Origin of the sequence: Brevundimonas sp. ZS04, from assembly GCF_001956865.1 — a bacterium.
GTDB classification, from domain to species: Bacteria; Pseudomonadota; Alphaproteobacteria; order Caulobacterales; family Caulobacteraceae; genus Brevundimonas; species Brevundimonas diminuta.
Genome location: NZ_MTHE01000006.1, coordinates 167175 through 224845, shown reverse-complemented (window position 1 = coordinate 224845; position 57671 = coordinate 167175). Strand labels below are relative to the sequence as shown.

The 57671-nt window shown below is 68.4% G+C and carries 47 protein-coding genes (2 of these 47 cut by a window edge); 17 read left to right on the top strand and 30 right to left on the bottom strand.

Annotation, left to right across the window (positions count from 1 at the left end):
• From BJP32_RS10290 to BJP32_RS10265, 6 genes are all read left to right on the top strand, one after another.
• On the top strand, positions 1-337 hold the 3' portion of the coding sequence (locus tag BJP32_RS10290) for a copper chaperone PCu(A)C (RefSeq protein WP_003165558.1). It extends 158 nt beyond the left edge of the window; only the last 337 of its 495 coding nucleotides appear in the window; its start codon lies beyond the left edge, outside the window; the stop codon is at positions 335-337.
• Between the two features lie 73 nt (positions 338-410).
• Positions 411-1508, top strand: coding sequence for a redox-regulated ATPase YchF (gene ychF, locus BJP32_RS10285; protein ID WP_046651968.1), 1098 nt, complete (start codon positions 411-413; stop codon positions 1506-1508).
• A gap of 129 nt (positions 1509-1637) precedes the next feature.
• Positions 1638-2909, top strand: coding sequence for an O-acetylhomoserine aminocarboxypropyltransferase/cysteine synthase family protein (locus BJP32_RS10280; RefSeq protein ID WP_076223929.1), 1272 nt, complete (start codon positions 1638-1640; stop codon positions 2907-2909).
• A gap of 109 nt (positions 2910-3018) precedes the next feature.
• On the top strand, positions 3019-4668 hold the full coding sequence (locus BJP32_RS10275; protein ID WP_076223927.1) for a M28 family metallopeptidase: 1650 nt from the start codon (positions 3019-3021) through the stop codon (positions 4666-4668).
• Positions 4669-4773: 105 nt separating this feature from the next.
• A complete protein-coding gene (locus BJP32_RS10270; protein ID WP_076223952.1) occupies positions 4774-6378 on the top strand; it encodes a M28 family peptidase in 1605 nt (534 codons plus the stop codon).
• A gap of 55 nt (positions 6379-6433) precedes the next feature.
• Entirely contained in the window at positions 6434-6910 is a 477-nt protein-coding gene (locus BJP32_RS10265; protein ID WP_046651971.1) for a hypothetical protein, read from the top strand.
• Between the two features lie 76 nt (positions 6911-6986).
• Here the strand turns inward: BJP32_RS10265 and BJP32_RS10260 are convergent, their stop codons facing one another.
• Genes BJP32_RS10260 through petA form a run of 3 tightly spaced genes read right to left on the bottom strand, consistent with a single transcriptional unit; the run spans position 6987 to position 9738 of the window.
• Positions 6987-7862: a cytochrome c1 gene (locus BJP32_RS10260; RefSeq protein WP_003165564.1), complete on the bottom strand. Its 876-nt coding sequence runs from the start codon at positions 7860-7862 to the stop codon at positions 6987-6989.
• A gap of 5 nt (positions 7863-7867) precedes the next feature.
• Positions 7868-9166: a cytochrome b/b6 gene (locus BJP32_RS10255; RefSeq protein ID WP_003165565.1), complete on the bottom strand. Its 1299-nt coding sequence runs from the start codon at positions 9164-9166 to the stop codon at positions 7868-7870.
• Between the two features lie 17 nt (positions 9167-9183).
• Complete coding sequence (gene petA, locus BJP32_RS10250) at positions 9184-9738, bottom strand: ubiquinol-cytochrome c reductase iron-sulfur subunit (protein ID WP_040345735.1); 555 nt, start codon at positions 9736-9738, stop codon at positions 9184-9186.
• A 196-nt stretch (positions 9739-9934) separates the two neighbouring features.
• Here petA and BJP32_RS10245 point away from each other — a divergent pair, with 196 nt between their 5' ends.
• Both BJP32_RS10245 and BJP32_RS10240 read left to right on the top strand, forming a co-directional pair.
• Positions 9935-10390 carry a tRNA (cytidine(34)-2'-O)-methyltransferase gene (locus BJP32_RS10245; protein ID WP_076223926.1) on the top strand — a complete coding sequence of 152 codons (456 nt, stop codon included), beginning with the start codon at positions 9935-9937 and terminating at the stop codon, positions 10388-10390.
• Between the two features lie 71 nt (positions 10391-10461).
• Entirely contained in the window at positions 10462-11079 is a 618-nt protein-coding gene (locus tag BJP32_RS10240; RefSeq protein ID WP_088409983.1) for a DUF2726 domain-containing protein, read from the top strand.
• A 22-nt stretch (positions 11080-11101) separates the two neighbouring features.
• Here BJP32_RS10240 and BJP32_RS10235 read toward each other — a convergent pair whose 3' ends face one another.
• Positions 11102-12379: a dipeptidase gene (locus BJP32_RS10235; protein ID WP_040345738.1), complete on the bottom strand. Its 1278-nt coding sequence runs from the start codon at positions 12377-12379 to the stop codon at positions 11102-11104.
• Between the two features lie 248 nt (positions 12380-12627).
• Between BJP32_RS10235 and hemF the strand changes: the two genes are divergently transcribed.
• Positions 12628-13482, top strand: a complete 855-nt coding sequence (hemF, locus tag BJP32_RS10230) for an oxygen-dependent coproporphyrinogen oxidase (protein ID WP_369822405.1) — start codon at positions 12628-12630, stop codon at positions 13480-13482.
• Positions 13483-13491: 9 nt separating this feature from the next.
• Here the strand turns inward: hemF and BJP32_RS10225 are convergent, their stop codons facing one another.
• Positions 13492-16011, bottom strand: a complete 2520-nt coding sequence (locus tag BJP32_RS10225) for an ATP-binding protein (protein ID WP_076223924.1) — start codon at positions 16009-16011, stop codon at positions 13492-13494.
• A 77-nt stretch (positions 16012-16088) separates the two neighbouring features.
• Positions 16089-16787, bottom strand: coding sequence for a GMP synthase (locus BJP32_RS10220; RefSeq protein WP_076223946.1), 699 nt, complete (start codon positions 16785-16787; stop codon positions 16089-16091).
• A gap of 87 nt (positions 16788-16874) precedes the next feature.
• On the opposite strand from BJP32_RS10220, the gene BJP32_RS10215 reads away from it, so the two are divergent.
• Complete coding sequence (locus BJP32_RS10215) at positions 16875-17210, top strand: antibiotic biosynthesis monooxygenase (protein WP_076223922.1); 336 nt, start codon at positions 16875-16877, stop codon at positions 17208-17210.
• On the opposite strand, the gene rlmJ is transcribed toward BJP32_RS10215, so the two are convergent.
• The 4 genes from rlmJ to BJP32_RS10195 form a co-directional block, all read right to left on the bottom strand.
• A complete protein-coding gene (gene rlmJ, locus BJP32_RS10210; protein ID WP_076223920.1) occupies positions 17207-18040 on the bottom strand; it encodes a 23S rRNA (adenine(2030)-N(6))-methyltransferase RlmJ in 834 nt (277 codons plus the stop codon). The two genes, BJP32_RS10215 and rlmJ, sit on opposite strands and share 4 nt — an antisense overlap.
• A gap of 114 nt (positions 18041-18154) precedes the next feature.
• Positions 18155-19189 (bottom strand): L-threonine 3-dehydrogenase, encoded by a 1035-nt coding sequence (tdh, locus tag BJP32_RS10205; RefSeq protein ID WP_198935282.1) that lies wholly within the window; start codon positions 19187-19189, stop codon positions 18155-18157.
• 83 nt (positions 19190-19272) lie between these two features.
• Positions 19273-20478 (bottom strand): glycine C-acetyltransferase, encoded by a 1206-nt coding sequence (locus BJP32_RS10200; protein WP_076223916.1) that lies wholly within the window; start codon positions 20476-20478, stop codon positions 19273-19275.
• Between the two features lie 39 nt (positions 20479-20517).
• Positions 20518-21408 (bottom strand): DUF4232 domain-containing protein, encoded by an 891-nt coding sequence (locus BJP32_RS10195; RefSeq protein WP_076223914.1) that lies wholly within the window; start codon positions 21406-21408, stop codon positions 20518-20520.
• A gap of 141 nt (positions 21409-21549) precedes the next feature.
• On the opposite strand from BJP32_RS10195, the gene BJP32_RS10190 reads away from it, so the two are divergent.
• Together BJP32_RS10190 and BJP32_RS10185 are read left to right on the top strand one after the other, a co-directional pair.
• Entirely contained in the window at positions 21550-23667 is a 2118-nt protein-coding gene (locus tag BJP32_RS10190; protein ID WP_233126805.1) for a TonB-dependent receptor domain-containing protein, read from the top strand.
• Positions 23668-24013: 346 nt separating this feature from the next.
• Positions 24014-26761, top strand: a complete 2748-nt coding sequence (locus BJP32_RS10185) for a TonB-dependent receptor (protein WP_076223911.1) — start codon at positions 24014-24016, stop codon at positions 26759-26761.
• Positions 26762-26972: 211 nt separating this feature from the next.
• On the opposite strand, the gene mce is transcribed toward BJP32_RS10185, so the two are convergent.
• The 5 genes from mce to BJP32_RS10160 are packed head-to-tail and all read right to left on the bottom strand — an operon-like array spanning position 26973 to position 34449.
• On the bottom strand, positions 26973-27395 hold the full coding sequence (mce, locus tag BJP32_RS10180) for a methylmalonyl-CoA epimerase (RefSeq protein WP_003165579.1): 423 nt from the start codon (positions 27393-27395) through the stop codon (positions 26973-26975).
• Positions 27392-29551 (bottom strand): methylmalonyl-CoA mutase, encoded by a 2160-nt coding sequence (scpA, locus tag BJP32_RS10175; protein WP_046651982.1) that lies wholly within the window; start codon positions 29549-29551, stop codon positions 27392-27394. The genes mce and scpA overlap by 4 nt, the downstream gene beginning before the upstream one ends.
• A complete protein-coding gene (locus BJP32_RS10170; RefSeq protein ID WP_076223909.1) occupies positions 29548-30927 on the bottom strand; it encodes a methylmalonyl-CoA mutase family protein in 1380 nt (459 codons plus the stop codon). Before BJP32_RS10170 ends, scpA begins: the two co-directional genes overlap by 4 nt.
• Positions 30928-32904, bottom strand: coding sequence for an acetyl/propionyl/methylcrotonyl-CoA carboxylase subunit alpha (locus BJP32_RS10165; protein WP_076223907.1), 1977 nt, complete (start codon positions 32902-32904; stop codon positions 30928-30930).
• A 9-nt stretch (positions 32905-32913) separates the two neighbouring features.
• Positions 32914-34449 (bottom strand): acyl-CoA carboxylase subunit beta, encoded by a 1536-nt coding sequence (locus BJP32_RS10160; protein WP_003165583.1) that lies wholly within the window; start codon positions 34447-34449, stop codon positions 32914-32916.
• Positions 34450-34594: 145 nt separating this feature from the next.
• On the opposite strand from BJP32_RS10160, the gene BJP32_RS10155 reads away from it, so the two are divergent.
• Entirely contained in the window at positions 34595-36007 is a 1413-nt protein-coding gene (locus tag BJP32_RS10155) for a short-chain fatty acyl-CoA regulator family protein (RefSeq protein ID WP_076223905.1), read from the top strand.
• Positions 36008-36207: 200 nt separating this feature from the next.
• Here BJP32_RS10155 and BJP32_RS10150 read toward each other — a convergent pair whose 3' ends face one another.
• Positions 36208-37710, bottom strand: a complete 1503-nt coding sequence (locus BJP32_RS10150; RefSeq protein WP_003165585.1) for a CoA-acylating methylmalonate-semialdehyde dehydrogenase — start codon at positions 37708-37710, stop codon at positions 36208-36210.
• A 104-nt stretch (positions 37711-37814) separates the two neighbouring features.
• Here BJP32_RS10150 and BJP32_RS10145 point away from each other — a divergent pair, with 104 nt between their 5' ends.
• The 4 genes from BJP32_RS10145 (at position 37815) to BJP32_RS10130 (ending at position 43177) form a co-directional block, all read left to right on the top strand.
• Entirely contained in the window at positions 37815-38723 is a 909-nt protein-coding gene (locus BJP32_RS10145; RefSeq protein WP_076223903.1) for a LysR family transcriptional regulator, read from the top strand.
• 83 nt (positions 38724-38806) lie between these two features.
• Positions 38807-39517, top strand: coding sequence for a response regulator transcription factor (locus BJP32_RS10140; RefSeq protein ID WP_003165587.1), 711 nt, complete (start codon positions 38807-38809; stop codon positions 39515-39517).
• 20 nt (positions 39518-39537) lie between these two features.
• Positions 39538-40899, top strand: coding sequence for a FecR domain-containing protein (locus BJP32_RS10135; protein ID WP_076223901.1), 1362 nt, complete (start codon positions 39538-39540; stop codon positions 40897-40899).
• 4 nt (positions 40900-40903) lie between these two features.
• Positions 40904-43177 (top strand): CHASE2 domain-containing protein, encoded by a 2274-nt coding sequence (locus BJP32_RS10130; RefSeq protein WP_046651989.1) that lies wholly within the window; start codon positions 40904-40906, stop codon positions 43175-43177.
• A gap of 18 nt (positions 43178-43195) precedes the next feature.
• Here BJP32_RS10130 and BJP32_RS10125 read toward each other — a convergent pair whose 3' ends face one another.
• The 14 genes from BJP32_RS10125 to BJP32_RS10060 form a co-directional block, all read right to left on the bottom strand.
• Complete coding sequence (locus BJP32_RS10125; RefSeq protein ID WP_046651990.1) at positions 43196-43699, bottom strand: hypothetical protein; 504 nt, start codon at positions 43697-43699, stop codon at positions 43196-43198.
• Positions 43700-43773: 74 nt separating this feature from the next.
• Positions 43774-44241, bottom strand: a complete 468-nt coding sequence (gene gspM, locus BJP32_RS10120; protein ID WP_046651992.1) for a type II secretion system protein GspM — start codon at positions 44239-44241, stop codon at positions 43774-43776.
• Positions 44238-45341: a type II secretion system protein GspL gene (gene gspL / locus BJP32_RS17150; protein WP_046651993.1), complete on the bottom strand. Its 1104-nt coding sequence runs from the start codon at positions 45339-45341 to the stop codon at positions 44238-44240. The genes gspM and gspL overlap by 4 nt, the downstream gene beginning before the upstream one ends.
• Before the next feature lie 10 nt (positions 45342-45351).
• Positions 45352-46308 carry a type II secretion system minor pseudopilin GspK gene (gspK, locus tag BJP32_RS10110; protein ID WP_233126804.1) on the bottom strand — a complete coding sequence of 319 codons (957 nt, stop codon included), beginning with the start codon at positions 46306-46308 and terminating at the stop codon, positions 45352-45354.
• 26 nt (positions 46309-46334) lie between these two features.
• Positions 46335-46979, bottom strand: a complete 645-nt coding sequence (gene gspJ / locus BJP32_RS10105) for a type II secretion system minor pseudopilin GspJ (RefSeq protein WP_076223899.1) — start codon at positions 46977-46979, stop codon at positions 46335-46337.
• A complete protein-coding gene (gspI, locus tag BJP32_RS10100) occupies positions 46976-47341 on the bottom strand; it encodes a type II secretion system minor pseudopilin GspI (protein WP_046651996.1) in 366 nt (121 codons plus the stop codon). Before gspI ends, gspJ begins: the two co-directional genes overlap by 4 nt.
• Complete coding sequence (locus BJP32_RS10095; RefSeq protein ID WP_255370626.1) at positions 47334-47870, bottom strand: GspH/FimT family pseudopilin; 537 nt, start codon at positions 47868-47870, stop codon at positions 47334-47336. The genes gspI and BJP32_RS10095 overlap by 8 nt, the downstream gene beginning before the upstream one ends.
• Entirely contained in the window at positions 47839-48351 is a 513-nt protein-coding gene (gspG, locus tag BJP32_RS10090; protein WP_046652000.1) for a type II secretion system major pseudopilin GspG, read from the bottom strand. The genes BJP32_RS10095 and gspG overlap by 32 nt, the downstream gene beginning before the upstream one ends.
• An 11-nt stretch (positions 48352-48362) precedes the next feature.
• Positions 48363-49574, bottom strand: a complete 1212-nt coding sequence (gene gspF, locus BJP32_RS10085; protein ID WP_046652001.1) for a type II secretion system inner membrane protein GspF — start codon at positions 49572-49574, stop codon at positions 48363-48365.
• A complete protein-coding gene (gene gspE / locus BJP32_RS10080; RefSeq protein ID WP_076223897.1) occupies positions 49574-51067 on the bottom strand; it encodes a type II secretion system ATPase GspE in 1494 nt (497 codons plus the stop codon). The genes gspF and gspE overlap by 1 nt, the downstream gene beginning before the upstream one ends.
• Positions 51064-53199 (bottom strand): type II secretion system secretin GspD, encoded by a 2136-nt coding sequence (gene gspD, locus BJP32_RS10075; RefSeq protein WP_076223895.1) that lies wholly within the window; start codon positions 53197-53199, stop codon positions 51064-51066. Before gspD ends, gspE begins: the two co-directional genes overlap by 4 nt.
• A complete protein-coding gene (locus tag BJP32_RS10070) occupies positions 53196-54053 on the bottom strand; it encodes a type II secretion system protein N (RefSeq protein ID WP_076223893.1) in 858 nt (285 codons plus the stop codon). Before BJP32_RS10070 ends, gspD begins: the two co-directional genes overlap by 4 nt.
• 214 nt (positions 54054-54267) lie before the next feature.
• Complete coding sequence (locus BJP32_RS10065) at positions 54268-56961, bottom strand: TonB-dependent receptor domain-containing protein (protein WP_083673957.1); 2694 nt, start codon at positions 56959-56961, stop codon at positions 54268-54270.
• A gap of 89 nt (positions 56962-57050) precedes the next feature.
• Positions 57051-57671, bottom strand: the 3' end of a protein-coding gene (locus BJP32_RS10060) for a hypothetical protein (RefSeq protein WP_233126803.1). The gene runs 894 nt beyond the window's last position; the window shows 621 of its 1515 coding nt (coding positions 895-1515); the start codon falls outside the window, past its right edge — the gene reads right to left on this strand; it ends in the stop codon at positions 57051-57053.

The following is a 57671-nucleotide window of genomic DNA, read 5'->3' as shown; positions in this document are numbered from 1 at the left end:
CGGCGCCAAGGCCGGGGGCTGCTACCTGACCCTGACGGCAGGCTCCGACGACCGTCTGGTCAGCGTCTCGACCGCCCTGGCCCAGTCGGCCGAGGTGCATGAGATGAAGATGGAGAACGGGGTCATGAGCATGGCCCACCTGGCCGACGGCCTGCCCCTGCCCGCCGGAACCCCGGTCGAGCTGAAGCCCGGCGGCAACCACATCATGCTGATGGGCCTGCGTGATCCGCTGGTCGACGGCGGCGTCGCCTCCTTCACCCTGACGTTCGAGAAGGCCGGTCCCATCGGCGTCCACGCGGCCATCAAGCAGCCGCCGGTGGTGGATTCCGAAGAGTAGGAGGCTCTCTTGGCGGCGCGAGCCTGACAAACCGGCCCGAACCGGCTAAAGGCTCGCGCTCACGAGGAATACCATGGCCCTGAAAGTCGCGATCGTCGGCCTGCCCAACGTCGGCAAGTCCACCCTGTTCAACGCCCTGACCAAGACGGCGGCGGCCCAAGCGGCCAACTATCCGTTCTGCACCATCGAGCCGAACACCGGCGACGTGGCCGTGCCGGAGCCGCGCCTGAACGTCCTGGCCGGCATCGCCGGGTCCAAGGAGATCATCCCCTCGCGGATCACCTTCGTGGACATCGCCGGTCTGGTGCGCGGCGCATCCAAGGGCGAGGGCCTGGGCAACCAGTTCCTGGCCAACATCCGCGACTGCGACGCCATCGCCTTCGTCGCCCGCTGCTTCGTCGATGACGACATCACCCACGTCGAGAACCGCATCGACCCGATCTCGGACCTCGAGATCATCGAGACCGAGCTGATGCTGGCCGACCTCGAGAGCCTTGAGCGCCGCCGCGTCCAGATCGAGAAGCGCGCCAAGGGCGGCGACAAGGAATCCCAGCTGAACCTGAAGCTGATCGACGCCGCACTCGAGAAGCTGCGCGACGGCAAGCCCGCGCGTCTGGCCGAGGTGTCCAAGGAGGACAAGAAGGCTTGGGACATGCTGCAGCTGCTGACCGCCCTGCCCGCCCTCTATGTCGCCAACGTCGAGGAAGGCTCGGCCGACAAGGGCAATGAGCTGTCCGATCTGGTCGCCAAGCGCGCCGCCGAGGACAACGCCAACTCAGTCGTCATCTCGGCCCAGATCGAGTCGGAAATCGCCGTCCTGGACGACGAGGAGCAGAAGGAGTTCCTCGAGACCCTGGGTCTGGAAGAGCCCGGCCTGAACCGCCTGATCCGCGAGGCCTACAAGCTGCTGGGCCTGCAGACCTACTTCACCGTCGGGCCGAAGGAAGCGCGCGCCTGGACCATCCCCGTCGGCGCCACCGCGCCGCAGGCGGCGGGCGTGATCCACACCGACTTCGAAAAAGGCTTCATCCGCGGCGAGACCATCGCCTTCGACGACTATGTCGCGCTGAAAGGCGAAGCGGGCGCCAAGGAAGCGGGCAAGATGCGCGCCGAAGGCAAGGCCTACATCGTCAAGGACGGGGATGTGATGCATTTCCTGTTCAACAACTAAGACACTTCCTCAGGGCGGTTAGAAAATCTGACCGCCCTGATAGAATTACTGAAATTCCATACCCTTGCAGGTATCGCCAAAGCCCTGAATGAATCAGCCGACTGACGCTGAAAATTCTCCAGGGACGCCATGAAGTTCGATACCCTCGCCGTGCATGCGGGCTATTCGCCTGATCCGACCACCAAATCGGTTGCCGTGCCCATCTATCAGACCACCAGCTACGCCTTCGACGACACCCAGCACGGGGCGGATCTGTTCGACCTGAAGGTGGCGGGCAACATCTACACCCGCATCATGAACCCGACGTCCGACGTGCTGGAACAGCGCATCGCGGCGCTGGAGGGCGGCATTGCGGCGCTGACCGTGGCCTCGGGTCAGGCGGCGATCACCTATGCGATCCTGACCATCGCGGAGGCGGGCGACAACATTATCGCCACCTCGACCCTGTATGGCGGCACCTATAATCTGTTCGCCCACACCCTGCCCCAGTACGGCGTCACGGTGCGCTTCATCGACGCCGCCGACCCGGCCGCCATCGCCGCCCATACGGATGAGCGCACCAAGGCGGTCTTCTGCGAATCCATCGGCAACCCGCTGGGCAATGTCGTCGACTTCGGCGCCCTGGCTGACGCGGCCCACGCGCAAGGGTTGCCGCTGATCGTCGACAACACCGTGCCGACCCCCTACCTGACCCGCCCGATCGAGCACGGCGCGGACATCGTCATCCACTCCCTGACCAAATACATCGGCGGCCACGGCACCAGCATCGGCGGCGCCATCGTGGACAGCGGCAACTTCCCCTGGGCCGAGCACAAGGCGCGCTTCCGCCGCCTGAACGAGCCGGAAGTCAGTTACCACGGCGTCGTCTACACCGAGGCGCTTGGCCCGGCGGCCTTCATCGGCCGGGTGCGCACCGTCCTGCTGCGCAACACGGGCGCCGCCATCTCGCCGTTCAACAGCTTCCTGATCCTTCAGGGGCTTGAGACGCTGGCCCTGCGCATGGACCGCCACGTCGAGAACGCGACCGCCGTCGCCCAGTGGCTGAAGGCCCACCCCAAGGTGGAATGGGTCAACTACGCCGGGCTGGAAGACCATCCGTCCAACCCGCTGATCAAGAAGTATTTCGGCGGCAAGGCGTCCGGCCTTCTGACTTTCGGCGTGAAGGGCGGCCGCGAGGCGGGCGCCCGCTTCCAGGACGCGGTGAAGATCTTCACCCGTCTGGTCAACATCGGCGACGCCAAGTCGCTGGTCTGCCACCCAGCCTCGACCACCCACCGCCAGCTGTCGCCTGACGAGCTGAAGAAGGCGGGCGTGACCGAGGACACCGTGCGCCTGTCCGTCGGCATCGAACACATCGACGACCTGATCGCCGATCTGGACCAGGCGCTGGCCGCCGTCTGATTTTTCGACCTGTCCCAGCCAGGCGCCGCCGACGCGGCGCTTGGCTGTCGACTCCGCTGATCCGGCTCACTACGGTCCCGCCATCGAATTCTCCGAGGGGTGAGACTGTATGCGTATTTCATCTTCCGTCGCCGTCCTGGCTTTCGCCGCGGCCCTGGCCGGCGGCGCCGCTGCTCAGGCCCAGACCGCGCCCGCCTTCGACGCCGCGCGCATTTCCGAGGACATCCGCGTCCTGTCGGACGACAGCTTCGAGGGGCGCGGCATCGCCACCCCGGCCGAGCAGAAGGTCATCGACTACCTGAGCCGCCAGTATGCGGCCGCCGGCTTCGCGCCGGGCGGCGAGAACGGCGGCTGGACCCAGGCGGTCGGCCTGAACCGCTTCACCGTCTCCAACGTCTCGGGCCAGCTGAAGCTGGGCGACTGGAGCCAGCCGCTGACGCAGGGCCAGGAAGTCACCATGACGACCCGCCTGCCCAGCAACGGCGTCGACCTGAAGGACGCGCCGCTGGTCTTCGTCGGCTACGGCATCAGCGCGCCCGAGCGTCAGTGGAACGACTTCAAGACTGACGTGCGCGGCAAGGTGATCGTCGTCCTGGTCAACGACGCCGACTTCGAAGACCCGTCGCTGAACACCTTCGGCGGCGAGGCCATGACCTATTACGGCCGCTGGACCTACAAGTTTGAGGAAGCCGCGCGTCAGGGCGCGGCGGGCGTGCTGATCGTTCACGAGACCAAGCCCGCCTCCTACGGCTGGACCACGGTCGCCAACTCCTGGGGCGTGCCGCAGTTCGACATCGTGCGCGCCGATCCGTCGGCCGAGCGCGTGGCGATGGAAGGCTGGATCCAGCGCGATCTGGCCGTCGACCTGTTCCGCCGCGCGGGCCTCGACTTCGAGCAGGAGAAGATCAAGGCGCGCAGCCGCGACTTCCAGCCCGTCGAACTGACCGGCGCGACCCTCGACGCCCGCATGGACGTGAAGTCCGAGCGCATCGTCACCCACAACGTCGTGGCCAAGCTGGAAGGCTCGACCCATCCGGACGAGACCATCCTCTACACCGGCCACTGGGACCACATCGGCATGGGCGAGCCGGACGCCAACGGCGACCGCATCTTCAACGGCGCCATCGACAATGCCTCGGGCACGGCGGCCCTGCTGGAAATGTCGCGCCAATGGTCGGCCGGACCGCGGCCTGAGCGCACCATCGTCATGATCAGCTTCACCGGCGAAGAAAGCGGCCTGCTGGGTTCGGAATTCTACGCCGCCAACCCGCTGTATCCGCTGGAGAAGACCGTCGGCGGCTTCAACATCGACTCCTCCGCCGTCTTCGGCCGGATGAACAAGCTGGGCGTGACCGGCTACGGCCATTCCGAACTGGACGAGCCGGTGATCGCGGCGGCGGCGGTGCAGGGACGCGGCTTCGTCGGCGACGCCGGCGCCGCGGCGGGCATCTACTTCCGCTCCGACCACTTCCCGCTCGCCAAGAAGGGCGTGCCGATGGCCTATCTGTCCTCGACGGGCGAGTTCGTCGACGCGCCGATCGAGCCGCGCCTGGCGCGCGCCGCCGACTATCGCGCCAACCGCTATCACCAGGCGGCGGACGAGTGGGAGGCCGATTGGGACTACTCGGGCATGCTTCAGGATCTGGATGTCATGTTCAAGGTCGGTCAGGATCTGGCCAACAGCCGCACCTGGCCGGAATGGAAGTCCGGCTCGGAGTTCGGCCCGGAACGCGCCAAGAGCGCCGCTCAGCGCCGCTGATCCGGCCCTTCGGTCGAACATGACGAAAATGTAAGGGGCGGCCTCGCAAGGGGCCGCCCTAAGACTATGGGAAACGGCCTCGTGGGGAAGGTCGAAGGAAACGCCATGCACCATCGCTTCATTCGCGGCGTCGCCGCCGCCGCGCTGATCCTCGTCGCGGGCGCCGCCTCGGCCCAGGACTTTTCAGCCCAGCGCCTGTCCGACGACATCCGCGTCATCAGCGCCGACGACTTCCAGGGCCGCTACCCCGGCACGGAGGGCGAGAAGAAAACGCTGGATTGGCTGCAGGCCCAGTATGAGGCCATGGGGCTGGAGCCTGGCGGACCGAACGGCCAATGGCTGCAGGTCATCGACCTGAAGCGCCTGACGCCCAGGGGCGAGCCCGCGCTGGCCTTGACCGGAACGCCGTCCGGCGGCCGCGCCCTGACCGCCGGGACCGACTTCACCCTGCGAGCGATGAACGATGCGGCCGTGGGCCAGGTGATCGACGCCCCCATGGTCTTCGCAGGCTACGGCATCCATGCGCCCGAGCGAGGCTGGGACGACTACGGCGATCTGGACGTGACCGGAGCGGTCGTCCTGGTCGTGGCGGGCGAGCCCGACGGCGAACTGTTCAACGGCCCCTACGCCACCACCTACCAGTCCGCCGCCTACAAGGCTGACGAGGCCAAGCGGCGCGGCGCCGTGGCGGTTCTGACCGTCGTCGACGGCGACGCGGGCGCGGCCGCCTGGCGACGCGAGACATCGGGGGCCGGCCGCACCCGCACCCTGACGCCCGGCTCAGCCGAACTGACCCTCAGCGGCGCCGTCAACCGCGACGTCGCCGCCGAAATGGGCGTGGACCTGGCGTCGCTGAAGCCCCGCTTCGAAACCGGCGACTTCCGCGCCTTCCCGCTGGAGACGCGGATCACCGCCTCGGCCGAGGAATCGGTCGAAATCCTGCGCACCCACAACCTTCTGGCGCGCATCACCGGAACGGAACGCCCGAACGAGGTCGTCATCTATTCCGCCCACTGGGACCATGTCGGCGTCAATGAACACGCAGCGGGCGACGACAAGGTGTTCAACGGCGCCTGGGACAACGCCTCGGGCACCATCGGCGTGGTCGAGATGGCGCGCCAGCTGAAGGCCGCCCCGACGCCGAAGCGCACCCTCGTCTTCGCCCATATGGCGGCCGAGGAGATGGGCCTGCTGGGCGCCTACGCCTATGTCGCCGATCCGGTCTATCCGCTGGAGACGACGGTGGCCGACATCAACATCGACATGCTGCCCCTCAGCGGCCCGACTCGCGACGTGCCCATCTTCGGCAAGGGCCAGAACAGCCTCGAGGACGACCTTCAGGCCCTGGCCGAACAGGAGGGCCGCTACGTCTCGGACGACGGCCAGCCGGAGCAGAATTTCTACTACCGCTCCGACCACTTCCCCTTCGCCCGTGCAGGCGTGCCGGCCCTGATGCCCTGGCACGGGGTGGATTGGGTCGAGGGCGGCCGCGAGGCGGGCCTGCCGGCCTGGAAGGCCAAGTTCGGCGCCGACTATCACCGTCCGAGCGACGAGTGGTCGGCCGACTGGGATCTGCGCTCGGCGGTCGAGAACCTGACACTGCTCTATCGCCTGGGCCTGGACCTGGCCAACGGCGACGAATGGCCGAGTTGGAAGCCGACCTCCGAGTTCGGCCAGGTCCGCGACCGCAGCGCGGCGGCCCGACGTTGACGCATCAAAAGGCAAGGGCGGCAACGCCCTCGCCCGCCCGCACGTTGAGGCGGAAATGAAGCGCCCTTCGCCTCTCTTCTTCATCGTGCTGGCGCCCCTGCTGGCGGCCTGCGACCCGCCGGGACAGGTCAACCCGCCCACGGAGCCCGCCCAACCCATACAGGGGCCGGGAACCTCGGCGCCCCCGCCCCAGCGCCCGCCGGGGATGGAGCCCTTGCTGCGCGGCGCCGGCGCGACCAGCTTCGTCGGCCGATGGGCCGCCGCGGCCGGCGCCTGCGCGCAGCCAGACGATGAGGCCGCGCTCGAGATCACCACCACCGATCTGCACGGGCGCGGACTGCTCTGCGTGATCGAAACCATCAATGAGCGCGGCCAAGGCTACGACGCCCTCCTCTCCTGCCAGACGGCCGCCGGCCAGGCCGAACGCCCCGCCCGCTTCGAAGCCACCGACGACGCCTTGCGCCTGATCTGGCTGGATCGGCCTAATGAGCAGCCCCAGCGCCTGATCCGCTGCACCACCCTGGCGCGCTGACGGCACAGGACGCCGCCCACGAAAAAACCCGCCGGATCGCTCCGGCGGGTCGTTTCGTCTGCGAGGAGAAAGCGCCTTAGTGGGCGACGCCCTTCCAGATGCGGCGATAGCTGGCGTAGGTCACGCCCGCGAAGGCCAGCAGGAAGATGATGACCCCGAAGCCCATCTGCTTGCGCTCGACCATCTTCGGCTCGGATGTCCAGGCGATGAAGGCCGCGACGTCCTTCGACATCTGGTCCACGGTCGCCTCGGTGCCGTCGTCATAGGTGACCTGACCGGCGGTCAGCGGCGCCGGCATGGCGATGAAGCCGCCCGGCGGCACATGGCCCTTGCCTTCCCAGAACGGGGTCATGTCGCCCGCCATATAGGGGTTGTAGTGCTGGCCCGGCGCCATCTTCAGGCCCGCCGGCGGGGTCGAATAGCCCGACAGCAGCGAATAGATGTAGTTGGCGCCGTCGTGGCGAGCCTTGGCCATGACCGACAGGTCCGGCGGCATGGCGCCGCCGTTGGCCGCAGCGGCCGCCGTCGGGTTCGGGTAGGGGTTGGGGAAGCGGTCCGCCGTGGTGGCGTCGCGACGCAGGTCTTCACCCGTTTCCGAGTCGATGTCGGCGACCTGGATCTCCTTGGCCAGAGCCTTCACGACCGGGTTGTCGTTCGGGTTCGGATACTTCGGATTCCAGAACGGCCCGTGCTTGTCGCCCAGGTTGCGGAAGTGCACCAGATCCATGCCGTGGCACGAGGCGCAGACTTCACGATAGACCTTGTAGCCGCGCTGCAGCTGGCCCTGGTCGAAGGTGCCGAACGGACCGGCGAAGCTGAAGCCGCCGTCGCGCGGATGCTTGGCGCCCCCGGCGGCCATCGCCGGAGCGGCGATGGCGACCAGGCCGACAGCGGCCGTCACGGAGACGAGGATCTTGCGGAAGGACACGGTCTTTTTCTCGTTGCTCATCATCGCGCTCAGGCCTTCTCGGCTGCGGTCGACGGGAGCACGGGCTCCGAGATCGTCGCCGGGATCGGCAGCGGCTTCTCACGCAGGCCGATGAGAGGCATCAGCACCAGGAAGAAGACGAAGTAGTAGGCGGTGAACAGGCGGGTCAGCCACAGGTAGGAGTTCAGCTGGCCGTCGATCAGGTTGAAGCTGGGCATGCCCGGCACGACCGGCGCGTCCGGCAGCTGCGCGCCGCACCAGCCCAGGCCGAAGCAGACGAACAGGAAGATGATGAAGAAGGTCTTCATCGTCGGGCGGTAGCGCATGGAGCGCACCTTGGACGTGTCCAGCCACGGCAGGACGAACAGCACGCCGATCGCGGCGAACATGGCCACCACGCCGCCGAACTTGTCGGGGATGGCGCGCAGGATCGCGTAGAAGGGCAGCATGTACCACTCAGGCACGATGTGCGCCGGGGTCTGCAGCGGGTTGGCCGGGATGTAGTTGTCGGCGTGGCCCAGGGCGCCAGGGTTGTAGAAGACGAACACCGCGAACAGGATCAGGAACAGGATGATCGCAAAGCCGTCCTTGACCGTGAAGTACGGGTGGAAGGGCAGCGTGTCCTTGGCCTGACGGTCCTTCGGGATCAGGATGCCGACCGGGTTGTTCTGACCGGCGGCGTGCAGGGCCCACAGGTGCAGCACCACGCAGCCGGCGATGACGAACGGCAGCAGGTAGTGCAGCGAGAAGAAGCGGTTCAGCGTCGCGTTGTCGATCGCCGGGCCGCCGCGCAGCCAGACCAGGATCGGCTCGCCGACGACCGGAATGGCGCCGATCAGGTTGGTGATGACCTCAGCGCCCCAGAAGGACATCTGGCCCCACGGCAGGACGTAGCCCAGGAAGGCCGTGGCGATCATCAGGAAGAAGATGACGCAGCCGACGATCCAGATCATCTCGCGCGGCGCCTTGTAGGAGCCATAGTACAGGCCCCGCAGCATGTGCAGATAGACGGCGATGAAGAACATCGACGCGCCGTTGGCGTGCACATAACGGATCAGCCAGCCGCCGTTCACGTCGCGCATGATGCGCTCGACCGAGGCGAAGGCCATGTCGACGTGCGGGGTGTAGTGCATGGCCAGGACGATGCCGGTGATGATCTGGGTCATCAGGCAGATCGCCAGGATGCCGCCGAAGGTCCACCAGTAGTTCAGGTTCTTCGGGGTCGGCAGGTTCGCATAGTCCATGCCGAAACGGATGATCGGCAGGCGGGTGTCCATCCACCGCTCAACGGCGGTCTTCGGGACGTAAGTGGATTCGTGATCGCTCATGGTTCCTCTGTCCGTCCTCAGCCGATCTTCACGCGGGTGTCGGACACGTATTCGTAGTTCGGCACGATCAGGTTCAGCGGCGCCGGTCCCTTACGGATGCGGCCCGAGGCGTCGTAGTGCGAACCGTGGCACGGGCAGAACCAGCCGCCGTATTCACCGGCGTTGAAGGTCGGCACGCAGCCCAGGTGGGTGCACGAACCGATGACGACGAGATATTTCTCGTGGCCTTCCTTGGTGCGCTCGGCGTCGGTCTGCGGCGGGCTGCCCACGGCGCCCTCGTCGATGACCTTGGTCAGTTCGGCCGGGGTGCGATAGCGCACGAAGACCGGCTTGCCCTGCCACTTGATGACGACCTGCTGGCCTTCCTGAACCTTGGTCAGATCGAATTCGATCGACGCCAGGGCCAGGGTGTCGGCCGCCGGGTTCATCTGGTTGATCAGGGGCCACGCCACCATCACGCCGGCGCCGGCCGCAGCCGCGCCCGCCGCAATGTGGATGAAGTCGCGGCGGGTGGCGTCGCCACCCCCGTGTTGGCCGTCAGGCCCGTCAGCATTCACGACCGATTCGGCCACGCGTTTCACCTCTGCATCGCCGGTCGCCCGCCCCGGGAAGGGACGTCAACCGAATGGAACCCTATCATGCGACGGCAAACCCCTGCCCGTCCGGCCTTGGTTTCGGCTGTTCCTGACAAGTCGCGAAAGCGATTTGCGAAACAGTCGCAACAAAAGCCGCGACAAGGCCCCGCCCCGCGCGTATGAGGGCCTTAGAATGCGTCTCGCCCTTTTTCAACCTGACATCCCCCATAATGTCGGCGCCTGCATCCGTCTGAGCGCCTGTTTCGGCGTGGAATTGCACGTCATCGAGCCGACCAGCTTCAATTTCGACGATCGTGCGATGAAGCGCGCGGCGCTGGATTACGGCCCGCTGTCCCATATGACGCGCCATGCGGACTGGGACGCTTTCCAGCGCGACCGGGCGCCGGGACGGCTGGTGCTGTTCACCACGCGCGCGGCCCAACCCCTGACGGATTTTGTTTTCCGGCCCGATGACGTTCTGTTGTTCGGCAAGGAGAGCGCCGGTTCGCCCGACTACGTCCATGCGGCGGCGGATGCGCGAATCTACATCCCCATTCGCCCGGAAGCCCGGTCGCTGAACCTGTCCGTCAGCGCCGGAATCGGCCTGCATGAAGCGTTGCGGCAGATGAACGAACTGCCGACGCGTTGAGCGATTAACTAAAGCCGTTCAGTTCACGCCAACCCGCACAGGCATAACGTCGATCCGCAATAGCGGAGACCATGATGCAATCCCTGTGGCTTAAGCTTACCACGCCGGACCAACTGCCTTTATTGTTGGCGTTCGCCCTTCTCGCAGGTTTTCTGATCGGGTTGGGCGCGGCTGACGCCATGAAACGCCGCGGGCGGCGCCGAACCAAACCGTCGACGACCGCAGTCAAGGTCGTTCCCACGCCTCGAAACCCCGCCACAGATCAGCTGGCGACGGTCATGAAGGCTGAGTTTTACGCCAAACGATTGATGTCGCGACAGGAAGCGCGCGTCTTCTACGCCTTGGAGCGCGGCTTGGCCAAGCACCCGCTCGGTTGGCGCGTCATGGCCCAGGTCTCGCTCGGTGAGGTTCTGGGCTCCACGGATACGAACGCATTTCAGGCCGTGAACAGCAAGCGGGTCGACATGCTGATCATCGCCAGGGACGGTCTGCCGATCGCCGCGGTCGAATACCAGGGCTCAGGCCACTATCAAGGCACGGCCGCCGCCCGCGACGCCGTGAAACGAGAAGCTCTCCGACGTGCCGGTATCGAGTTCCTGGAAATTCGTTCCGGGCATGCTCCCGAAGAACTGGCCTTCGAAATCGACCGGCTCGTCCGGCGCAGAACGCCTGCCGACGAGCCGGCCTGATCGCCTTGTCCTAGCCTGAACCTTACTCCGGCGCGCCGTCGTTCGGCAGTTTGGCAAGGCTCGGCCGCTCGGCGCTCTTCGAGGCCGCCACGCGCTCCACCGCGCGCATGACGCGCAGCAGGTTCTCGCCCGAGATCTTGCGGATGTCGGCCTCGCTCCAGCCGCGGCGCATCAGTTCGGCCAGCAGGCGCGGATAGCCGTCCACGCCCTCCAGGCCGACCGGCAGGCTGTCCACGCCGTCATAGTCGCCGCCCAGGCCCACGTGGTCGATCCCCGCCACGTCGCGGACGTGCTGGATGTGGGCGATGACGTCCTCCATCGTCGCCTTGGGCGCCGGATTGGCGGCGTTCCAGGCGTCCATGCCCGCCTTGACCGCAGCGGGATCGCCGGGATTGAGGGCCGTCAGCCGCGTCATCTCCGCGCCGCGCGCGGCGCCCGAAGCCCGCACGGCCTCGCTGACGAAGCCCGGCACGAAGGTCACCATGACGATGCCGCCGTTGCCCGCCATCTGGCGCAGCACGGCGTCAGGCACGTTGCGCGGATGAGCCGTCACCGCCCGCGCCGAAGAGTGGGAGAAGATCACCGGCGCCTCGGACACGCGAATGGCGTCGACCATGGTGGCCTCGGATACGTGGCTGAGATCGACCATCATGCCCAGACGGTTCATCTCGCGCACCACATCTTCGCCGAAGGCGTTCAGGCCGTCCCACTTGGGCGCGTCCGTGCCGCTGTCGGCCCAGGTCGTGCTCTTGGAGTGGGTCAGCGTCATGTAGCGCGCGCCCGAATCGTAGAACTCGCGCAGCAGGCCCAGAGAGTCGTCGATCGAATAGCCGCCCTCCATGCCGATCAGGCTGGCGATCTTGCCCGCGCGGTGGATGCGGACCAGGTCGTCGGCCGTGGTGGCGATCTCGAAGGTCTCGGGATGGGCGGCGACGATGCGCTTCACCGTGTCGATCTGCTCGAAGGTGGCCTTGGCGGCGTCGACCGGCGCCATGCTGGCGGGGACATAGACCGACCAGAACTGACCGCCCACGCCCCCGGCGCGCAGACGCGGAATATCCGTATGCAGGCGCGTCGACGTTGACAGATTCGCATTCAGATCAACGCCGTGCGGATCATTCCCGAAGCCCTGACGCAGCGCCCACGGCAAATCGTTGTGCCCGTCGATCAGGGGCGTGCGCTTCAAAATCTGCATCACGCGCGCCTCTTGAGGCTGAGACGTTTGAGCCAGAACCGGTCCCGCCAGAACGGCGACGGAGGCGGCGGCCAGCAGGCTGGCGCGCAAGGCGATGCGGATCATGATTTCCCCTCTGAGCTACAGACCCGCCCGGTCGCCACACGGCGCCGCTTTACGGGCGCCGCACGCTGGCACATGCGCGCCGTCGAGGGAACCGTCCGTAGGCATCGTTTGCGTCGCGCCTTGTGATCTGGATCAAGGCCCCCTCGCCCGTGCTGCGGCATCAGGCTCGCATCCGCGCACCCCGCCGGACTGTTCAGAAAGGCCGCGTCATGGTTGAAGCCCTCATGATCCAAGCTGACCCCGCCCTGATGATTGAGCGCCGCGAGCGCGCCCGCGTCTGGTTCGAGACCCTGCGCGACAAGATCCACGCCGGTTTCGAGGCGCTGGAAGACGCCGCCCCCGCCGAACTGTTCGCCGGAGAGCCCGGCCGCTTCGTCCGCACGCCCTGGGACCGCAAGGAAGGCGGCGGCGGCGTCATGGGCATGATGAGCGGCCGCCTTTTTGAAAAGGTCGGCGTCCACTGCTCGACCGTCCACGGAACCTTCCCCGCCGACTACGCCAAGAATGTGCCTGGCGCCGAGGAAGACCCGCGCTTCTACGCCACCGGCATCAGCCTGATCTGCCACCCGGTCAGCCCGCGCGTGCCTGCCGTGCACATGAACACCCGCCTGATCTCGACGACCAAGACCTGGTTCGGCGGCGGCGGCGACCTGACTCCCGTACTGGATGCGGACCGCCGCGACGACCACCCGGACACCGTGGATTTCCACGCCGCCATGAAGGGCGCCTGCGACGCCTTCGACCCGTCCTGGCACGCCAAATACAAGCAGTGGTGCGACGAGTATTTCTTCCTGCCCCACCGCAATGAACCGCGCGGCACCGGCGGCGTCTTCTACGACCACCACGACAGCGGCGACTGGGAGAAGGACTTCGCCTTCACCCAGGCGATCGGCGAGGCCTTCCTCAAGGTCTATTGCGACATCGTCGCCCGCCGGATGCACGAGCCCTGGACCGAGGCCGAGCGCGAGGAGCAACTGATCCGTCGCGGCCGCTACGTCGAGTTCAACCTGCTCTACGACCGCGGCACCATGTTCGGGCTGAAGACCGGCGGCAACGTCGAGTCGATCCTCAGCTCCATGCCCCCCGTGGTGAAGTGGCCATAGAGCGACGGCTCAAGCCGAAACCTGATCGTTCGCCCGGTCCAGGGCCTCTGCAACGGCCCTGGTCAGGCCCGCCACGCTGAGCGGCTTGGTCAGATGGCCGTCGGCGCCCGCGCGACGGCTGGCCTCGACATGTTCGCTCATGGCGTTCGCGGTCAGCATCAGGATCGGCGTCGGCTCGGCGCCCGTGCGGCGTTCGTGAGCGCGCATCTCAGCCGTCGCGGTCAGGCCGTCCATGACCGGCATCTGCATGTCCATCAGCACCAGGTCGAAGCCTCCCTCGCGGAAGGCGGCCAGGGCTTGAGCTCCGTCCTCCACCGTCGTCAGCGCGACCCCCAGAGGCTCGAGCATGACCTCGACCACCTTGCGGTTGGCCGGGTGGTCGTCCGCCAGCAGCACGCGCGGCGCGCCTGAGCGATCCGCACGCGGCAGAGCGGCAGGCGGAACTGGAGCCGCTTCAAACTCATCCTCTGCGCCCTCGACCGGCGGCAACGGCAGATCGAACCAGAAGCGCGCGCCGCCCTGCGGCGGAGACTCGCAGTCCAACTCGCCGCCCATCAGCCGCACCAGATCATCCGAAATGGCCAGCCCCAGGCCGCTGCCGCCGAACTGACGGGTGATCGAGCCGTCCTCCTGCTGGAAGCGATGAAAGATGCGCGACTTGAACTCGGCGTCGAAGCCGATGCCCGTATCCGTGACCGTGAAGCGCACGCGTTCCCCTTCGCCCTGCACGGCCTCCAGCGTCACCGCGCCTTCCTGGGTGAATTTCAACGCATTGCTGATGAGATTGGTCAGCACCTGACGCAGCCGCACAGCATCACCGATGACTCGACGGGGCAAGGTCGGATCATAGTCCAGCCGCAGCTCGACGCCCTTGCCCAGAGCCAGCGGCGCCCACAGGGCGACCACATCGCGCGTCACCTGCTCCAGGTCAAAGGGCGCCGGGTCGATCGCCACTTGGCCCGACTCGATGCGGGCGACGTCCAGAATGTCCGACAGCAGCCGCTCCAGAGTGACCCCCGACGAACGGATGATGTCGACCAGTTCACGATCCCGCTCCGGCAGATCACGCGTCGTCAGAACCTCGGCCATGGCCACCACCCCGTTCAGGGGCGTGCGGATCTCATGGCTCATATTGGCCAGAAACTCGCTCTTGGCGCGGTTCGCCGCCTCGGCGTGAAGCTGCGCCTTCTTCAGACGCCGCGACTGTCGCCTCTGCCACAGCAGCACCAGCAGCACCGACAGGACGAAAACCAGGCTGATGGCCAGAATCCAGTTCTGACCCCGGATCACCGCCTGCTGCAGCTGGGTGTTGGCGCGTGCGGTCTCGAGCTGACGACGCCGCTCGGCCAGTTGCTGCTGCATGTCGCCCGTCACCTGATGGATGCCCGCGCTGAAGCGGCGGGACAGGTGCAGGTCGCGCTCACGCTGATACTCGCGCAAGATCTCGAACCCCTCGCGCGGCCGGCCTGAGCCGAAGAGGAGTTCAGCCTCAAGCAGGCGCTCGGTCGGATCGACCGCCCCTTCCGGCGCCAGGTCGCGCAGGCGCTCCAGATCGCGACGCGCGCCCGCCAGATCGCCCAGCCGCGCCCGCGCCACGCCGCGCGCCGGCAGAATGTCCAGCGCCAGAAAGGCCTTGCCGTCTATCAGGGCTTCGTGCGGAGCCAGACAGTCCAGCACCCCGCGCGAATCCCGTCGTGCATCGGCCACGGCTGCGCATAGAGCGGCGTCATAGGCGCTGAGGCTTTCCAGATTGGCGCGCTGGCTTAAGCGGTGGTGCGCCGCGTAATAGAGTTCTGCGTTCGGCAAATCCCCGACCTGAATCGCCATGCGCGCCAGATTATAGAGGCTGTCGAAATCAGGGCGCGGGTAATCGGGGTTGGAATCGTCGATCTCAAAACGACGAAAGGCGGCGGCGGCGCCCGCCACGTCGCTGAGCTTCATCAAGCCCATGCCCGTCATTTCCCACACGCCGGCGCGAGCGGTGGCGGCATAGGGGTCGTGAGCCGGAATCTCCGCCTCGACCGTCGTCAGCAGGCGCAGGCCTTCGCCTACCCGGTCCTGATCCATCAAGGCCAGGGCGCTCAAGCGGGCCGCATGGGCCATGACGAACCAATCGCGCGAGGTCCGGGCCGTGCGCGCCATCTCCTCTTCTACCGACAGGTCGCCCTGGTCATAGCGGATGGTCAGTGCGTTCAGTCGCGCAATGGCCAGGTAGCGCTGGTCGTTCTGGGCGCGCGCCTGCGTCTCCAGGCGCTTGTTCCAAATAGCCGCTCGCTCGAAATCGCCCTGGTTCAAAACCGTCCAGGCGACATGATACAGCCGGTTCAGCCCCTCGCGGTCACGGCGTTTCATCGCCGCCAGGCCGAAAGCTTCCAGCGCCGCGAAATCCGTACGGGAGGCGCGCTGTTCGACCGCACGCGCCAGTTCGGCGCTCTGCACCGCCTTGGCCGTGGCGGGCGCGGCGGCCGCCATCAGGGCGACCGCCATCAAGGGCGCGCGAACAAAGGTCTTGAGGCGTATGGAAGACATCCTCGCGACCCTAGTCCTGCGAAAGTTGCCTAAGACTTAGCGCCGTTCGACGACACGCGCCACGCCATGACCGCCCTTCAGGCTGACACGCCCAGATAGGCGCGAATCCAGTCGGCCAGGACGGCGCGGTCGTTCGGCTCGGCCAGGGTGGCGTGGGCCTGATCGACCAGGGCGTCGTCGATGCGTCCCCGCCGCCCCTCGGTCAGGCGCGCGGCGAAGGCCGGATCGAACTCAGGGTGGCACTGGAAGCTGATGGCGTCCTGCCCCCAGGCCAGCCCGGCATAGGGCGTGAACGCGCTGGAGATCAGCACCCGCGCATCGGCGGGCGCGGCCACGACCTGATCCTGGTGCGACACCGGAATGGCGATGGTCGCCGCCGTCGGCGTCATCCAGGCCTCATCGCTCAGCACGTCATAGCGGTGCAGGCCGACGCCCCACCCCTTGTCGGACTTCTCGACCCGGCCGCCAAAGGCGTGAGCCAGGATCTGGTGGCCGAAGCACACGCCCACCAACCGCGTCTTGCCTCGCGCCTCGCGCAGCCAGGCGGACAGCGGCTCGATCCAAGGCAGGTCTTCATAGACGCCCGCCGCCGATCCGGTGACGATCGTCCCGACGAAGGCCGACGGATCCTCGGGGAGTTCGCCCGCCTGAACGTCGAAGCGATGGGTGGTCGCGCCCTCGCCCAGCATGGCGCGGAACTGGGCGGTGTAGTCGCCGAACGCCTCGGCCAAATGGGCAGGCGGGCGACCGGTTTCGAGGATGGCGATGGCGGTCATGAAATCCACTTGATCGACGGGAGTGAAGGAAGCCTCAGCGGCCGGATTGCGGTAGAAGAAAGAACAAAGCAATGAGACGAACCGCCCATGCCTTCTTCCGCCGACGCCCAGGCCGATGCGCCGCTTGAAGACCTGGTCGTCCTGATCAATGTCTTCAAGTGCAATGCGCCCCATCAGGACGAACTGATGGAGCGTCTGGCGGATCTGGTGCGTATTCAGACCGCCCTGCCCGGCTTCGTCTCGGCCACCCTGCATCGCGGATTGAACGGTCGCGTGGCGGCCAATCACGCCGTCTGGGCCGACGCCGACGCCTGGAAGGCCATGACCCGCCATCCTCGGATCGTCGCGGCCATGGGGCCGATCCTGGCCATCGCGACCTTCGAGCCGCACCTCTATGAGCCGGGCGAGGTCATCCAGCCCTAGCCCGCGCGCCAGACCTCGGCCCGACCGCCCGCGTCGCCCAGCGCCTGAACCGTCCAGCCGCAGATTTCAGCCGCCGCCGCCTCTGCGCCCGAGGGGGCGTTGACCACCGTCATGGCGCAGCCGTTCATCTTCATCGGATTGTTCAGCGGACGCAGCCGCGCCTCGGCCACCAGCACCCGCGACAGCCCCGCCTGCTCCAGCCGCCGGATGAAGCCGTCAAAGGTCTCCAGATCCTTCAGCGGCGTCCAGATCGCCACGCAGGCCGTCGGATCGGCGCGCAACACCGCCGCCGCCGTTTCGGCCGAGCGGACATAGTCGTCGGGCCGCTCGAACGGCGGATCGATCAGCGCCAGCGGCGCCTTCAGCCCCCGCGCCGCACGCACCGCCTCCTCATAGCCGTCGCCCGCCTGCCCCACAGCGTTGGGCCAGGCCGCCAACGCCTCGCGCAACAGGGCCTCGACCGGCGGATTCAGCTCGAAGCCGCGATAGGAATCCTCAGGCCGCAAGGCCCGCGCCGTCAGCACCGGCGAGCCAGGATAGAACCGCACCCCGCCCTGCGGGTTCAGCGCCGCGACTTCCGCCGCCAGGGCCTCGATCAGCGGCGGCCGCGCCTCGGCGGTCATCAGCCGCGCCACCCCGGCCTCGGCCTCGCGCGAGCGGACGGCGTCGCCCGACAGGTCGTAGAGGCCCGCCCCCGCATGGGTGTCCAGCACGGCGACCGGGCCCAAGGCGCCGGTTCGCGCCTGCCGCTCCTTCAACAACCACAGCACCAGGGCGTGCTTGACCAGATCGGCGAAGTTTCCGGCGTGAAAGCTGTGACGATAATTCATGCCCGCTCGTCTCTCGCGGCGAGCGCGGGGTCAAGCCCGCATCCCCAGCGCTCTGATACGAAAAAGGCCCCCTGCCTTGCGGACAGGGGGCCTTGGCCTCGCTTCAGATTGCGATCAATCGGCCCAGTTCAGGACGACCTTGCCCGACTTGCCCGACTTCATGGCCTCGAAGCCCGCCTCGAAGTCCTGATACCGCATCTGGTGGGTGATCAGCGGCGTCAGGTCCAGACCGGCCTTCAGCAGGCCCAGCATCTTGCGCCAGGTGGTGAACATCTCACGCCCATAGACGCCCTTGATGGTCAGGGCCTTCAGGATGATCGCGCCCCAGTCCGTCTCCATCGGCTTGGACGGAATGCCCAGAAGGGCCATGCCGCCGCCCATGATCAGAGTGTCGACGCACTGCTTGAAGGCGACGGGCGACCCCGACATCTCCAGCGCCACATCGAAGCCGACCTTCAGGCCCAGCTCGTGCATGACGTCGCGCAGGTCTTCCTTGGTGGTGTTCACGGTGCGCACGCCCGGCGCAACCTTTTGCGCAAGTTCCAGACGGAAGTCGTTGATATCGGTCAGGACCACGGTGCGAGCGCCCGCATGGCGCGCCACGGCCGCGGCCATCATGCCGATGGGACCGGCGCCCGTGACCAGCACGTCCTCGCCCAACAGATCGAACTGCTGCGCCGTGTGCACGGCGTTGCCGAACGGGTCCAGGATCGAACCGATCTCATAGGGCACGTCGTCCGGCAGTTCGATAACGTTGAAGGCCGGGGCCACCACATATTCGGCGAAGGCGCCCTGGCGGTTCACGCCGATGCCGCGCGTGTCCGGGTCCAGGTGGAAGTGACCGGCGCGGGCCGCTTCGGAGTTCAGGTCGATGACATGCCCCTCGGCCGAGACGCGCTGGCCGACCTTGAGGCGGCGATCCACGTCCTTGCCGATGGCGACGATCTCGCCGGCGAACTCGTGGCCGGTGATCATGGGCACGGGCACGTTCTTCTGGGACCACTCGTCCCAGTTCCAGATGTGGATGTCGGTGCCGCAGACAGCGGTGCGGTGGACGCGGATCAGCACGTCCTCGTCGCCCGCGACGGGAATGGGGGCGTCGATCAGCTCCAGCCCCTCGGCCGGTTTCGTCTTGGCCAGGGCCTTCATCATGTCAGCCATGTCGTTTCCTCAAAACGCTTATTTAATTCCGTCACGGCCGGTCGTCCGGCCATGACGATACAGGCGAACGCCTATTTGATGACGCCCAGTTCCTTGCCCGCCTGGGTGAAGGCGGCGACGGCGGCGTCGATCTGTTCGAAGGTGTGGGCCGCAGACATCTGGGTGCGGATGCGGGCCTGGCCGCGCGGCACCACGGGGAAGCTGAACCCGATGACGTAGACGCCCAGCTCCAGCAGGCGCGCCGCCATGTCCTGCGCCAGCTTGGCGTCGCCCAGCATGACCGGAATGATCGGATGCTCGCCCGGCAGCAGGTCGAAGCCCGCCTCGGCCATGGCTGAACGGAACCGCGCCGCGTTGGCGAACAGCTGGGCGCGCAACTTGTCGCCCTCATCCCCAGCGGCGATGCGGATGGCCTCCAGCGACGAGCCGCAGACGGCGGGCGCCAGGGCGTTGGAGAACAGATAGGGCCGCGCCCGCTGCTTCAGCAGTTCCACCACGCTCGACCGGGCGCAGATGAAGCCGCCCATGGCGCCGCCCAGCGCCTTGCCGAAGGTGCCGGTGACGAAGTCGACCTCGACGCCGCAATGCGCAAACGAGCCCTTGCCCTTGTCGCCCAGGAAGCCGGTCGCATGGCAGTCGTCGACCATGATTAGGGCCTGATACTGGTCAGCCAGGGCGCGGATCTGGTCGATCTTGCCGATGTAGCCGTCCATCGAGAAGGCGCCGTCGGTGGCGATGATGATGTTGCGGGCCCCGCCGGCGCGCGCCTCCTTCAGCTTGGCCTCCAGATCGGCGATGTCCGAGTTGGCGAAGCGGTAACGCTGGGCCTTCGACAGGCGCACGCCGTCGATGATCGAGGCGTGGTTCAGGCTGTCCGAGACGATGGCGTCCTCGGCCCCGAACAGCGGCTCGAAGATGCCGCCGTTGGCGTCGAAGGCGGCGGCGAACAGGATGGCGTCCTCAAAGCCGAGATAGTCGGCGATGGCGCGTTCCAGTTCCTTGTGGATCTCCAGCGTGCCGCAGATGAAGCGGACCGAGGCCGTCCCCGCCCCCCATTTTTCCTGCGCCTTGATCCCGGCCTGGGTGACGCGCTCGTCGCCCGCCAGCCCCAGATAGTTGTTGGCGCAGAAGTTCAGCACGTCGCGGCCGTTGACGGAGATCACCGGCCCCTGACGCGAGGCGATGACGCGCTCGGGCTTGGTCAGCCCCTGGGCGTCGATGCCAGCCAGTTCGGCGGAAACACGGTCGTAGAAAGCCTGGTTCGTATCTTGGGTCATGTTTGCTCCGCTACGCTGAATTCGGGCAGGTTTGAACCCCTAGTCTGCGAGCTCTGAAACAGTTTGAGCCGAGGCGTCGGCGACGGGCCGCAGGGGGCTGACCTCAACCTGCCCGCCGCAGGGGGTAAAGGCCAGCGGCAGGGCGATCGCCGTCGCCGCGCCCGGCGCGGTCACGCGCACCGTCTTGGCCGAAGGACAGGTCGTCTCGCCCTTGTCTTCGTGCGGAATGACGGTCCAGGCCAGAACAAACCAGGCGGCCTGCTGCGGGCGGATTTCCACCGGCGTCGGCGCGCGGCCCTGGGCGAGATAGCTCCCCGGCGCCTGAACCGCGCGAACGCCCGTCATCAGCTTTCCTTCGCCGTCCAGCAGGCTGACGGACGGATAGCCCGTCATGGTGCAGGCGTCAGGCCCGGTGTTCCGCAGCGCCAGGGTGGTGAGACGATGACCCATGCCCGCGTCGCCGCCCTCCACCGCCAGGCGCAGGTTCTCGGCGGCGCACGGCGCGCCCGACGGCGGCGGCGCCACGGCGGCGACCGGTCGGCTGCAGCGCTCGATGATGGCGCCGCCCGCCTGATCCCCCGGCCCCCCGGTCTGGCCGATGCGGCTCAGCACGCCGCTCTCCAGTTCGCCCCGGCTGGCCGTATGCCACTCCAGCCCCTGCCCCGCGTACCGGGCGCCGCTGGCCGCAACGACGTTGGTCAGGGCGTAGTCCTTTCCTTCGTAGGACAGACGAGCAGTCTGGGCGTCGGGATAGGCGACGACGACCGTCTTGCCGCTTTCGCAGGCATAGCCGACGGCGGCTGCGCTCTGGTCCGTCGGCGGCTCGATCGGCGCGGTCGGCTCGGCCGGCTTCTCCCGAGAACATCCGGCGGCCAGCAGCCCCAATCCGGCGGTCAGGGCGATGGTCTGGAACGTGGCGGATCTGGTCATGGCGGCCCCCTTGCTGCGGCGACCCTGCTGCAACGTCGAGGGCTTGTGAAGGCTCCGCCCCGGCAAATCGTCAGGGAGCGGTTGCGTAACGATATACTATAACATATCAAGCCTCCCATCATTGTAACGGGGATGCGTGACATGCGATTTCGGACCTTCCTGCTGACCGCCGCGGGGGCGGCGGCGCTGACCAGCCTGGGCGTAGCTGCGCCCGCTTTCGCCGAAGACGTCTTACAGCGTCAGTCGCAGGGCGACCCGCATGATCACGCCCCCCGCGCCGCCGAGGCCTATGAGGTGGACGAGGTCGTGGTGCGCGCCCTGCCCCTGGGCCGCGCGGGCGACGACGTCGGCTCGCACGTCGCCCTGCTGAGCGGCGACGACCTGGTCCACCGGCGTCAGTCGACCCTGGGCGACACCCTGAACAGCATCCCCGGCGTCAACTCCGACACCTTCGGCGGCGGCGCCAGCCGCCCGGTGGTGCGCGGCCAGACCTCGCCTCGCGTCAAGGTGCTGAGCGAGGGCGCCGGCCTGATGGACGCCTCCGAAGTTTCGCCCGACCACGCGGTCAGCGGCGAGCCCCTGCTGCTGGAAGGCGTCGAGATCCTGCGCGGCCCGGCGGCCCTGCTCTACGGCGGCGGCGCCATCGGCGGCGCGGTCAACCTGCTGGACAAGAAGATCCCGACCCGCGTTCCGGCGAACGGCGGCGAGGGCGTGGCCGAATACCGTCGCGGCTCGGTTGATGACGAGGAAGCCGGCGTGGTCGGCCTGACGGTCGGCGCCGGAAACTTCGCCGTTCGCGTCGAGGCGGCCGCGCGCAAGTCGGACGACTACAAGGTTCCCGGCTGGGACGAGCCGCGTCTGGACGGCTCCTACAACGAAACCTCGACGGCGACGCTGGGCGCCTCCTGGATCGGGTCGCGCGGCTATCTGGGCGCGGCCTATACGGAACAGACCAGCCGCTACGGCCTGGCCGGTCACAGCCATGAATATGAAGACTGCCACCCGCACGGCGACCATCTGCATTGCGGCGGTCACGGCCACGACGACGATCATGGCCACGGCGACGACGATCACGGGCACGAGCATGAGGGCGACCACGACCACGCCGCCCCCGAGGTCCGTCTGAAGAGCCGTCGCGTCGACCTGCGCGGCGAACTGCGCGACCCGCTGCCGGGCATCGAGAACGTGCGTCTGCGCGCCGGTTACACCGACTATGAGCACAGCGAGCTTGAAGAAGGCGTCGTCTCGACCACCTTCACCAACAAGGGCTACGACGGCCGCATCGAGGCCCAGCACCGCGAGATCGCCGGCTTCCGCGGCGTAGTCGGCCTGCAACTGAGCAAGAGCGACTTCGCCGCCATCGGCGAGGAAAGCTTCCTGGCGCCCAGCACGACCAAGAACACCGGCCTGTTCGTGATGGAGGAATACGAAATCGGCTTGTGGCACCTGGAAGGCGCCCTGCGCCAGGAATGGCAGGAGGCCTCGGCCGTCGGCCTGCCCGACGTCGAGCACAAGCCTTTCTCCATCTCGGGCGCGGCGGTGTGGCACTTCACCCCCGGCTGGTCCGGCGCCGTGTCGCTGTCGCGTTCGCAACGCGCCCCCTCGGCCCAGGAGCTGTATGCCGACGGCGTTCACCTGGCGACCAACACCTATGAGATCGGCGACTCCAGCCTGGACGTCGAGACGGCCAATTCGATCGAGCTGACCCTGCGCAAGACCGAAGGCGCCCTGACCGGCTCGGTCAGCGCCTATCATTACGTCTATGACGACTACATCTTCGCCCGGACCCTGGATCAGCATGAGGACTTCCGCCTGATCCGTTATAGCCAGGCCGACGCCGCCTTCACCGGCATCGAGGGCGAACTGACGCAACAGTTCACCCCGTGGCTGTCGGGCACGGTGTTCGGCGATTACGTCCAGGGCGAGCTGAAGGGCGACGGCGGGAACCTGCCTCGCATCCCGGCGGCGCGGGCGGGCGTGCGCCTGGCCGCCTTCCAGGGACCGTGGTCCGGCGATGTGGAGTACAGCCGCACCTTCAAACAGACCGACATCGCCGCCTTCGAGACCGAGACGCCCGGCTACGACATGGTCAACGCCACCGTGGCCTATGACGTCGATCTGGGGCCGGTGCGCTCGCAGATCTTCCTGCGCGGGACCAATCTGCTGGACGAGACGGCTTTCAACCACGCCTCCTTCCTGGCCGAGACGGCGCCCCTGCGCGGGCGCAACCTGACGGTGGGCGTGCGCGCCCGCTTCTAGAGCGAAATCGGTTTAGTTGGACGCATGTCCAACTAAACTCAGATATTCGCTCCAGATAATTCTGGACCATTGTTCTGGGTTCAGTCGATCCGACTGAACCGAAAATGGTCTAGGTTTCTTCGCCGTTGCAAAAAACGAGGGGCGGGATCCGACGGATTCCGCCCCTTCGTCCGTTGGAGTCCTGTCGGTTCGAACAGGACTAAGCCCCGCATTACAGGAGTTTAATCCAGGAGAGCGATTGCGCCCCCTTTCGGCGCACATCGTTCTTTAATCGAGTCGATGCGATCGACGAGACAGGGCGTCGGTCGCGAGCGTGCCTGTTTTCCGGTTGCCTTTAGGACTCGACATGTCGCCAGTCGCCTTGCTGTTCGCCCTCGCCTCCCTGTCCCCTGCCGACACGGCGGCGCCCGCCGCCCCGCCGCAGTCCACGCCAGCCCAGACGGCGACCCCGGTCCCGCAGGAAGAGTTGGACGACGGCGCCTATGACCTGGGCACGCTGGAGACCGTCACCACGGCCCGACGCGGCGCGGCCCTGGGCGACTATGAGCCCGAACTGACCCTCGACGAGGAGCAGATCAAGGCCTACGGCGCCAGCAGCATTGAGGAACTGATGACCCTGCTGGAGCCGGTGACGCGCAGCTCGCGCGGCGGCTCGCCGGTTTTCCTGGTCAACGGACGGCGCATCTCAGGCTTTCGCGAAATTCGCGGCATCCCGCCCGAGGCGATCGAGCGCACCGAGATCCTGCCCGAGGAAACCGCCCTGTCCTACGGCTACAGCGCCGATCAGCGGGTCGTGAACTTCGTGCTGAAGGCCGACTTCCGCTCCGTCACCATGCAGGCCAGCGCGCGTCGTCCCGACCAGGGCGGCCGCACAATGACCGACCTGGAAAGCAACATCCTGCGCATCTCGGGCAAGCAGCGCTGGACGCTGGACCTGGAATACGAACGCGACACCCCCCTGTTCGAGACCGAGCGCAACATCACCCGCGACGGCGTTCCCTACGACCTGATGGGCAATGTCACCGCGCCCGGCGGCGGCGAGATCGACCCCGCCCTGTCGGCCCTGCTGGGCCAGAGCGTGACGACCGCCTCGGTCGGGGCGGGCGCGGCGGGCGGCGCCAGCCTGTCCGACTTCGGCGTCGGGCCGCGCACCGACGACCTGACCGCCTATCGCACCTTGTCGCCCAAGCGCGAGAACAGCTCCATCTCCGGCTCCCTGGTGCGCGACCTGAACCAGACCATGTCGATGACGCTCAGCGGCGAACTGGAGGATACATCCAGCTTCTCCTACCTGGGCCTGCCGGGCCTCAGCCTGGCCCTGCCCTCGGCCAGCCCCTATTCGCCCTTCGCCAGCGACGTGCTGCTGCACCGCTATGTCGACGCGCCCGGCGCGCTGGGACGGCAGACGGACACCCTGTCAGGCCAGTTGGGCTTCCTGGTCGACGGCTATCTGGGCGACTGGCGCTGGACGGTGAACGGCGGCTACGACCGAACCGAGACCAAGACCCGCACCGGCCGCGGCCTCAACGACGACGCCCTGCAGGCGGGCGTGACGGCGGGAACCATCGACCCGTTCGGCGATCTGGGCCAGCTGCCGACCAATCCGTTCGACACGGCGCGCTCCATTTCCAGCAAGTCCAGCCTCGAGGGCGTCATCAACGGCACGGCCTGGGAAGGCCCGGCCGGATCGCTGACCTCGACCTTCAAGGTCGGCTTCGACAGCCAGTCGCTGGACTCAGAGACCCTGCGCTTCTCCGAGGAACAGCAGGCCAGCGTCTTCTCCGAACGCTCCCTGTCGCGCGATCGGACCAGCGCCTCGGGCAACTTCAACCTGCCCATCGCCAGCCGCGACCGCGAGGTGCTGGGCGCATTGGGCGACCTGTCGGCCAATCTGAACCTGGCCTATGAAGACCTGTCCGATTTCGGCGGCCTGTCGGCCTATACGGTCGGGCTGAACTGGTCGCCGTGGGAGCCGGTCAACTTCACCGCCAGTTGGGCAGACGAACAGAAGGCCCCGTCGATGTCGCAACTGAACGACCCGACGCTGTCGACCCCGAACGTGCCGGTCTATGACTTCGCCACCGGCCAGTCGGTCAACATCGTCCGCATCGAGGGCGGCAACCCCAACCTGTCCGAGGAGACCAAGCGCGTCCTGAAGTTCGGCGTCAACCTGACCCCGCTGAAGGACAAGGATCTGCGTTTCACGGCCAACTACACCCGGACCGAGACGGAAGGCTCCATCGCCTCCTTCCCGACCATCACGCCTGAACTGGAAGCCGCACTACCCGAGCGCTTCACGCGCGACCTGGACGGCAATCTGGTGTCGATCGACGCCCGGCCGCTGAACTTCCAGAAGGCCGAGCAGCAGGAAATCCGCTGGGGCCTCAACTTCTCGACCGCCTTCGGCAAGCCGGACCCGGCGGCTATGGCCCGCATGAACGCGCGCAGCGGCGGCCAGCGCGGACCGGGCGGCGGCGCGCCGACCGTCATGCGCGTCCAGGGCGGCCCGCCTCCGGGAGGTCACAGCGCGGGCGGCGCGCCCTCTGGCGGCGGAATGCGGATGCAGTCTGGCGGCGGACGCGGTCGGGGCGGCGGCATGATGCCTGGCCAGGGGCGCTTCAACATCTCGCTCTACCACACCTATCGCATCCAGGATGAGATCACGATCCGCGACGGCCTGCCGGTGCTCGACCTGCTGGACGGCGCCGCCATCGGCGCGCGCGGCGGCCAGTCCCGCAATGAAGTCCAGCTGCAGATGGGCGCCTTCAAGAGCGGCATGGGCGGCTTCCTGAACGCCAACTGGAAAGAGTCCACGCGGATCAACGGCGGCTCGTCGCCGGACGACGACCTGAGCTTCTCGGACCTGACGACGGTGAACCTGAACCTGTTCGCCGACCTGTCGTCGAGGGAGAGCCTGGTGTCGCGCTACCCGTGGCTGAAGGGCGCCCGCGTCAGCGTCGGCGTCGAGAACATCTTCGACCAGCGCCTAAAGGTCCGCGACGGCCTTGGCGAGACGCCGCTGTCCTATCAGCCCGACTACCTCGACCCGCTGGGCCGCACGTTCCGCATCAGCTTGCGGAAGATCTTGTACTGATCGGTCGCCCACCGCCACTAACGAAGGAAGGGCGGCTTAGTCGGCCCCCTCCGCCGTCATCCTCGGACTTGATCCGAGGATCGAGGGGACCGGAGCGCTCTTCCTGTCCGCCGTCACGCAGACGGATGGCCCGATCCTCGGATCAAGTCCGAGGATGACGAAGAGCCATGATCATGAAAAAGGCCCGGTCGCGAGACCGGGCCTTTGTCTTCTAGTGATCGCCTTTCGGCGTCTCCATCAGCTCGATCAGCACCCCGCCCATCTCCTTGGGATGCAGGAACACCACCGGCGTCCCGTGCGCCCCGATGCGGGGTTCGCCCGTGCCCAGAATGGTCACGCCCTTGGCGCGCATCTCGGCGATGGCGGCGTGGATGTCGGCCACCTCGAAGCAGACGTGGTGTTGGCCGCCCTTCGGGTTCTTGGCCAGGAAGCCTGTGATCGGGCTGGTCTCGTCGAACGGCTCGATCAGTTCGATCTGGGCCGTCGGCGTGTCGATGAAGCAGACCTTCACCCCTTGGGCGGGCAGGTCGAACGGCTCGCCGATCTTCGTGGCGCCCAGAATATCGCGATACAGCTTGATCGACTCGGCGATGGAGGGCGTGGCGACGCCGACGTGGTTCAGATTGCCGATCACTTCTTCGTCTCCACAGGCGTCGGCTGGGCGTAGCCCAGGCGCTGGTTCAGCTTCTCGATCAGGTCCGCCGCCGTCTCGGCGATCACCGAGCCGGGCGGATAGACGGCCGCCGCGCCCATATCGAGCAGGGGCTGCACGTCCGACGGCGGAATAACCCCGCCGACCACCACCATGATGTCCGGGCGGCCCAGTTTCGCCAGTTCGGCGATCAGCTCAGGCGCCAACGTCAGATGCCCCGCCGCCAGCGATGAGGCGCCGACCGCATGGACGTTCTTCTCCACCGCGTCCTTGGCCGCCTCGGCAGGCGTCTGGAACAGGGAACCGGCCGTCACGTCGAAGCCGATGTCGCCGTATCCGGTGGCGACCACCTTCTGGCCCCGGTCGTGGCCGTCCTGCCCCAGCTTGGCGATCAGGATGCGAGGCGGGCCGCCGTCGTTCTCGACGAAGGCGGCGACCATTTCACGGGCGCGGGCGACCTTGGGATCGTTGCCCGCCTCCTTGGCGTAGACGCCCGAAACCGTCTTCACCGTAGCGATGTGGCGGCCGAAGGCGGCCTCCAGCGCGTCGGAGATTTCGCCCACGGTGGCCTTGGCGCGAGCCGCCCGCACGGCCAGCTCCATCAGGTTCTCATTGCCGCGCGCACCCTCGGTCAGGGCGTCGAGCGCGGCTTGCGTCGCCGCCTCGTCGCGCTCGGCCTTCAGGCGTTGCAGCTTCTCGATCTGGCGGGCGCGCACCTCGGCGTTGTCGACCTTCAGCATCGGAATGTCGTCGACCACGGGGTTCAGATATTTGTTCACGCCCACGACCGTCTGCTGGCCCGTGTCGATGCGGGCCTGCGTCTTGGCGGCGGACTCTTCGATCCGCAGCTTGGGAATGCCCGCCTCGATGGCCTTGGCCATGCCGCCGTAGGCCTCGACCTCCTCCATCAGGGCGCGGGCCTTGGTCGCCAGCTCCTGAGTCAGGCGCTCGACGTAGAAGCTGCCGCCCCACGGGTCGATGACGCGCGTCAGACCCGTCTCGGCCTGCGCCAGAATCTGGGTGTTCCGCGCGATCCGGGCCGAGAAGTCGGTCGGCAGAGCCAGAGCCTCGTCCAGCGCATTGGTGTGCAGGCTCTGCGTCTGGCCGCCCGCCGCCGCCATGCACTCGACCATGGTGCGCGGCACATTGTTGAACACGTCCTGCGCCGCCAGCGACCAGCCCGAGGTCTGGCAGTGGGTCCGCAGGGACAGCGACTTCGGATTGACGCCGCCTTCGCGCTTGACCGCCTCGGCCCACAACAGGCGGCCGGCGCGCATCTTGGCCACCTCCATGAAGTAGTTCATGCCGATGGCCCAGAAGAAGCTCAGACGCGGCGCGAAACGGTCGATCTCCATGCCCGCCGCCTTGCCTGCGCGCAGGTATTCGATGCCGTCCGACAGGGTGTAGGCCAGTTCGATGTCCGCCGAGGCCCCCGCCTCCTGCATATGATAGCCGGAGATGGAGATGGAGTTGAACTTGGGCGTTTCCTTCGCCGTCCACTCGAAGATGTCGGCGATGATCCGCATCGAAGGCGCAGGCGGATAGATGTAGGTGTTGCGGACCATGAACTCCTTCAGAATGTCGTTCTGAATGGTCCCGGTCAGCTTGGCGTGATCGACGCCCTGCTCCTCGCCCGCCACGACGTAGAGGGCCAGGATCGGCAGCACCGCCCCGTTCATCGTCATGGACACCGACATCTGGTCCAGCGGAATGCCGTCGAACAGGGTCCGCATGTCCAGAATGCTGTCGATGGCCACGCCCGCCATGCCGACGTCGCCCTTCACCCGCGGGTGGTCCGAGTCATAGCCCCGGTGGGTGGCCAGATCGAAGGCGACCGACAGGCCCTTCTGACCGGCGGCCAGGTTGCGGCGATAGAAGGCGTTGGACTCCTCGGCGGTCGAGAAGCCCGCATACTGGCGGATGGTCCAGGGCGCGCCCGCATACATGGTCGGATACGGCCCGCGCACGAAGGGGGCGAAGCCCGGCAGGCCATGGATGAAGTCCAGCCCGTCCAGCGCATCCGGACCATAAGCCGTCTCGACCGTCAGCCCCTCGGGCGTCGTCCACGCCGCGCGGTCCGGCCCGACGCCGACGGCGCCCAGATCGAGGGCGACTTTGGAGAAGTCAGGAAAACTCATTGGGCGGCCTCCTCGAAGGCGGCTGCGAAGCGGACAGGCGCCAGGGCCTCGAACGTTCCGACAGCGGCAGGCGCAGCAGGCGCAGGAGTCACCGGCGCAGGACGCACGTCCGGGTCGACGAATTTGGTGACGCCGACGATCTGGGCGGCGCCGTCCTTGAAGGCTTTTTCGGCCATGTCGCGGGCGCGAGCGATGCGGGGCTGGATCACCCCGCCTTCCAGACAGGCGATCACGCCGCCTTCGGCCTCATAGACCTGGAACTCGGCCCAGGCGGCCTCGGCCAGTTCGCGGGTGCGCGCGTCCAGATACCAGGAGCCGCTGGCCGGATCGTCCACGCGGCCAAGGTTGGATTCCTCCATGAGGATCAGCTGGGTGTTGCGCGCCTGACGTTTGGCGAAATCGTCCGGCAGGCCCGCCGCGCGGGTGAAGCCGTCCAGCACCACCGCATCGGCTCCGCCCACGGCCCCGGCGAACCCGGCGGCGGTCAGGCGCAGCATGTTCGGCCACGGATCGCGCGCCGACAGCATCCGCCGCGACGAGCGCGCCTCAATGATCGCCGGAACCTCGGCGCCGAACGCTTTGGAGACGCTGGCCCAGATCAAACGCAGGGCGCGGATCTTGGCCAGGGAATCGAAATAGGTCTGGTCCACGGCGACGCCCAGCACGACGCCCTTCAGCGCCGCCTCAACCGACAGCCCCGCTTCAAAGGCCGCCTTCACATAGGCCACGGCCGACGAGGCGGCGAAGGCCAGTTCCTGGGCGATGGAGCCGCCCGCCTCATGCGCCACGCGGCCCGAGGCCATGAACAGCGTCGCCTCAGGATAGGTCGCGGCGTGGGTCGCCGCCGCCTTGGCCGTCTCGCCCATGATCGCCGCGAAACCGCCCGGCGCCCCGCCTGCCTCGGCATAGGCCGAGATCGGATCGAGGTGGAAGGCCAGCTTGGCGCGGGGCGACCCCTTGGCGGCCGCCGACAGAGCCTCCGCCGCCTTCACGCCCTCGAACCCGGCGTCCAGCGCCACCGGCGCCAGCTCCAACGCCACCCCGTCCAGCGCGCGCGCCAACTTCGCAGCGTCCGCCGCGACCGGCCTGGCGATCAGGACGGAGGCCGCCCCGTTCTCCAGATCGGTCAGGACGGCGCGGTTCAGGACGTCGGCGTCCTCGCCCTCGTTCAGCGCCCGCACGTCCCACGCCCGGCCTTCGGAATCCGAGGGCCGGGGCGCGAACACCGGCTCGCCGCCGTTCGCCGCCCCATACAGCGGTTTCGTCGCCAGATGGTCCGCATCCAGATGGATGAGGCTCTCCAGCGGACGCTCCTTCAGCGCCTTGATAGCGGCTTCACGCCACTCCAGCGGCGTCGGGACGGCGAACTCAGTCATTTACTCGAACTCCACCAGCACGTCGTCGGCGGCGACCGGGTCGCCGGCCTTGGCCTTGACCGCCTTCACCTTGCCGTCGCGCTCGGCCTTGAGGATGTTCTGCATCTTCATGGCCTCGATGATGGCCACGGTCTCGCCGGACTTGACCTCCTGGCCCGGGGTCACGGGGATGTCGACCACCAGCCCCGGCATCGGCGACAGCACCTGCTTGGAGGTGTCCGCCGCCTGCTTCTCGGGCAGCAGGGCGTAGAGATGCGCCACGTCGGGACGCAGCACGCGCACCCGCGCCCGCGCCGCGCGGTGGCGAATGTCGAAGCCGTCGGCGGCGCGCTTCACCTCGGCGGTGAAGGCGTCGTCGTCCAGCACCGCCTTGAACAGCGACAGGCCCGGACGCCATTCGATCTCGGACAGGGAGACCTCCTCGCCGTCGATGGCGACGATCAGGTCTTCGGCCTCGTCATAGCCGACCTCGACCTCATACGCCGTCTTGTCGATCAGGACGGTCCAGTCGGTGCGCTCGCTGGGGTCGCCGTCCTGTTCGGCGATGACCTCTTTCATGGCCACGGCCGAAGCGATCAGGATTTTCACCTGCTCCGGCGTCGGCGCCAGCCCGTGGAAGCCGTCGGGGAATTCGTCCTTGATGTAGCTGGTCGCCAGCTCGCCGGACTGGAAGCGTTCCTGATCCATGACCGCCGCCAGGAAGGGCACATTGTGGCCCAGCCCCGCCAGATGCGTGTCCTCCAGCGCGCGGGCCATGCCGCGCACGGCGTCCTCGCGCGTCTCGCCCCAGGCGCACAGCTTGGCGATCATGGGATCGTAGAACATGCTGATCTCGTCGCCCTCGCGGACGCCGGAATCGTTGCGGACCGTATAGTCTCCCTGATTGCCCTCTTCCGGCTGCTCATAGCGCACCAGACGGCCGATCGACGGCAGGAAGCCGCGATAGGGGTCTTCGGCGTAGATGCGGCTCTCGATGGCCCAGCCGTTGATCGACAGGTCGTCCTGCTTGATCGCCAGCTGCTCGCCCCAGGCCGAGCGGATCATCTGCTCGACCAGATCGACGCCGGTGATCAACTCCGTCACCGGATGCTCGACCTGCAGACGGGTGTTCATCTCCAGGAAGTAGAAGCTCTTGTCCTGACCGGCGACGAACTCGACCGTGCCCGCCGAGTCATAGTTCACCGCCTTGGCCAGAGCGACGGCCTGCGCCCCCATGGCGGCGCGGGTCGCCTCGTCCAGCAGGGGCGACGGCGCCTCTTCGATGACCTTCTGGTTGCGGCGCTGGATCGAGCATTCGCGCTCGAACAGGTGGATGACGTTGCCGTGCTTATCGCCCAGCACCTGAATCTCGATGTGGCGCGGGTCGACGATGAACTTCTCGAGGAAGACGCGGTCGTCGCCGAAGGCGTTCAGCGCCTCGGCCTTCACGGCGGCGAAACCCTCGGCCATGTCGTCGTCCGAATGGGCGACGCGGATGCCCTTGCCCCCGCCCCCGGCCGAGGCCTTGATCATGACCGGATAGCCGATTTCGCGCGCGATCTTCACCGCCTCGTCCGGCGTTTCGATCAGGCCCATGTGGCCCGGCACGGTCGAGACGCCCGCCTCGGCGGCGAACTTCTTCGACGTGATCTTGTCGCCCATGGCGTCGATCGCCTCGGGGTTCGGCCCGATGAAGGCGATGCCCTCGGCCTTCAGGCGCCGCGCAAACCCTGCGTTTTCAGACAGGAAGCCGAAGCCGGGGTGCACGGCCTGCGCCCCCGTCTGCTTCACGGCGTCCACGATCTTGTCCTGGATCAGATAGGACTGCGCAGCCGGCGACGGGCCGATATGCACCGTCTCATCCGCCATCTCGCAGGCCAGCGACCCGGCGTCAGCGTCGGAGTAGACGACCACCGTCTTGATGCCCATGCGGCGGCAGGTCTTGATGACGCGAACAGCAATTTCGCCGCGGTTGGCGATCAGAATTTTATCGAACATTTCTGGGCCTTACAGCGGGATGTTGTCGTGCTTCTTCCAGGGATTTTCCTGGGTCTTGTTCTTCAGCGTCTTCAGCGCCTTGATCAGCCGACGGCGGGTGCCGTGGGGCATGATGACGTCGTCGATATAGCCGAGCCCGGCCGCCACGAAGGGGTTGGCGAAGCGTTCCTTGTATTCGGCCTCGCGCGCGGCCAGGGCCTCGGGGTCGCCGGCCTCCTTGCGGAAGATGATCTCGACCGCGCCCTTGGCGCCCATGACCGCGATCTCGGCGGTGGGCCAGGCGTAGTTGACGTCGCCGCGCAGGTGCTTGGAGCTCATGACATCATAGGCGCCGCCGTAGGCCTTGCGCGTGATGACCGTCAGCTTGGGCACGGTGGCCTCGGCATAGGCGAACAGCAGCTTGGCGCCGTGCTTGATCAGGGCGCCGTATTCCTGCTTGGTGCCCGGCATGAAGCCCGGCACGTCGACGAAGGTCACCAGCGGGATGTGGAAGGCGTCGCAGAAGCGCACGAAGCGCGCGGCCTTGCGGCTGGAGTCGATGTCCAGCACGCCCGCCAGCGTCTGGGGCTGGTTGCCAACGATGCCGACCGGCTGGCCGTCCAGACGGCCGAAACCGCAGATGATGTTCTTGGCGAAGTCGGCGCCGATCTCGAAAAAGTCGGCCTCGTCGACCGTCTTCAGGATCAGCTCCTTCATGTCATAGGGCTGGTTCGGATTGGCCGGGACCAGGGTGTCCAGCGAGGCCTCGTCGCGATCCGGCTCGTCATAGGTGTCGCGGACCGGCGGCGTCTCGCGGTTCGACAGCGGCAGGAAGCCGATCAGGCGGCGGACCTCCGACAGGGCCTCCAGATCGTTCTCGAAGGCGCCGTCGGCGACCCCCGACTTGCCCGCATGGACGCGGGCGCCGCCCAGATCCTCGTGGCTGACGACCTCGTTGGTGACGGTCTTCACCACGTCGGGGCCGGTCACATACATGTAGGAGGTGTCCTTCACCATGAAGATGAAGTCGGTGATGGCGGGCGAATAGACGTCGCCGCCCGCGCACGGCCCCATGATGACCGAAATCTGCGGGATGACGCCGCTCGCCAGCGTGTTCTGCAGGAAAATGTCGGCGTAACCGGCCAGGCTCTCCACCCCTTCCTGAATACGCGCGCCGCCGGCGTCGAACAGGCCGATGATCGGCGCGCCCGCCGTCAGGGCCATCTTCTGGATCTTGACGATCTTGGCCGCGTGGGCGCCCGACAGCGAACCGCCGAACACCGTAAAGTCCTTCGAGAAGACATAGACCAGGCGGCCGTTGATCGTGCCGCGCCCGGTGACGACGCCGTCACCGGGGATGCGCTGCTCGGCCATGCCGAAGTCGTGGCTGCGGTGCTCCACGAACATGTCGGTCTCTTCGAAGGAGCCTTCGTCCAGCAGGACGCCGATGCGTTCGCGGGCGGTCAGCTTGCCCTTGGCGTGCTGGCTGGCGATGCGCTTCGCGCCCCCGCCCAGCTTGGCGGCGGCGCGACGGCGCTCGAGTTCCTCGAGGATGGCCTGGCTCATGGTTGGAGCGACTCCCTGACTTCGTTCAGGGTCCAACAAGCCGCTTCATCGCAAAAAGGCAATCGCAACTTTGCAAAAGGCCTCCAAGTGCGTAAGCCTGCCAAGGCAGACAGGCGTTTTTGCAAAGTTGCAATGCCCGACCATCATGGCTGAAAAACTCTACCTCGGGACCAAGGTCCGCAAGCTGCGCGAGGCGCGCGGCTGGACGCTGGAGCAGTGCGCCGGGCGGCTGGCGCTGTCGCCGTCCTATCTGTCGCAGATCGAGACCAACCAGCGCCCGGCCACGGCGCGGGTGCTGATCGCCCTGACGCGCGCCTTCGACGTGGACGCCAGCCTGTTCGATCTGGACGGCGACGCCCGCCTGATCGCCGACCTGCGCGAGGCGACCACCGACGTCGCGGGCCACGCCGAGGCGCCGACGGCGGGCGAGCTTAAGCAGGCGGCCATGAACGCGCCCCGGCTGGCGCGGCAATTCCTGGCCCTGCATCAGGACTATCGCCGTCTGGACGAGCGGCTGAAGACGCTGAACGAGACGCTGGGCCGCGACGAACACGCCGCCGACGCCGCCCCCGCCCTGCCCTATGAGGCGGTGCGCGACTTCTTCCACTATCGCGACAACTACATCGACGCCCTGGATCGCGCGGCCGAGGATCTGGCCACACGACTGAACCTCGGCGACGGCGTCCATCCGGAGCGTGAGCTTGAGGCCGCCCTCAACGACCTGTGCGGGGTGCGCGTCGCCACCGGTCAGGGGCGCGGCGCCATGCGGCGTTTCGATCCCGGCGCACGCATCCTCTATGTCGACGCCAGCCTGCCGGGCGCCACCCGCGCCTTCCAGATGGCGCACCAGCTGGTTCGGCTGCGCTTTGAAGACCTGATCGAGCACGAACTGGACCGCGCCGCCTTCGACATTCCCGCCGCGCGCGACGTATGCCGGGTCGGTCTGGCCAACTATGCGGCAGGGGCGCTGCTGCTGCCCTATCGCGCTTTTCTGGAAGCGGCGCGAGCGTTGCGGCACGACGTGGACCGCCTGCGCAACCGCTTCCACGTCAGCTTCGAACAGGCCTGCCACCGGTTGAGCACGCTACAGAGGCCCGGCTGGCGCGGCGTGCCCTTCTACTTCGCGCGGGTGGACATGGCCGGGAACATCACCAAGCGGCACAGCGCCACGCGCTTCCAGTTCGCCCGTTTCGGCGGCGCCTGCCCGTTATGGAACGTCCATGAGGCGTTCAGCGCCCCGGACCGCATTCTGGTCAATCTGTCGGAGATGCCCGACGGCGCCCGCTACGTCTGCATCGCCAAGAGCGTGTCCAAGCCGGGCGGCTCGTTTCTGGAGCCTGACCGGCGCTATGCGCTGGGGCTGGGGTGCGAGATCGAGCACGCGGCGCAGCTGGTCTATGCAGAGGGTCTGGACCTGAACGGCCCGCCGACGCGCATGGGGGTCAACTGCCGCATCTGCGAGAGGACGGACTGCACGCAACGGGCGTTTCCGCCGATCGACCGCACGCTGGCCGTGCCGGAGAATGAGCGGGGCGTGATCCCGTACGTTCTCAGCTAGCCCTTCTCGCTCACTGTAATCCTTACTCCCGATGGGAGAAGGTGCCCCGAAGGGGCGGATGAGGGTTCCCGGCCTCAGTCGGCGCAAGCCGTATCGCAACGGCTGCCGCCGACTGACAGCTTGAACCCTCACCCTTTCGCCTTAGCGGATCGCTTCGCTCTCCGAGGCTCAAGCCCTCTCCCATTGGGAGAGGGTCAGGATCAGCCCATCGTCGGGATGACGAAGCTCGAGTCCGCATGCTCCAGATCGCTATCCGGCCAGCGCGCCGTCACGGTCTTGGTCTTGGTCCAGAAGCGGACGCCTTCCATGCCGTGCTGGTTGATGTCGCCGAAGGCCGAACGCTTCCAGCCGCCGAACGAGTGATAGGCCACCGGCACCGGGATCGGCACGTTGATGCCCACCATGCCGACGTTGACGCGGGCGGCGAAGTCGCGGGCCGCGCGGCCGTTCTGGGTGAAGATGGCGACGCCGTTGCCGTACTGGTGCTTGCTCGGCAGGCTCAGGGCCTCTTCGAAGCTGGCGGCGCGCATGATCTGCAGCACCGGGCCGAAGATCTCTTCCTTGTAGGATTCCATCTCGGGCTTCACGTGGTCGAACAGCGACGGGCCGATGAAGAAGCCCTTCTCGTGGCCCTGCAGGCTGAACTCGCGGCCGTCGACGACCAGTTCGGCGCCTTCTTCCACGCCCTTGTTGATCCAGCCCAGAACCTTGTCCTTGTGGGTCTGGGTGACGACCGGGCCGTAGTGGGCCTCGGCGTCGGTCGAGACGCCGACGCGCAGGTTCGGGATTTCCGAGACCAGACGCTCGCGCAGTTCATCGGCGGTGCGCTGACCGACCGGCACCACGACCGGCAGGGCCATGCAGCGCTCGCCGGCCGAGCCGTAGGCCGCGCCGGTCAGATCCTTGATGACCTGATCCATGTCGGCGTCAGGCAGGACGATGCCGTGGTTCTTGGCGCCGCCCATGGCTTGAACGCGCTTGCCGTGGGCCGCGCCCTTCTGGAACACATAGTGGGCGATGTCCGACGAGCCGACGAAGCTCACGGCATGGATCAGCGGGTGTTCGAGGATGGAGTCGACCGCCACCTTGTCGCCGTGGACGACGTTCAGCACGCCCTTGGGCGCGCCCGCCTCCATCATCAGCTCGCCCAGACGCACCGGCAGGGACGGATCACGCTCGGACGGCTTCAGGATGAAGGTGTTGCCCGCGGCGATGGCCACGCCGAACATCCACATCGGGATCATGCCGGGGAAGTTGAACGGGGTGATGCCCGCCACCACGCCCAGCGGCTGGCGCATGGAATAGACGTCGATGCCCGGACCGGCGCCATAGGTGTATTCGCCCTTCGAGGCGTGCGGGATGCCGCAGGCGAACTCGATCACTTCCAGACCGCGCTGGATGTCGCCCTTGGAGTCGGCGATGACCTTGCCGTGCTCGCTGGACAGCAGTTCGGCCAGTTCGTTCATGTTCGCCTCGACCAGGCGCTTGAACTCGAACATGACGCGGGCGCGACGCTGCGGGTTGGTCGAGGACCAGCCTTCGAAGGCGGCCTGCGCCGACTGGACCGCACGGTCCAGTTCCGACGGCGTCGCCAGTTGGACGCGGGCCTGAACCTCGCCGGTGTTGGGGTTGAAGACGTCGCCGAAGCGGCCCGACGCCCCATCAAAAGCCGCACCGTCGATGAAGTGGCGAATATCGCGCATTGAACGTCTCTCCCGATGATTATGGTTCTTCGTGAGCCTGCCCTAGCAGAGCGGGCCGGTCAGGCCCATTGCAATCTTGCAGGTGATGATGTGCATATTTGCATATGTTCGACTGGGATGATCTGAGGGTGTTTCTGGCCGCCGCGCGCGCCGGGTCGCTGGCCACGGCGGCGCAGCGGCTGGGCGTCGATGCGGCCACGGTCGGACGGCGCGTGGCGCGGCTGGAGACGGCGCTGAAGTCCACCCTGCTGGTGCGCTCGGCCGCCGGACTGCACCTGACGGCCACGGGCGCCCAGCTGCTGGAGCGGGCGCTGGACGCTGAAAGCGCGATGGAGGCCGCCGGGCGCGTCACCCAGCCCGACCTGATCGCCGGCGCCGTGCGGATCAGCGCCTCGGAAGGCTTCGGCGGGGCGGTGCTGGCCCCCGCCCTGCCCGGCCTGCTGGCGGCGCATCCGGGGCTGAACGTCGAACTGGCGGCCAGCTCCGGCTTCCTGTCGCCCAGCCGCCGCGAGGTGGACATGGCCATCACCCTCAGCCCCGCCGCCGGGCCGCGCCTGATCGTCGAGCCGCTGACCACCTATCAACTGGCGCTCTACGCCGCGCCGGAATACCTGGAACGCCACGGCGCGCCCGACACCATCGACGACCTGCACCGCGTCGACATGGTCGGATACGTCGACGACCTGATCTATGCGCCCGAGTTGCATTATCTGGACGAGATCCGCCCGCACCTTCGCCCGCGACTAGCCTCTTCCTCCATCCGCGCCCAACGGGACATGGTGGCGGCGGGCGGCGGCATCGGCGTCCTGCCCTGCTTTCTGGCGGAGGGACTGACGCGCGTTCTAGCGGACGCTGTGCTGATCGAGAGGCGCTTCTGGCTCAGCACCCACCGCGAGGTCCACGGCACGGCGCGGCTGAAAACGGTCCGGCGCTGGATCAAGGCCCTGTGTCAGGATCAGGTCAGCCGCCTCGCCCCCTTGCCCGCGACCACGCCGAGACGCGCCGAGGGGTGACCATATTTTACATTTTACATTGCTCTAAAGCCGAGCATCCGGGGCTATGACTCCAGCGTTCTCCTCGGAGCTGCGTAACAAGTATGAAGATCGCGATATTAGATGACGATCCCGTCCAATTGGAGTTCGTCTCCGAGGTCGTCCAAGACGCCGGGTATCGCGCCACTCTGTTTTCGCGCGGCCAGGCGCTGATCTCCGCCCTGCGCAAGGACACCTTCGACATGCTGATCGTCGACTGGAACCTGCCGGACCGTTCGGGTCTGGAGGTGCTGGCCTGGGCGCGCACCAATCTGAAGCCCGCCCCGCCCATGCTGCTGGTCACCAGCCGCGCCGAGGATGAAGACGTGGTCGCAGGCCTGGACGCCGGGGCCGACGACTACCTGCCCAAGCCCCTGTCCAAGCCGGTGCTGGCGGCGCGGATCAACGCCCTGATCCGTCGCGCCTACGCCCAGCCGACGACGCCGGGCGTCGAGGTCTATGACGGCTTGTCCTTCCACGAGTCCGCCGGGTCCGTGACCCGCGACGGCCAGCCAGTCGCTCTGACGGCCAAGGAATACGCCCTGGCCCTGCTGCTGTTCCGCAACCTGCACCGGGCGCTGTCGCGGACCTATATCCTGGAGACGGTCTGGGGCAATGAGCCGGACCTGAACAGCCGTTCGCTGGACATGCACATCTCGCGCATCCGCAACAAGCTGGAGTTGCGACCCGAGCGAGGCTTCCGCCTGACCCCCATTTACAGCTACGGATATCGCCTTGAGCGCGTCGCGGGGGCCGAGCCCGGCCCTGACGCCTGAATAAGGACGCAGGTGGCGGAATGAAGACGGATTGGTCTGCGGCTCTGGCGGTTGCGGCGATGCTGGCCGCAGGAAGCGCCGCCGCACAGACTTCGGCCGCCCCGCCCGCGCCCCGGACGGCGTCTTCCGCCGCCGTCGAGACCCTCGACTATGTGGTCCGCCCCGGCGACACCCTGATCGACCTGGCGACCGCCTATATGAACCGGCCGCTCGACTATCGCCGGGTCCAGCGCGAGAATCGGGTCGCCAATCCGCGCCGCCTGCCCATCGGCCGCACCCTGGCCCTGCCGGTCGATCTGCTGCGCGCCGACCCGGACGAGGCGCGTATCGCCGGCTTCCGCGGCGCCGCGACGCTAAACCAGGACGGCCGCTCCGCCGCCCCCGCACCCGGCCAGACCGTGCGCGAAGGCGCCGTTCTCAGCACCGGGGCCAACGCCTTCGTCCGCCTGGCGCTGTCCGACGGCAGCCATGTGGTCGTGCCCTCCAACAGCCGCGTGCGGGTCAGCCGCCTGCGCCGCTACGCCATCAACGGCGCCGTCGATCACGCCCTGACGGTCGAGGGGGGCCGCGCCGAGTCGCGCGTCACGCCCCGGCGCCGCCCCGGCGGCTTCGCCATCCGCACCCCGGTCTCGGTCTCGGCCGTGCGCGGCACCGACTTCCGCGTCTCCTTCGACGATGACGCCGACCGCTCGAGCACCGAAGTGCTGGAAGGCGCCGTCGCCATCGCCTCGGGCGAGGCCGAAACCCTGGCCGCCGCAGATCAGGGCGTCAGCGCCGCCGCCGGCGCTGTTCGCCTGCTGCCCCTGCTGCCCGCGCCCGCCCTGGCCCGCCCCGACGCGCCGCAAACCCAGGCCCAGGTCGCTTTCGACATCCAGCCCCTGCCCGGCGCCGAACGCTATCGCGGCCGCGTCGCCCAAGACGCCGGCATGATCGAGGCCTTCGCCGAAGCCGACAGCGCGCCAGGCGGCCCCCTGGTCTTCGGCGAGATGGAGGAAGGCGCCTTCTTCCTGCGTCTGACCGCCCTCTCGCCAGAGGGGCTGGAGGGCAAGGCCACGACCTACAGCTTCATCCGCGCCCGCAACGGCGTCGGCGGCCTGGCCTCGGCCATGGATCAACGCGACCGCCGCCGCTTCTACCGCTTCCGCTGGGAGGCCGAGGGCGTCGGCGAGGCGACCTTCCGTTTCCAGCTGTGGCGCGAGGCCGAGGACGGCGCCCGCGACGGCGCCCTGCTGGTCGACCAGCCCGGCCTGACCGACGAGGCCTTCACCCTCAGCGACCTGCCGCCGGGCGTCTACAGCTGGCGGGTGCAGGGCGCGCGCCATCGCTTCGGCCGTCTGCTGGAAGCCTGGTCCGAACCGCAACAACTGCGTATCGGACGATAGCGCCGTGGCCGCTGGGCCCAAAGGCGGTTGGAAGCGTTGGCTCGGCGCGCGCCTGACCGGCCGACGCGCTCTTGTCGAATGGGGCCTGGTGGCGGTTCTGTCCGCCCTGCTGGTCGGCTGGATGGCGCTGACGCCCGTCGCCGACGGCGCCGACAACCTGGTCTACGACGCCCTGATGCGGGCTGAGGCGGGACCGGCCGACGAAGACATCGTCATCATCGCCATCGACGACCGCAGCCTGGAGGCGCTGGGCCAATGGCCCTGGCCGCGCGACCTGCACGCCCGCCTGATCGACCGTCTGACCCAGGCGCAAGCCGGGCCTGTCGCCTACGACGTCCTGTTCACCGAAGCCTCCCCGCAGGACGGCGCCCTGGCCGCCGCCCTGGCGCGCAACGGCAATGTCCGCCTGCCGGTGGTGCTGGACGCCCCCGGCCTGAACGGCGCCGCCTTTCGCGAGGACGCCCCTGCGCCCGGCCTGACCGAGGCGGCGGCGGGTCTGGGCCATGTCAATCTGACGGTCGACGACGACGGCGTCGTGCGTCGCCTGCCCCTCTATCTTCAGGCGGGCGACCGGACCTGGCCCCACCTGATCCTGCCCCTGGCCGCCGCCAAGGGCGCCGCGCCCGCCCCGCCCGCGCCGCACGATGGCGGCGACCTGTTCGCCGCCTCGCCCGAGGCCCTGATCTATCGCGGCCCGCCCGGCGCCTTCCGCACCCTGTCCTTCGCCGACGTGCTCAGCGGCGAGACGCCCGCCGCCTTCCTGAAGGACAAGCTGGTGCTGGTCGGGGCGACGGCGCCGGGCCTCGGCGACCGTTACGCCACTCCGGCCACGCCCCACGGCGAACTGCGTCCCGGCGTCGAGGTGCAGGCCGCCCTGCTCCAGACCCTGATCGAGGGCGGCGGCCCGCGCGGCCTGTCGCCCGGCTGGGTTCTGACCCTGTCCCTGTTGCCGCTCGGTCTGCTGGTCGCCGGCTTCCTGGTGCTGCGCCCGGCGGCCAACATGGCCCTGGGCGCCGGGCTGATCGTCGTGACGTTGATCGCCGCCGCGACCGCCTTCCTCGCGGGCGGCCTGTGGCTCCCGCCTTCGGCCGCCGTGGCTGGACTGGCCCTGGCCTATCCCTTGTGGAGCTGGCGTCGCCTGGCCGCAGCCTCGGCCTATATGCAGAGCGAGGTCGAGGCCTTCGAGCGCGACGGCGTGCGCCTGACCGGCCGCGCCCAGGGCGGCGATGTCGTGGCCCGTCAGGTGGACGCCCTGCGCGCCGCCGTGCGTCAGGTGCGCGATCTGGAGCGCTTCATCTCCGACGCCCTGCGAAGCCTGCCCGACGCCACGGTCGTGGCCGACCCGCACGCCCGCATCATCCTGTCCAACGACCGGGCCGAGGCCCTGTTCGGCGACCGACTGAGGGACGACGCCGACCTGCCCCTGCTGTTCCAGTCCCTGGGCGAACCGGCCTGGCGCCGCTTCCTCGATCCCGAGGGCGATCCCGGCGACATCACCACGCCCGACGGCCGCATCCTGAAGGCCGCCGCCGCCCTGCTGACCGACGCCGAGGGGCAGCCGGTCGGCCATATCGTGCGCTTCGCCGACATGACCCGTTTCCGCGCCGCCGAGCGCCAGCGCGCCGAGGCCCTGCAACTGCTCAGCCACGACATGCGCGCGCCTCAGGTGTCGATCCTGACCCTGCTGGACGGCCCCGCCCCGCGCCTGGACCCCATGGTCGAGCGCCGCATCGCCGACTACGCCCGCCAGACCCTCGACCTCGCCGAAGGCTATGTTCAACTGGCCCGCGCCGAGAGCCAACCCTATCGCTCAGAGCTGCTGGACCTGGGCCAGATCGCCATGGACGCCGCCGACATCCTGTGGCCCCAGGCGTCGAAGAAGGGCGTCCGCATCCTGACGCCCGACGGCGAGGAAGAGTTCCTGGTCCAGGGCGACCCCGCCCTGTTGCGCCGCCTGACCACCAACCTTCTCGACAACGCCCTGAAATACGGCCCGGCGGGCGGCGCCATCCAGGTCAGCCTGACCGGGGCCGAGGAAGACGGCCGCCCGGTCTGCGTCCTCGGCGTCAGCGATCAGGGCCCTGGTCTGTCGGAAGAGGCCGCGCGTCGTTTGTTCCAGCCCTTCGGCCACGGCGGCGCGGATCATCGCGGCGCGGGTCTGGGCCTCGCCTTCGTCCGCACCGTCGCCGAACGCCACGGCGGAACCATCCGCCACCAGCCCGGATCGCCGGGCGCGACCTTCATCCTGACCCTGCCCAGGATCACGGAAGAGGAATGAAGCTGCGGGCGGCCGGCCCTAGTCCGCCGCGTCCAACTGCGCTGCGGCCGCCTCGGCCAGCAGGCCCGGCGCGGTTTCGGCCTGACGCCGTCCCAGGATCGCCACCGCCGAGGCGCGGTAGGCCCCCGCCTCATTCCCCGGCCCGGTCAGGATCACCGTCAGGCTGTGCGTCTGGCGACCCTGGCTCCACCATTGCGGCAGGCGCGGCGCATCGGTCCACTCGCCCTGGCGCGCATCGACGTCCGTGAAGACGCCGGTCTTCTGAGGCCGCACCGCATAGGCCGTCTCGACCCGCCAGGCGGCCTTGTCGTCCACCTCGCGCCAGCCGCGCGCGCTCAGCGCCTGACGCACGGCCTCGGCCGCCGCGCGGTCGGCCTCGCTCGGCGCCTCGGCCTCCAACAGGCGATAGGCGGTCACGTTCGCGGGCACGACGGCCGACAACTGCGTCTCGACGCGCGGCGCAGAAGCGCAGCCCGCCAGGACGGCCGCGCTGACCAGGGGAAGAGCCAGACGAGAGATCATGGCTGCGATACCTGCCCCGCCGCGCCCTCCAAGTCTACAACGGACGATTCCAACGGGCCGAAAAGCGCGCCGGCCTAGCCCCCGGACGCCAGCGCGCCCGTCACGCCCAGCGTCCCGTCCGCGTTCTCGACCACACCCAGTTCCTCGATGCGCGCCCCGCCCTGCTCCAGCACGGCCAGCCAGCCGAAGGCCTGCGCCGTCGTCACGCGATCCAGCCGAAAGCCCAGCCGCCCGCCCTCGGACATGCCCAACGTCGGCTGCACCCCCGCCGCCGAAGCGGTAGAGGCGACCAGAGCCTGCAGATCGACCGCCTCAGCCGGTCGCGCGCCGCGCTGGATCACGGCCGTCTCAACCTGCGTCAGTCGCCGCTCGGCGGCGACGCGGGCGCGCGCCTGATCGGCCTGCCAGTTGTCCAACGGCCGCACCACGCCCAGCCAGCCGACGACGCCCAGCACCAGTGCCCCCATGATCGCCAGCATCCGCCGCTCGCGCAGCGACCGACCTTCCCACCAGGCGGCGACGGAAGAGAACAAGGCCTTCATCGGGCGCCTCCGATCGTGAGCGTGCTGACCATGCGCCCGCCTTCCTCGGCCGAGGTTTCGTCGACCACCGCCAGACCGGCCTCGGCCAGATCGGCGCGCACGGCGTCCAGATCATTGAACGTCGGATGGGCCAGGGTGACCCGCAGCCCCTCGCCGCCCAGGGTCGCGTCGTCCAGTTCCGCGCCCGGCACGCGCTCGACGGCGGCGAAGACGGCGGCCATCGCGCGCGCGGTCCCGCCCGGCGGCGGCCCGGCGTCGAGGCGACGCAGGGCTTCCGGCGCCGGATCTTCCGGCGTCGCCAGTTCAGGATAGAGCTTCACCGCCCCCGCCCGAGCGCCCGCCTCGGCGCGATCGGCCGCCGCACGGTCGCGCAGCCCTTCGGCCGCCATCAGGATCAGGGGCGACATCAACAGCGCCGCCGCCAGACCCGCCGCCAGTCGCCAGCCCTTGGCCGCCTGTCCCCGCTCACGCCGGTCGTGGACCTGCAACAGGTCGACCGGCGCCGCCATAGCCCCCGCCGCCAGGGCCGCGTCCAAAGTCTCGCCTTCCAGCCAGGTCAAAGAACGCCCGGCCGCAACCGCCTCCGCCAGATCCGGCTGAACCGTCACGGCGAACGCCGGGCCGCGCAGCGCCACGTCGGCCCCTACCTGTGCGGCGGTCAACATCTCCGCCTCCAGCGGCGCAGGCAGGCACAGATTGTCCGGCACGACCGCCTCGGGCCGGATGTCGAAGGTCTCCATCCAGCACAGCCAGGCCTGCAACAGCTTGGCCGACACCGCCGCCGTCAGTCGCGACCCGCCGTCGACCGGCGCAACGCCCAGAGCCACGTCCAGCCCCTCGACCTCGCCCGCCGCCTGATCGCGCAAGGCCCAGCGCGCCGCGACGCGGGCCTGGGCCGCATTGCCCGGGGGCAGGTCCAGCCAGCGCGTCATGACGTCCGCGCCGGGGGCCACGGCGATGGTGCGCATCGACGGCGGCGCTTCGGCCTGATGGGGGTCCAGTTCGCCGCGCCCGACCACGCGGCCTTCACGATCGACCAGCAGGAAACGCGCCGCCAGGGTCGCGTGGGTCGGGATGAACAGGATGCGGGCGTGGCTCATTCTTCCATGCTCATTCTTCAGGCGTCCAGCGACGGATGACGGTGCGCGCCGCGCCGTCGGGCGCGACATGGATCAGGGCGGTGCGGACGGTGCGGGCGTCGCCATGCTCGATCTCGACCCTCAGGTCGAAGTAACGGGTGGCCAGGGTGATCTGGCCCTTGGCCTCTTCGTCGACGACCACGCCCGACAGGGCGGGTTGGGCCCAGAAGGCGTCCGGGCTGCTCCAGCCCGTCGCCGGGCGCGCGGCGATGGCCGCCTTGGCCGCGTTCAACCCGACCACGCCCCGGCTGATCGCGACCAGCAGAACGGCGTCCTGCGGCTCCAGCGTATTCACATTCAGGGGCGACAGCCGCGCTGCCGGCAGGGCGCACAGATAGGGCCTCAACCGGCGATAGAGTTCGTCGTCCACCCCCGCCACGGCGCGCAGTTCGCTGACCTCGGCCAACATGACGCCACCGGTGCGATACGGCGTCGGACGGCTGGCGTAGGCGGCGTCCTCCGCCCCCTGCGCCGAAACCTCGTCGTCGCCGTCCATCCAGTCGGTCAGGGCCGCCGCGACCGCCGACATCCGCCCGCGCGGCAGGCCCAACGCTTCGCCCAAGGCGATGAACTGCGCCGCTCCTTCAGGCCGGGCAATCAGATCCTCGCCCTGCCCCAGCACCAAGCTGTTCAGGTTGAAACAGGACTGTCCGTCGCGGATCACCGCCCGCCCCTCGCCCTCTTCCAGCGACAGGGCGAAGACGCGGCCGTTCCACTGCGGCTGAAGCGGCGTGCGCGCCGGATCGGCGCGCACCAGATCGGACAGCCGCCGCCGCGCCAGCGCCTCCGCCCCCGCCGCAAAGGCTTGCGCCTGCGCCTGGCTCTCGGCGTTGGTCGTGCGACGCACGGAAAAGCGCACATCATCCAGCAGCACCACGCACAGCGCCGCCATCACCGCCACCAGCAACAGGACGGTCAACAGGGCCATGCCCCGGCGATCGCGCGCGCGCGGCCTCATGCGGCGGCGACCAGAAACAGCTGCTCGACCGGGCCGAAACCGTCGAGCGTCAGCGTCACCCGCACGGCGTCCGGCAGGGGCCGGTCGCTGCTGGCGGAAAAGGCGGGCGCCTCGGACCCGTTCTGGATGAAGGCGACGCGCGCCTCCGTCACGCCGCGATACAGCACCTGCGGCGGCCCGGCCCGCGCGCCGTCCAGATAGGGCGCCACGCGGCGCTCCAGCCGATCTTCGACCAGCCGGTACTCGACCCGTTGCAGCGAGGCGCGCGGCGCACCGTCAGGATTGCTCCAGCCGCTGCGGGCCAGCACCAGCAGCGGATCGCCCGGCGACTGCGGCCCCATGATCGCCTGCGGCGCCGGACGCCCCGTCGCCCCGCGAACCCGCCGCCCCGTCGCCTGCGCCAGATCGGCGCGCAGCAGGGCGCGGGTGCGTTGCAGAGCGGCTATTCGGTCCGCGTTCGCCTTCACCGCGAACCGATTTTCGACCGATTGTCCCAGCACCAGCGCGCCGGCCCCCGCCAGAAGGGCGAAGATCAGCAGGGCGATCATGACCTCGACCAGAGTAAACCCGGCTCTCTTTCTTCCGCTATCGCTCGCCGCGCGGCGGCTCGCTGCTTGAGCGGGTTTGCGCCACGCCTTCATGCGCCCGCCGCCCGGAGCAGCACGCGATCGGCGGCCTGTTCCTCATCGGCGAAGACGCGCACGTCGATGCGGCCGACGCCGGGCATGTCGGTCGCGCTGACCACCCGCACCCAACGCCATTCGCGCCCGCCCAGCGACGCTTGCCCCGACGTGCTGCCGCTGGGCAGATCGCGCGCGATCATCGCCTCGGCGGCCACATTGTCGGCGACGACGCCGCCCAGCGTCCGCGTCTCGACCCGCGCCGCCGAGCGGGTGCTCTCGCCCGACAGGTTCAGCAACGCCATCGCCGCCAGACCGAACACGGCCAGCGCGACGAGGCATTCGATCAGGGTGAAGCCCGCGCGGGGCGCTCCCTCACTCATAGATCGTCACCTCACCTGCGCCGTCGATGGCGACGGTGACGGCTTGGCCCTCGCGCTCCAGCCGCACGCTGGCGGCGTCGGCGCCGCCGGTGGGGTCGAACACGGCGCGGGCAGGCGCTGCGACGGCGGCCCCCTCGCCCCACGTCTTAGGCGCCAGCGCACCCGTCAACGGCGTCCAGACGGCGCCGTCGAAACTCTCGAAGCCATAGCCCGCCGCATCGGCGCGCAGGGCTACCGGGCGGTTGGTCATCACCGCCTCCTCGCGCGCCAGCGTCAGGCGCGCGGCGAACCGCTCGGCCTCGACCGCCAGCGTCGGGCGCGGGTCCGGCATGGACAGCACCACCGCCCCCGCCGCCACGCCGATGATGGCGATCACGACCATTAACTCGACAAGGGTAAACCCTTGTCGTGCGCTACCGCTTTCCGCGCGGCGACTCGCTGCTTCAGCGCGTTTGGGCGTTCCCACGGCTACCGAACCGGCCGGGCGAGAGAGCGCTTCAGCCCTGCCAGTTGCCGATGTCGGCGTCATTCCCCTCGCCCCCTTCCTGACCGTCGGCGCCGAAGGACCAGATGTCGAACTGGCCGCCATGGGCGCTGCGGCGGCGGTACTGATAGGGATTGCCCCACGGGTCTTCCGGCAGGCGGCGGACATAGCCGCCTTGGCGATAGCGTTCCGGCCGCGCCAGATCGGCGGGCGGCGTGGTCAGAGCCTTCAAGCCCTGCTGGTCCGACGGGAAGGTCAGGTTGTCGAGGCGATAGGTCTCCACCGCCTGCTCCAACACCGAGATGTCGGCCCGCGCCTTGCCGACCATGGCCTTGTCCTGACTGGGCAGGACATTGATCGCCACCACCGTCGCCAACAGGCCGATGATGACGATGACGACCATTAACTCGACAAGGGTGAACCCTTGTCGTGCGCTACCGCTCGCCGCGCGGCGGCTCGCTGCGTGAGCGCGTTGGGCGCGCCCTTGGGCGACATGGCGCAGACGTCGGGCGAAGGTCTTGAACATCAATGCCTCTCTCACCCCAGGGCCAGGGTGTTGATCTGAAGGATGGGAAGCAGGATCGACAGCACGATCACGGCGACGATCCCGCCCATGACCACGATGATCGCCGGTTCCAGCAGGCTGAGCATCACGGCGGTGAAGTTGGAGAATTCGCGCTCGAGATAGTCGGCCGCGCGTTCCAGCATGGGCTCCAGCCGACCGCTGCTTTCGCCGGAGGCGGTCATGTAGACGAGGATGGGCGGGAACACCTCGGCGCGGCGCATGGCGGCCGACAGGCCGCCGCCCTCGCGCACGGCCTCGGCCATCTGTTCAGTGGCGCGGCGCAGGGCGCGGTTGGAGACGGTGCGGGCGGTGATGGTCAGTCCCTCCAGCACCGGCAGGCCCGCCGCGATCATGGTCGACAGGGTGCGGGCCATGCGCGCCCCGTGCAGATCGCGCGTCAGCCGCCCGACCAGCGGCAGCCGCAGCACCCAAGCGTCCAGCCTCAGCCGCACCGCCTCGCGCCGCCGTGCGATCAGGCCCGCGCCGACCACGGCGGCGAGGATCAGCGCCATCAGCCAACCCCAGTCGCGCATCAGGTCCGACAGGCCGATGACCAGCCGCGTCAGCAGCGGCAGGGTCTGGCCCATTCTGTCGAACTGATCGACCACCTTGGGCACGATATAGGTCATCATGGCGACGATCACGCCCAGCGCCACCACCGCCAGCACGCACGGATAGACCAGCGCCGTCAGCACCTTGCCGCGCACGACCTCGTCCCGCTCCAGCCCGTCGGCCAGGCGTTCGAGGATGGGCTGCAGCGCGCCCGACTGCTCGCCCGCCGCCGTCATGGCGCGATACAGCGGCGGAAAGGCCGCGCCCTGCTGGCCCATGGCGTCGGACAGGCGTCGCCCTTCGATCACCCCGGCGTGGACGCCTTCCAGCACGCGGCGCACGTTGGGCCGGTCCGCCTGAAGCATCAGATTGCGCAGCGCCTCCTCCAGCGGAGAGACCGAAATCAACGTCGCCAACTGCCGCGTCGTCAGCGCCAGCGCCTTGGGCGACAACCGCCCGGCCTTGCCGGATGTCGTCGCAGCGATCGCGCCCGAACGACCCGGCGACAGTTGCAAGGGCGCCAGCTGTCGTTTCGCCAGCGCCTTGCGCGCGGCGGCCTCGTCGGCGGCGGTCACGGAGCCGCTGACCGTCCGCCCGGCGGCGTCGGCGGCGATGTAGTCAAAGGCCGCCATCAGGCCGCGACCTCTTCGGCGGCGGTTTCCTGACGCGCCACGCGCAGGGCCTCCTCGACCGAGGTGACGCCCTCCAGCACCAGCGTCCGCGCCCGATCGGCCAGCGTCCCGCCGCGCGCGAAGGCGGCGTCGAACACCGCGTCCTCGTCGGCGCCCGAGGCGATCAGGCGACGCACCTTCTCGTCCACCGTCAGCGTTTCATAAAGGCCGATGCGCCCGACATAGCCGGTCGAGCCGCAGTCGGCGCAGCCGTGCGGCCGCCAGACGCGCGCGCCTTCATCGGCGCCGATCAGCCGCGCCGTCGCCCTGTCCGCCGTCTCCTCGATCCGGCAGTGCGGGCACAGGCGCCGCACCAGCCGTTGCGCCACCACCAGCCGCAGGGTCGAGGCCAACAGGAAGGGCTCCACCCCCATGTCGCGCAGGCGCGTCACCGCCCCGGCCGCGTCATTGGTGTGAACCGTCGACAGCACCAGATGGCCGGTCAGCGACGCCTGGACGGCGATGGCCGCCGTCTCCGTGTCGCGGATTTCGCCGACCATGACCACGTCCGGATCCTGACGCAGGATGGCGCGCAGACCGGCGGCGAAGGTCATGCCGACCTTGGGGTTCACCTGCGTCTGGCCGACGCCCTCCATGGCGTATTCGACCGGGTCTTCGACCGTCAGGATGTTGCGCGAGCCGTCGTTCAACAGCGACAGCCCGGCGTAGAGGCTGGTCGTCTTGCCCGAGCCGGTCGGCCCGGTGACGAGGATGATGCCGTTCGGCTCGGCCAGCGCGTGGCGGAAAGCCTCCAGCGCGGCCGGGTCCATGCCCAGCCGGTCCAGCGTCAGCCCGGCCTGATCCTTGTCCAGAATGCGCAGCACCACCCGCTCGCCCGCCCGCGACGGCAGGGTCGAGACGCGCACGTCCAGCGACTTGCCGCCCAGCGTCAGGGGGATGCGCCCGTCCTGGGGCTTGCGCTTCTCGGCGATGTCGAGCCGCGCCATGACCTTGATGCGCGACACCAACAGGGGCGCAACGCGCGGGTTCAGGCTCAGCGCCTCGCGCAGCACCCCGTCCACCCGCATCCTCACCAGCAGCCGCGTCTCATAGCTTTCCAGATGCACGTCCGAGGCGCCGATGCGGGCGGCCTCGGCGATGACGCCGTTGATCAGGCGGATGACCGGCGCGTCGTCCGTGGCGTCCAGCAGGTCCGCCGCCGCCGGAATGTCGTCCACCAGACTGTCGAGGCCCACAGGCAGGGACAGGTCGTCGCCGTCGGCGGCTGTCAGTTGCTCGCCCGCATAGACTTCCGACAGCTTGCGGTCGAAGGCGGCGGCGCTCAGCGGCGTCGCCTCCAGCGGGCGGCCCAGCGCGCGGCGCGCCTCGACCAGGGCCAGAGGGTCGGCGCCCTCGCGCACCCCGACCACCATCACCTCGCCCGCCGCCAGCAGCAGGACGCCGTGGGTCTTGGCGAAGCCATAGGGCAGGCGCGGATCGACGACGGTGATCACCGGGCGGCTCCCGATACCGGCGGCAGAGGTTGCGCCACGACCGGCGCCACGGGCGCGATGACCAGCGGCTCGCCCGCTGCCGGAGCCGCAGGCGGCTGGGCCTGCATATAGTCGCGCAGCAGGGCGTCCAGGCTGGGCTCGCGATCCGGGTGAACCCGCTGCTGCTCGCCGCGCATATAGCCCCAGCGATCCGCCGCCAGCCCCTGTGCGTCCGCCGTGGTGCGCAATATGGTCGGGCGCAGGAAGACCATGAGATTGGTCCGCCCCCGCTCGCGGCTGGTCGAGCGGAACAGGACGCCGACGCCCGGAATGTCGCCTAACCCCGGCACCTTGCTGGTTTCCAGTCGGTCGTTCTGATCCAGCAGGCCGCCCGCCACGGCGATGTCGCCGTCATCGACGACCAGCGTCGTCTCCAGCTCGCGCTTGTCCAGGATCAGGTCGTTGGCGCCGCTGGTCAGCAGGCCGTTGATGCTCGACACCTCCTGCCGCAGCGTCAGGGTGATGGAGCCGCCGGCGTTGATCTGGGGCCGCACCGTCAGGCGCACCCCGATGTCCTTGCGCTCGGTCGTGGTGAAGGGGTTGGAGTTGCCGTCCAGAATGGTCTGGCCAGTGGTGATCGGCACCTCCTGCCCGACCAGGAAAGTGGCCTCTTCATTGTCCAGCGTCATGATCGACGGGGTCTGCAGCAGGTTGGAGCCCGCGTCCGTCTTGGCCGCATTGATGATGAAGCCGAACAGGCCGTCGCCCCACTTGCCGCCCGCGCCGCCGACGAAGCCGTTGGCGCCCAGCAGGCTGTTCAGGGCCAGATCCTGCAGCCGCTCGCGCAAGGGATCGTCCTTGTCGAGCTGACCCGCCGCCGCCCCGCCCGCGATGGGCACCAGCGGCGCCGCGCGGTCGGAATAGTTAGTCAGGCCGACGCCCTGCTCGCCCGCCATCAGCCACTGGACGCCCAGGTCGCGTACGGCCTTGTCGCTCAGTTCGACGACGATGGCCTCGATCAGCACCTGCTGACGGCGCACGTCCAGTTGGCGGATCACCTCGGTCAGGGTGCGTTGCAGGTCCGCCGGGCCGGAGATGACCAGAGCGTTGGCGCCGGGGAAACGGGCGATGGTGGCGCGCTGGCCGGTGGCGGTCACGGTGGTCGAGCCGATCGGCCCGCTGTCGGCCTCGCCCGTCGTGGTCAGGCCGCCCGACCCCATGCCGCTGGTCGCATTGGTCGCCCCTGCGCGGGCCGTGCGCAGGCGCGGCGACGACGGCGCCGCCGCATCCGCAGGCTGGCCCACGATCTGTTGCAGGACCGGCAGAAGCTGTTCGGCGTCGGCGTGTTCCAGGAAGACGACATTGACGTCCTGGCTGGCCCGCGCCCGGCCGTCCAGATCGGCGATCAGGCCGCGCACCCGCGCCAGCGCCTGTCCGTCCCCGCGCAGGACCAGCGCATTGGAGCTTTCGACCGGGGTGATCGTCACCAGACCCGGACCGCCGGGACCGCCCGTCACCTGTTGCAGCACACCCGCGATCTCGCGCGCCGAGGCGTTCTCCAGCGCCACGACCTCATAGGCCGAGCGATCCACGTCGATGCGGCCGACCAGAGCCCGGATACGCGACAGATTGTCGGCGAAGTCGGCCACGACCACGCTGTTGGCGCCGGGATTGGCCAGCACCTGCCCCTGCGCCCCGACCAGAGGCCGGATCGTCTCGGCGGCCGAGGCGGCGTCGATATGGCGAAGGGTGAAGACCTCGGTCGAGAACCGCTCGGCGCCGACGGTGGCCGGGCCCTGTGCCGCGCCCTGCGCCGGACTGATGCGATAGGCGCCCGAAGACGTCGGCGTCACCACCAGACCATTGGCCCGCAGCGTCGACAGGAAGACCTCGAACAGCTGAGCCCGGGTCAGGGCGCGCGGGCTGGACACCGTCACCGTGCCCGTCACCGCCGGATCGACGATGAAGGTACGCCCCGTCGTGCGCGCCACATCCTGCACGAAGGCGCGGATGTCGGCGTTCTGGACGTTCAGCGTCTGGCGCGCCTCCTGCGCCATCACCGGCGCGGCGGCCAGCGGCTGGACCGCCAGAACAGCGGCCAGAACGCCGGTCAACAGAGAGCGGCTTCCAGAGCGACGACTGGGGGCCTTCATGGGCGCGTCCTTACGGTGGTGGAGCGGACCTGACCGTCGCGCTCGAACTGGATCTGGGCCGAGGGAGCGTCGGCCAACTGGCCGCGCAGGGCGGCGAGCGCCTGCGGGCTGTTCAGGGCCGTGCCGTTGACCGACAGGATGACATCGCCTGAGCGCAGACCGGCATTTCGCAGCTCGCCCCCATCGCCCGAGGCGGAAACGGTCAGCCCCTTGATCCCCAGGCCCTGGATGCGCGGCCGCAGCCCCGCCTGGGCGATCAGACGTTGAGGATCGACCACCACGCCTTCAGCCGGGGCCGGTTCAGGCGCAGAGACGGCGGGTTGCGCCGTCGTCGCGGGCGCAACAGAGGCTGCGCCGGACGTCATGTCGGGAAAATCGAGACGGAACGGCGCGCCGCCGCGCGACAGCATGACGTGGTCGGGGGCGACGGCGCTCAGGGTCAGCCCCGGCTCCACCTCCTCGCCCGCACCGACCGAGACCTGGCGTCCGTCCGACAGGCCGATGATGGCCGAGCCGCCGCCCGCGCCGTCCGCGCGTACGCCGAACAGGCTCAGGCCGCCGCCGTCCGACGGCGCCGCCTCGGCCCCGCCTCCGCCGTTGCGGAAGAAGGCGTCGAAGCGTGACAGCACGCCCAGGTCGACCTCCGGCAGAGGCCGCGCCTCCACGGCCTGCGGTGTCGGCGCCGCGAACAGCCAGACCAGCCGCCCGCCCTGCACCAGAAGAAGCAGGATCAACGCCGCCTCGACCACGCGCCGCAACGGCGGACGACGAAGGGATAGGCGGCCAAAGGACAGGCCGCCCTTGCCCCACGAAACGGCGCTCAGTTTGCGAAGGCCAGCGAGCAAGGAAGACATCCCCCACGGCCTCTCGCGGCCGCAACGCCTCCCTAGGCGGATGCTCCGTACCCGGCTCGCTCCGAACCATGACAGCGCCGAGAAGTTGTCACGACAGATGCGGCGGGTTCAGACGATATGACGCGAAACATTCACCCTCCCCCGATGGAAGAGGGACAAAAAAAGCCGGGAGGCCGCTAGACCTCCCGGCTCAAATGTCAGGCTCAGTCTGCGCTTAGAAACGCGCCGTCAGGCTGACCGAGGCGCTCTGGCCCAGATCGTACTGGTTGATGCGGATCTTGTTGCCCTTCTCCTGGTACTCCTCGAAGTCCGTCCCGAGCAGGTTGCGCAGCTCCAGGGCGAAGCCCAGGTCGCGGCCCTTCACGGTGAAGTCCTTGCGATAGACGAAGTCGAGGAAGGCGCCCGGCTCCTGCACATAGTCCGGCTCGCGCGCCGTGCCGACGCCCGCGCCGCGCGCGGTGGTCCGCTCCGAGACGTAGTTCAGGATGAAGGTCGCCTGCGAGCGGGCCGTGTCGTCTTCCCAACCCAGTTGCAGGTTGGCGACGTGCTCGGACTGCCCCTGCATGCGGCTGCCGTCCTGGATGAAGAAGGACGCCTGTTCGGGACGGCCGCCGCCGCCCAGGGTGATGACGGTGTCGCCCTCGCCGACCGAAACCTCGGAGTCCGACCAGGTGTAGTTGGCCTGCACAAGCCAGCGCTTGTTCGAAATGAAGGCCGCCTGATCGGCGAACTCGAAGTATTTCTTCACCTCGGCCTCGACGCCCATGACGGTCGCTTCCGGCGCGTTCAGGAAGGTCTGCTGGCGCTGGTTGCCGACATCGACGATCACGGCTTCGACCGGCTTGTCCAGCTTCTTGTAGAAGACGCCCGCCGTGACGAACTGCTGGCGGCCGAAATACCATTCCCAGCGCGCGTCCAGGTTCAGGATCTCGGTATCCGTCAGATAGGGGTTGCCGATGAAGACACGGTCGCTTTCCGGGTCGGTGTAGGCCTGAGGCGCCAGTTCGCGGAACTGCGGACGGCCGATGGTCTTGGACGCGCCGAAGCGCAGTTGCTGATCCTCGGTGAAGTTCCACGTCGCGGTGAACGACGGCAGCCAGTACTGCTCTTCGATCTCCGTCGCCTCATAGGCGGGCGTTCCGCCGAACAAGTCGCGCGGGGTCACGCTCTGCTGGCCGTCCTCGAAGCGGACGCCGAAGGTGGTGCGCACGGTCGGCACGAACTCGGCGTCGACCATGGCGTAGACGGCGTTGACCTTCATCTCCGCATCATAGGCGTTGGCGCCGTTCGAACCGGCGATCTCGCGCAGCTGCAGGGTCCACGGATTGATGTTGTAGTCCGAGAACAGATAGTCGATCCGCGCCCGACGCTGGCTGTCGGTCAGGCCGTTGACGGCCTCGAACTGCAGGTCGTGACGCTCGGCCGAGCGGGTGTTGTCCAGGGTCGAGGCGCCGACGCTGATGGTCGCCTCGCGGCCCGCCGCCATCGGCAGTTTATAGGCCAGGTCCACGCCGCCGGACCAGATTTCGTCGTCCAGCTCGCTGAACGAGATCTGGTTGCCCTGGACGTTGTGGATCAAGCGGTCCTGGGCGTCGACGCCGTACTGGAAGCGCGATTCATAGGGAGCGTCGCGCGAGGTCTTGGCGTAGGCCGCGCGCCAGTCCAGCTTCCACTCGCCGTCGGCGCCGAAGTAGTGCTCGCCCGCCAGTTGGCTGGTGAACAGCTGACGCACGAACCACTCGGTGTAGTCGTTGCGGATCACGCTGCCGCCGGCGTCGAAGTCCGGCCCGGCCGAAGTGCGGGCGCGCTTGGTCGTGGTGCGGACGTAGAGGTTGGTCCACTTCACCTCATGATCGTCGTTCGTCAGCGACAGCCCGCCCAGGAAGTTCAGACGCACGTCGTTCTGGTTGGACTCGACGTCGAAGGTCGAGACCGGCACCAGGTCGTCGCCCTGGAACTGGCCCTCTTCCTGGATCGCCTGACGGGTGCGCCAGGAGTTGTCGTAGCCGGCCACGGCGATGACGCCCAGATCGCCGACCTCGGTCGGGGTGCGGAAACCGCCCGCCAGCTCCAGGCTGCCGTCGACCGGCGTCTGCTGACGCTGCATCAGGCGCAGCGGCGCATTGACCATCGAGCGGCCCATCCGCTGCAGCTCGGCGGCCGAGAAGTTGGCCATGTTGATCTGCTTGCCGGTGCGGAAGGCCAGGTCGATCGGTCCCGGAATCTTGCGGGTCTCGTCGTCGAAGCCGGTCCAGTCGGTGTCCGAGCCGTAATACACCAGGTTGTCGCGGCCCGTCGTCTCGGTGTTGCCGCCGACGCCCGCCTTGAACGTCAGGAAGGGCTCGGCCGGAGCGTCCACGGTGCGCAGGTCGATGACCCCGCCGCCGAACTCGCCCGGATAGTTGGGGGAATAGGACTTCTGAACCGTCACGCCCGCCAGGATGCTGGAGGGGAACAGGTCCAGCGGCACCACGCGCTGCAGCGGCTCGGGGCTGGGCAGCGGCGAACCGTTCAGCAGGGCCGAGGAATAGCGCTCGCCCAGGCCGCGCACATAGACGAAACGGCCTTCGACGATCGACAGGCCGGTCACGCGGGTCAGGGCGGCGGCGGCGGTGGAGTCGCCGGTGCGTTGCAGGTCTTCCGACGTCAGGAAAGCGGCCACCTCGGCGCTCTGACGGTTCGGCTGCGGGATGTTGCGGCCCAGGACGACGATGTCGCCCAGCTGGGTGGCCGGGGTCTGCGACACCTGATCCGGGCTTTCCGGATCGGCGGGCAATTCATTGCTCAGAGCCACGGCGGCGACGGGAGCGGACGCCTGGGCGAGCGCGAGGCTGGGCGCGCCGAAAGCGGCGACCAGGGCGCTGCTGGCCAGCAGCAGCCTGTTACGGGTCAGGGTCTTGTTCTTCATGTTCGGCTGCCTTGCGTAGGTCGAGAGAGGCTGGACGCTCAAAGGGTCGGCGGCGGCCCTTTCGGACCGCCGCCTCGCCAGAGGGTTCATCAGCACTTCGCGTTGGCGGTCAGGCCGCAGGTCCAGCCCTGCCACCAGGTGTCCGAGGCGTTCTTCACGGCGCCGATGTAGTCGGTGTCGACGAAGGCGGCGTGGACGCTGGAAGCCTTGAACGGAGTCACGGCGGCTTCGTTGGCGCCGTTGATGAAGGTCAGCGACTGGTTGGCGATGGTCACGCCTGCGGTCGGCGCCGTCAGGGTCGACGTCCCATTGGCCGTGTTGTTCGTACCGGCCTTGAAGACCGTTTCCGAACGCGTCGCATTGTTCGGACGGTAGGAAATCCCGCACGACATGAAGACCGAGTTGAACACCGGGTTCACGCTGGCGGTGTCGGCGTCGGCGATATCCAGGCAACTGGCCTTGGAGCCGGCCACGCTGGTGAAGACCGAGTTGACCACGGTCGCCTTGGTGCCCGTGTCGAAGTGGGCGACGGTGTGGGCGTCGGTCGGCGAGTTGCGGCCCACCATCGTCCAGTTGGCGATCTTGGGTTGCGAGTTGTAGCGCTGGGCCAGCGGCGTCGAGGCCGGGGCGGCCGAGAACTCGAAACCGGCCGAGCGGCTGGTCGCGTTCGGGGCGCGCTGGGTCACGATGCCGAACTGGGCGCCGCCGCG

What these genes read in the sequence shown, in the direction of transcription:
- BJP32_RS10165 (WP_076223907.1), bottom strand. Translation starts at nt 32,904, where the DNA reads ATGTTCGATAAAATTCTGATCGCCAACCGCGGCGAAATTGCTGTTCGC.
- BJP32_RS10185 (WP_076223911.1), top strand. Translation starts at nt 24,014, where the DNA reads ATGTCGCCAGTCGCCTTGCTGTTCGCCCTCGCCTCCCTGTCCCCTGCC.
- ychF (WP_046651968.1), top strand. Translation starts at nt 411, where the DNA reads ATGGCCCTGAAAGTCGCGATCGTCGGCCTGCCCAACGTCGGCAAGTCC.
- BJP32_RS10155 (WP_076223905.1), top strand. Translation starts at nt 34,595, where the DNA reads ATGGCTGAAAAACTCTACCTCGGGACCAAGGTCCGCAAGCTGCGCGAG.
- BJP32_RS10190 (WP_233126805.1), top strand. Translation starts at nt 21,550, where the DNA reads ATGCGATTTCGGACCTTCCTGCTGACCGCCGCGGGGGCGGCGGCGCTG.
- BJP32_RS10255 (WP_003165565.1), bottom strand. Translation starts at nt 9,166, where the DNA reads ATGAGCGATCACGAATCCACTTACGTCCCGAAGACCGCCGTTGAGCGG.
- BJP32_RS10145 (WP_076223903.1), top strand. Translation starts at nt 37,815, where the DNA reads ATGTTCGACTGGGATGATCTGAGGGTGTTTCTGGCCGCCGCGCGCGCC.
- BJP32_RS10225 (WP_076223924.1), bottom strand. Translation starts at nt 16,011, where the DNA reads ATGTCTTCCATACGCCTCAAGACCTTTGTTCGCGCGCCCTTGATGGCG.
- gspG (WP_046652000.1), bottom strand. Translation starts at nt 48,351, where the DNA reads ATGTTCAAGACCTTCGCCCGACGTCTGCGCCATGTCGCCCAAGGGCGC.
- gspL (WP_046651993.1), bottom strand. Translation starts at nt 45,341, where the DNA reads ATGAGCCACGCCCGCATCCTGTTCATCCCGACCCACGCGACCCTGGCG.
- BJP32_RS10125 (WP_046651990.1), bottom strand. Translation starts at nt 43,699, where the DNA reads ATGATCTCTCGTCTGGCTCTTCCCCTGGTCAGCGCGGCCGTCCTGGCG.
- gspK (WP_233126804.1), bottom strand. Translation starts at nt 46,308, where the DNA reads ATGGCCCTGTTGACCGTCCTGTTGCTGGTGGCGGTGATGGCGGCGCTG.
- BJP32_RS10245 (WP_076223926.1), top strand. Translation starts at nt 9,935, where the DNA reads ATGCGTCTCGCCCTTTTTCAACCTGACATCCCCCATAATGTCGGCGCC.
- hemF (WP_369822405.1), top strand. Translation starts at nt 12,628, where the DNA reads ATGATTGAGCGCCGCGAGCGCGCCCGCGTCTGGTTCGAGACCCTGCGC.
- BJP32_RS10195 (WP_076223914.1), bottom strand. Translation starts at nt 21,408, where the DNA reads ATGACCAGATCCGCCACGTTCCAGACCATCGCCCTGACCGCCGGATTG.
- BJP32_RS10200 (WP_076223916.1), bottom strand. Translation starts at nt 20,478, where the DNA reads ATGACCCAAGATACGAACCAGGCTTTCTACGACCGTGTTTCCGCCGAA.
- gspD (WP_076223895.1), bottom strand. Translation starts at nt 53,199, where the DNA reads ATGAAGGCCCCCAGTCGTCGCTCTGGAAGCCGCTCTCTGTTGACCGGC.
- BJP32_RS10260 (WP_003165564.1), bottom strand. Translation starts at nt 7,862, where the DNA reads ATGATGAGCAACGAGAAAAAGACCGTGTCCTTCCGCAAGATCCTCGTC.
- BJP32_RS10215 (WP_076223922.1), top strand. Translation starts at nt 16,875, where the DNA reads ATGCCTTCTTCCGCCGACGCCCAGGCCGATGCGCCGCTTGAAGACCTG.
- BJP32_RS10170 (WP_076223909.1), bottom strand. Translation starts at nt 30,927, where the DNA reads ATGACTGAGTTCGCCGTCCCGACGCCGCTGGAGTGGCGTGAAGCCGCT.
- BJP32_RS10265 (WP_046651971.1), top strand. Translation starts at nt 6,434, where the DNA reads ATGAAGCGCCCTTCGCCTCTCTTCTTCATCGTGCTGGCGCCCCTGCTG.
- gspM (WP_046651992.1), bottom strand. Translation starts at nt 44,241, where the DNA reads ATGAAGGCCTTGTTCTCTTCCGTCGCCGCCTGGTGGGAAGGTCGGTCG.
- BJP32_RS10270 (WP_076223952.1), top strand. Translation starts at nt 4,774, where the DNA reads ATGCACCATCGCTTCATTCGCGGCGTCGCCGCCGCCGCGCTGATCCTC.
- BJP32_RS10235 (WP_040345738.1), bottom strand. Translation starts at nt 12,379, where the DNA reads ATGATCCGCATCGCCTTGCGCGCCAGCCTGCTGGCCGCCGCCTCCGTC.
- BJP32_RS10095 (WP_255370626.1), bottom strand. Translation starts at nt 47,870, where the DNA reads ATGACGCCGACATCGGCAACTGGCAGGGCTGAAGCGCTCTCTCGCCCG.
- BJP32_RS10220 (WP_076223946.1), bottom strand. Translation starts at nt 16,787, where the DNA reads ATGACCGCCATCGCCATCCTCGAAACCGGTCGCCCGCCTGCCCATTTG.
- gspF (WP_046652001.1), bottom strand. Translation starts at nt 49,574, where the DNA reads ATGGCGGCCTTTGACTACATCGCCGCCGACGCCGCCGGGCGGACGGTC.
- rlmJ (WP_076223920.1), bottom strand. Translation starts at nt 18,040, where the DNA reads ATGAATTATCGTCACAGCTTTCACGCCGGAAACTTCGCCGATCTGGTC.
- gspJ (WP_076223899.1), bottom strand. Translation starts at nt 46,979, where the DNA reads ATGAAGGCGTGGCGCAAACCCGCTCAAGCAGCGAGCCGCCGCGCGGCG.
- BJP32_RS10135 (WP_076223901.1), top strand. Translation starts at nt 39,538, where the DNA reads ATGAAGACGGATTGGTCTGCGGCTCTGGCGGTTGCGGCGATGCTGGCC.
- BJP32_RS10280 (WP_076223929.1), top strand. Translation starts at nt 1,638, where the DNA reads ATGAAGTTCGATACCCTCGCCGTGCATGCGGGCTATTCGCCTGATCCG.
- BJP32_RS10240 (WP_088409983.1), top strand. Translation starts at nt 10,462, where the DNA reads ATGATGCAATCCCTGTGGCTTAAGCTTACCACGCCGGACCAACTGCCT.
- BJP32_RS10150 (WP_003165585.1), bottom strand. Translation starts at nt 37,710, where the DNA reads ATGCGCGATATTCGCCACTTCATCGACGGTGCGGCTTTTGATGGGGCG.
- BJP32_RS10275 (WP_076223927.1), top strand. Translation starts at nt 3,019, where the DNA reads ATGCGTATTTCATCTTCCGTCGCCGTCCTGGCTTTCGCCGCGGCCCTG.
- BJP32_RS10140 (WP_003165587.1), top strand. Translation starts at nt 38,807, where the DNA reads ATGAAGATCGCGATATTAGATGACGATCCCGTCCAATTGGAGTTCGTC.
- BJP32_RS10160 (WP_003165583.1), bottom strand. Translation starts at nt 34,449, where the DNA reads ATGAGCCAGGCCATCCTCGAGGAACTCGAGCGCCGTCGCGCCGCCGCC.
- BJP32_RS10065 (WP_083673957.1), bottom strand. Translation starts at nt 56,961, where the DNA reads ATGAAGAACAAGACCCTGACCCGTAACAGGCTGCTGCTGGCCAGCAGC.
- tdh (WP_198935282.1), bottom strand. Translation starts at nt 19,189, where the DNA reads ATGAAGGCCCTGGCCAAGACGAAACCGGCCGAGGGGCTGGAGCTGATC.
- gspI (WP_046651996.1), bottom strand. Translation starts at nt 47,341, where the DNA reads ATGAGTGAGGGAGCGCCCCGCGCGGGCTTCACCCTGATCGAATGCCTC.
- scpA (WP_046651982.1), bottom strand. Translation starts at nt 29,551, where the DNA reads ATGAGTTTTCCTGACTTCTCCAAAGTCGCCCTCGATCTGGGCGCCGTC.
- BJP32_RS10070 (WP_076223893.1), bottom strand. Translation starts at nt 54,053, where the DNA reads ATGTCTTCCTTGCTCGCTGGCCTTCGCAAACTGAGCGCCGTTTCGTGG.